Source organism: Cereibacter sphaeroides 2.4.1, assembly GCF_000012905.2.
GTDB lineage: Bacteria > Pseudomonadota > Alphaproteobacteria > Rhodobacterales > Rhodobacteraceae > Cereibacter_A > Cereibacter_A sphaeroides.
Genome location: NC_007494.2, coordinates 711343 through 767096, shown reverse-complemented (window position 1 = coordinate 767096; position 55754 = coordinate 711343). Strand labels below are relative to the sequence as shown.

Below are 55754 nucleotides of genomic sequence, written 5' to 3'. Positions count from 1 at the left end.
GTCGGCAATGACATCGGCTTCCTGAATCAGGGCTGCCGCACGGCGGCAGGGATCGCCACGGCGCTGCGGGAGACCCGGGCATGATCCGGCACCCCCGACGCCCCACGGCCGCGCTGGACCCTGACCTGATCGAGCGGTTGCGCGCCCTGCAGCCCGCCTCGCTCGGGCACCATCTGACGGCGGGGTTCCTTTCGCCCCGGATCCGCGCGCTGGTGCCGGGGCGCATGCTCGGCCGCGCGATCACCGTGCGCCAGCCGCTGCCCGATGCGGAGCCAGTGCACCGCGTGCTCGATGCGATCCGGCCGGGGGACGTGCTGGTCATCGACCGGTGCGGCGACGACCGGATCGCCTGCGTGGGCGAGATGGTGGCGCTGGCCGCGCGGACCGCGGGCGCGGCGGGGATCGTGGTGGACGGCATGGTGACCGACATCGCCGAGATCGCGGCCCTGGGCCTTCCGCTCTTCGCGCGCGGCACGAGTGTCGTCACCACGCGTCCGCTGCGGGCGCCGGGGGCCGAGCTTTTCGGCACCGTCTGTCCCGGCGGCGTTCCGGTGCGGGACGGCGACCTGATCTTCGGAGACGAGAACGGCCTGCTCTGTCTCGACCCGGAACGCCCGGATCTTGCGGCGCTGGTCGCGTGCGCCGAGGCGGACGAGGCGCGCGAGGTCGACTGGCGCCGGCGTCTCGCCGCCGGCGAAAGCCTGGCCGTGCTCAACGGCTACGACACCCAGACCTGACCGCCCGCGGTCGGACGACATCTCAGACACGGGAGCCTTTCATGCTCGACACATCCGTCTTCACGCCGCACGGCAAGCACCTGATCGCGGGCGAATGGGTGGCTGGCGAGACCAGCTTCACCTCCGATCCCGCCCACGGCCCGAGCCACGCCTTCTCGGTCGGCACGCCTGACCTCGTCGACTGCGCCTGCCGGGCCGCCGAGGAGGCCTTCTGGACCTACGGCCAGACGACCCGCGAAAGCCGCGCCGTCTTCCTGCGGGCCATCGCCGACGAGATCGAGGCCCGCGCCGAGGCGATCACCGAGATCGGCAGTCGGGAGACCGGCCTGCCCGAGGCGCGGCTTCAGGGCGAGCGTGGCCGCACCACCGGGCAGTTGCGGCTCTTCGCCGAGCACATCCTCGAGGGGGGACATCTCGACCGCCGTCACGACGTGGCGCTGCCCGAACGCCAGCCGCTGCCGCGCCCCGACATCCGGCTCGTGATGCGTCCCATAGGCCCGGTCGCGGTCTTCGGCGCCTCGAACTTCCCGCTCGCCTTCTCCACCGCCGGCGGCGACACGGCCGCTGCGCTGGCCGCGGGCTGTCCCGTGGTGGTCAAGGGCCATGGCGCGCACCCCGGCACCGCCGAGATCGTCGCCGAGGCGATCCTCGCCGCGATCAGGAAGACGGGGATGCCGGACGGCGTCTTCTCTCTGATTCAGGGCGGCCGGCGCGACGTGGGTCAGGCGCTGGTGCAGCACCCGCTGATCGCCGCCGTGGGCTTCACCGGCTCGCTCAAGGGTGGGCGGGCGCTGTTCGACCTCTGCGCGCAGCGCGAGGTGCCGATCCCCTTCTTCGGCGAACTGGGCTCGGTCAACCCGATGTTCCTGCTGCCCGAAGCGGTGAAGGCGCGGGGCGCCGCGATCGGAACGGGCTGGGCGGCGTCGTTGACCATGGGCGCCGGCCAGTTCTGCACCAACCCGGGCATTGCCGTGGTTGAGATCGGCCCCGAGGGCGACGCTTTCGTCGCCGCCGCAGCCGAGGCGCTGCGCGGCGTGCCCGCCCAGTGCATGCTCACCCGCGATATCGCACAGGCCTACAGGAAGGGCAGGTCCCGCTTCGACGGGCGCCCGGACGTGCGGCCGGTGCTGACCACCGACAGCGACGGCCGCAACGCCCTGCCCAACCTCTTCGAGACCGATCCGGCGAGCTACCTGCGGGACCCGGCGCTTGGCGAAGAGGTCTTCGGCCCGCTCGGCCTCGTGGTGCGGGTCTCGGGCGCGGACGAGGTGGACGCGCTTGCCCGCGGCCTCGAGGGCCAGCTCACCGCCACCATCCACATGGACGAGGGCGACACGGCGCTCGCACAGCGCCTGATGCCGGTGCTCGAGCGCAAGGCCGGCCGGCTGCTCGTCAACGGCTTTCCGACGGGGGTCGAGGTCTCTCACGCCATGGTGCATGGCGGGCCTTACCCCGCCTCGACCAACTTCGGCGCGACCTCGGTCGGCACGCTCTCGATCCGCCGCTTCCTGCGCCCGGTGAGCTACCAGAACCTGCCCCCTGCGCTGCTGCCGCGCGATCTGGCCTGAGCCCCTGCCGCTTGGCCCCGAAGGCGCTGTCGCCGGCAGCGCCTTCGGGCAGGCAGCCCGTTTCGCATGGCCGCGGCCATGCCCCAAACCTCTCTGCATCCTATCGAAAGGACCCCTCATGGACCCGCAACAGATCAAGGCGGCCCTCGGCTCCGGCCTGCTCTCCTTCCCCGTCACGCCGTTCGACGCCGAGAACAGGTTCGCCGCCGCCCCCTACCAGAAGCACGTCGAGTGGCTGTCCGGCTTCGACGCGCCGGTTCTCTTCGCCGCGGGCGGCACCGGAGAGTTCTTCTCGCTGACCCCCGACGAGATCCCCGCCATCGTCAAGGCCGCCAAGGAGAGCGCCGGCAAGACCGCCATCGTCTCGGGCTGCGGCTACGGGACCGAGATTGCCCGGGGCATCGCGCGTTCGGTCGAGGCGGCGGGCGGCGACGGCATCCTGCTGCTGCCGCATTACCTGATCGACGCGCCGCAGGAAGGGCTCTACGCCCATGTCAGGGCGGTCTGCCAGGCCACCGGCATGGGCGTCATGGTCTACAACCGCGACAATGCCGTGCTGCAGGCCGACACGCTGGCGCGGCTCTGTGACGACTGCCCGAACCTCGTGGGCTTCAAGGACGGCACCGGCGACATCGGCCTCGTGCGCCAGATCACCGCGAAGATGGGCGACCGGCTGACCTATCTCGGCGGCATGCCGACGGCGGAGCTCTTTGCCGAGGCCTACCTCGGGGCGAGCTTCACCACCTACAGTTCGGCGGTGTTCAACTTCGTTCCGGCGCTGGCCAACAAGTTCTACGCCGCGCTGCGGGCCGGGGATCGCGCCACCTGCGAGAGCATCCTCAACAGTTTCTTCTACCCGTTCATGGAGCTCCGCTCGCGCCGCAAGGGCTATGCGGTCGCAGCGGTCAAGGCGGGCGTGCGGCTGGTGGGCTTCGACGCGGGCCCGGTGCGGGCGCCGCTCTCGGATCTGACCGGCGAGGAGGAAGAGATCCTCAAGGCCCTGATCGACGCGCATCGGGAATGAAATCCGGGGTGGGTCCCGCGTCCGCGGGGCTCACCGGGCCGGGTGACGATCACGGGCGGCGGCGGGGATGTGGGTCCCGACTCTGCGAGGCCCGCCAGGCGACCGGGTTCGTGGAGAGCCTGTTGCAGGTGAGCGGCCTGGCTTGGGCCCGCGCCTGACTTCAGCACGCTGTCACGGCGCCAGAAGCCCCTGAAGGTCAACATCCCCTACCGCGGTTCGGACGGTCCGTTGCACCTGCTGGTCGACAGCACAGGTATCAAGGTGGAGGGGGGAAGGCGAGTGGAATGCCCGCAAGCATGGCGGCCCGAAGCGGCGGGTCTGGCGCAGGATCCACATCGGAATCGATGAGAAATCACTGGAAATTCGGGCCGCCCAGCTCACCATCAGCGATGTCGGCGACGCGCCGATGCTGCCCGAGCTGCTGGACCAGATCCCGCCCGACCAGGACATCGCCACCGTCCCCGCCGACGGCGCCTTCGACACCCGCAAGTGCCATAACGCCATCGCCTCCCGCGGCGCGGCCGCCGTCATCCCGCCGCGGAAGAACGCCAAAGTCTGTAAACCTGACACCACCGGTGCAATCGCACGCAACGAAATCCTGCGCACATCGAAGCGCGTCGGCCGGACCATCTGGCGACGATGGAGCGGCTACCCCCGCCGAAACCGGACAGCGACGAAGATGCATTGCCTCAAGCTGCCGGGCCACCGACTGTCCGCCAGGGACTTCGACCGTCAGGTCGCCGAGTTCCAGGTTCGTGTCGCCGTCCTGAACGGCTTCACCGCGCTCGGGACACCCATCACGGAAGTCACAGGATAGGTATGTCCGGGGAAAGGGGCGTGCCGATCATCAGTCGACTTGTGCAGCAGAGTCCCCGCCAGAGCCGCTCGGCCATCGCCTTGGTGCCCCGCGGGCCGAGGTAGGCGAGCATCGCCACGAGCCCCATCGCCGCCCGGCGGTCGAGGTTGAGCGAGGAGCTCAGTGCCTCGCCGACGAAGGTCATGAGGACGAGGGCGGGGATCTCCCAGAGGAACTCGCGGCCGAAGAAGGCGCGGCGGCGGGCGCGGACCTCGTTGGTGTGATACAGGAGCCGTCCCATGGCCGCCGCGATCAGCGTGGCGATGGACCCGCCCCTGAGCGCGGCGATGGTGTCGATGAGTCCCTCTTTCGGCATCGCGCCGCTCCTGTTGTGTGCGCTCGTCGCGCGGGTCTCTGCGAGCTCGTCCGGATCGGGAAGCCCATGAGCTGCGCGGACGCCCCGATGGAGGGGAAGAGCGGGTTGCCGTTCGGGTCCTTCAGGCTCGCGAGCCAGTTCTTCGTCGAGGCCCGCATGATCCAGCCGGGCGAGACCATGCCCACATCGGCATCCTCGACGAGCGACACCGTGCGCCGGATCGCCGCCTCAGCCGCCGCCGGCGTGGCGGCCACCGGAGCGGCGGACCAGTTCGCCGGCAGCATCCAGTGCCGCAGCCCCTTCGGCGTGTCGGCGCTGCCATCGCCGCGCAGGAACGCGAGATCCTCGCGGAGCGCCATGACCTTCAGGAGATCGTCGCGCACGAGCTGCGCCATCGCCACGCCCGAGTGGCGCAGGAGCGAGTTACCGATGGGCACCATGCCCAAGAGTTTCTTGAAGCTCTGGTCGATCTTGTCGAAGCTGGGCTGGCTCGGCGCGATGGCGGCATTCTCGGCGGCATAGGCGGCGACGGCCGAGCCCACCTGCTTCGCGTGCCGCATCTCGCCCGCGGGCATCGGCAGCGTGCGGGCGCCCGAGGCGCGCACGACGACGCGGGCGCGCAGCATCTCGATCAGCTCGGCCGCCTGGGGGCGCGGGATGGTGACGCCGCCCGCGCCTTCGCTGGCCCCCGAGAGCGCGGCCGAGATCGCGCCATGGCCCTCGGCCTCGAGGAGGCGGGCCGCCTTGTCGCGGTCGCCCTTGGTCCGCGCGAGCGCCTGGACCATGAAGCCCGCCGCCACCCCGCGATGCGCCGGATCGGACGCCACGGCCGGCACGGCATCGGCGCCGGCAGCACCCGCTCCGCCCCCGGCGCCCGCGCCATCGCCCTGCGCCGCGGCGGCCTGTGCGGCTTCCACGGCCGCCGCGCGCGTCACGGCGGCATCGGCTTTGGCAAAGGCGGCTTCGGCAGCGGCAAAGGCCGCAGTCTCGGTCTCGAGAGCGGCGGCGTCCGGCGCCTCGGCCGCCTCGAGCGCGCCGATGCGGGCGGCCACCGCGGCCATCGTGTCGGCCGCGGCCTTCCGGGCGCGGCGCAGGTCGTCGAGGTTCTGTCGTGCCATGGGATCCTCTCTTGGCAGGGCTGCATCCGCGCAGCCGAACGGCCCCGCCACAGGCGGGGGATGGGAAGGGGTGAAGGGGATTGGCTGGAGCCCGAAGGTGCCGGGGTCTTCGGCTCAGAGGTGCGCCGGCGGACGCATCATGATAATGCACCGCCCATGCGCCTCTTCATCATCGACACCGTTGCCACGGTCATCTTCTTCACCGCGGTAGCGACCTTCTCGGAGTTGCTCATCGCAGGAATGGCACCGTCCGAGGTTCTGGCCACACGTCTTCTCATGGTGCCAGTCATGGTTTTGACGGGCAGACCCTACACGCGATGGCGCGATTGGCTGGTGAGGCGAACGGCCCCCCGGAACCGCTGGAGCGCCTTTCTGACCGACATTCTGGCATTCCTGTCGTTCCAGGCGCCGGTCTATGGCGCCACGCTTCTCATCGCGGGAGCGAGCTTCGCTGAAGCCGGAACGGCCATCGGGTCGGCCATTATTCTCATGATCCTGCTGGCGCGGCCTTTCGGCCTGTTTGTCGAATGGACGAGAAGCCTCTTCGGGGTCGAGCTGTCCTGAACCCTGACGCGGCAGCTCGCGTGCCGATCAGCTCCGGGCCAGCGCTGCCGCCGCGGCGGCGCGGGCGGCGAAGGCGCGACTGGGGCTGCGGGGCTTCGGCGCGGTGCGGGCGGCGAGGCGGGCATAGAAGGCGGCGCGGGTCTCGATGCGGTCGGCGAGGCCGCGGCGGATGGCCTCGGGGGCGCGGAAGGTCGCGCCGCCGTCCTGCGGATCGTCGGTGACGCTGAGGCGGGCGGCGAGCTCGGCTGCGGGGATGGCGCGGCCGGCGGAGACGGCGGCGTGGAAGGCGGCCTCGGCCTCGTCGAGGCTGCGCTGGAGCTCGGCGCGGCCGGCCTCGGTCGAGGCGTCGGGGCGCTTGGCGCGGGCGTGGCGGGAGCTCATCTCGAAGATCTGCGCGCCGTTCGCGCCGGGCTGGACGTGGGCTGCGGCGGTCAGCGCCACGCCGATGGAGCCCGCGACGGCGCCGGGCGTCATCACGATCTCGGAGGCCTGCGAGGCGAGCCAATAGGCGGCGGAAGCCGCGAGCGGCGAGACGAGGGCATGGACCGGCTTCACGGCGGCGGCCGCCGCGATGGCCTCGGCCGCCGCCTCGATCCCGCAGACGAGGCCGCCGGGGCTGTCGATCTCGAGCACGATGGCGGCGGCATCCTCGCTGGCCGCGAGGTGCGCCATCGTCTCGGCGAGGCCATGATAGGTCGCCCAGCCGAACCAGCGCTCGTACTGCGCCATGTTCGGCGTGAGGATCCCGCGCACCGGCACCACCGCGAGGCCGCGCGCGACGGTGAAGCGGTCGGGAACGGTCGGGCCGGCCGCCGGAGCACGGGCCGCAGCGGCGGGATCCGCCGCCCCCTCTGGGATCGGCATCGCGAGGAGGGGCGCCGCGAGATCCTCGGCCAGCGCCATGGGCTGCAGAGGGCCGAAGAGGCTGGCGAGCGTGCGGGTCATGGATCTGTCTCCTCGCTGCGGGTCATGTTCGGCGCCGGGTTCAGCCGGTCGCCGCCCTCGATGGGATCGTAGCCGTCGATCCGCCGGGCCTCGTTCGGGGTCAGGATCGGGCCGCCCACCGCCTTGGCGAGGGCTTCGTACCGCTCGCGCGTCGTGGGCCGGAGCAGGGCGCCGAAGTCGTGGCGGAAGAAGAGGCCCGCCCGGCGCTCGGCCTCGGTCAGCACGCCGAGCGCCAGCTGGTCCTCGACCTGCTTCGCCCAATGCAGGAGACAGTCGGTGAGATAGTCGATGGCCTGCTGCTCGCCGTTGGCCTTCACCCCGTATTCCATCATCTGGAGCTTCGCCGGCGGCACCCGGTAGATCGCCGCGATCTGCTCGCGGTCGAACTTGCGGCTGCCGAGGAGTTCCTGATCGGCCGCCTTCATGTCGAGCGTCTTCACATCCTCGCCCTCGCCGAGGATCGGGAAGCCCTCGACCTCCGGCGCGCGGAGCGCGGCCGCCACCCGGCGGGCGCTGCGGACGCGCGCCTCGTCATCCTCGTAATCGTCGCGGAGCCGGATCACGGCACGGGCGGTGACGCCCGAGGCCGCGCGGGCCGCCGACTCCTGGCCTGCGAGCGCGAGGCCCACGCTCTCGGCCGCGACCTCGAGCGGGCTGCGCCCCGTCCAGCCGTCCTCGGCCATGTAGCGCAGATGGATCATGGCGCGGGCAGGCGCGCGGCGGCGGAGGCCCGCGCCGTCCTCGAAGTCGTAGAACCGGTCCCGGCCGGCGCGGAGCACGCTGCAGCCGGACTGGCGCACGAGGTCGATCAGCTCGAGCTCGCCCGCCCCGTGCCCCGGCCGCTCTTCGCGGCCGCCGTCCGGCGCCACGCGCAGCAGGCGGAGGCGGTGCGGATGGGCAATATCACCAAGGCGCCGCCCCGTCCTTTCTCAGGCCTGATCCGGTGCGCCTGCTGCGGGGGCGGTATGAGCATCCACGACCGTTGCGGCGAGGCGATCCGGATCCGGTGCAGCACGGCGAACGAGAGCGGAAGCTGCGAGAACAAGGCGCGCTATCGGCTCGAGAAGATCGAGGAGGCGATCTTCCTTCGCCTTCGGGCGCAACTCGACCGCCCGGACTATCTGAAGGAGTTCGTCCGGGTCTATGCCGAGGAGCGCCGGCGCCTGACGGAGACGGCGCGCCGCGACCGGGCACGGCTGGAACGGGCCGCGGCGGACAGCCGAGCCCGCTACATGCGGCTGGTGGACATGATGGCGCGTGGCCTGATTGAGGGCGAGGAAGCCGACGCCCGGGTGCTGCAGGCCAAGCAGGCCGCAGAGATGGCGCGGAGCGAGCTCGAGATCGCCTCGAGCGAGGACAATGTGGTGGAGCTGCATCCGCAGGCGACGGCTGCCTATACGCGCGCCATCGCCGATCTTTCGGCCGCGCTGCAGCGGGGCGACGGCACGTTCGACGCGACCTCGGTCGAGGCCCTGCGCCGGATCATCACCGAGATCACTGTCCATCCCAAGGTTGAGACCGGCGACGTCCTGGTCGAGGTCCGCGGCAACATGGAGCGGCTGCTCGGCATCGACCAACAGATTGTGGGGGGGGCGATGGTGGCGAGAGGGGACTTGAACCCCCGACCCCACGATTATGAGTCGGGGCCAAGTGCCTGCAAACGCAGGCTGCACCCTGTAAAGCGCAGCTGAGCCCGACCTAAGAAAATCAACAGCTTGCGGTCCGTTTGTAAAACGCCGGCACAGACGCCATCGCCGATTCTTCGTAGGGCTGGGGGGTGCCCAAGAGTTGCCTCAAGCCCTGCAACATCTGGTGTGCGGTGCCCTATGCCGCTGCAAGGCCGCCTCTAGCAGGATCGACGGGTTCGGAGGCGGGTGCCTGTTATCCTGACGGTGGACCGGCTCCTGCGAGAGGAGGGACCGGTCCTCATTTTCCGGGGCAGAACCGGAAGCCCTCCCGCAAACCTGCGGTCATTTCCGGCCGGATTTGCGGACCGGCTTTGGCGCCGGGGGCAGGTCCGCGAGCGCCGCATCGCGTTCGAGCCGTGCCGCCTTCAGCCGCGCGACCTGCGCCCTCCGCGCGTCGGTTTCGGCGGCGATGATCGCCTTCGCTGCGGCGTCGGCGCGCTGTGCGGCCTGGCCGTGACTGGACCGCGGTGGGTCAGACTTGGGAGAGCGCATTCCTGTTCCTTGTTCTGCTGGCGGGATCGGTCATCTCGCGCCTATTCCGGCCGCTCGGGACGTCATACGAACGTGCGCTTGGTCGCCGTTTGCGCGGCACCCGGTTCAGGGCTTCTTTGCGGTGCCGGAACCGGACGACGGGAAGGGCCGAATGTCGCCCGGACAGCGCCGGCCGACGGATCGTGGCCCGGACGGCAGGCGACGGCTCTGATGCCTCGGTGATATTTTCATATGGGAACGAGGCGCCCCCCGAACAAGAACTGATCGAGAGCCGGCCGTCAGGACGAGGTGCCAAGGCGGAGCACTATTCGCCGCATCAGGATCTCGCGCCTCCTTCGGTTCTTCGTCAGACAGCGCCGCGTGGCAAGTCATGAGGAGAGATCCCAGGAAAGCGCGCGCCATCCCCTGGGACTTTTCTTCCGGAGTACGTTCCACCTCGGCGACAACCTCCCGTCGGGGACATGCGAGATTTGCGCCGAGGTCAATGGCGCCCCGCCGCCGAGGGAAGTTTGCTGGCCGCGGACCAGTTCTACATTACGGTCGAGCACTGGACCGGGCGCAAGCGTCGTCGTACTGGTCTGCGCACCGTCGATGACGCCCTGCGGCGGGATCGCGCTGTGGTCGCGACGGCCCATGCGACTGTCGTGCCGGATGGGTGAGGCCCGGTCGCGCACGGGCGACGGCTCCGAACCATCGTCGGGTATGGCTCGGACCCGCAAACGAACCCAGGACAGGAGGACCACCATGGCCGACCGCATCGTCCGATCCACCGCGGTGTTCCTGCGACCGTTCCGTCTGCCCGGCTTTGACGCGGAACTTCCGGCCGGCCGATACCAGCTCGATACCGAGATCCGGCCTCCAGCGGGCATGCCGGACCCGGCGGCATGGCGGGCGTCGGTGGTGATCCACCTCCATCCCACGCCAGAGATGCCCAACCTCGCCCGGTCCCTGACCGTGCGGCTGGCCGACATCGACTCGGCGATCGCGCGCGACGAAGCGTCGGGCCAATCGCTCGATCAGTTCTTCCTGCAGGCGATGCTGGACGATCCCATGATCCGGATGGTCATGGAGTCTGACGGAGTCACCGAGGCGGAGCTGCGCCGCCTCTATGAGCGTTGACCCGTCCGAGGTGCCCGGAGGCCTTGCCGTCCGGCCCCTCAAGGGGGCGTCCTGCCATCGGAAGATGCACCTCGCAATCCTGTCCCGCCGCGCTACATGATGCTCCTGACCCCGGATATCCTCTTTCCGGGCGTTCTCTCTGACTCCCTGATGCGGCGATCTGGATGCCTCTGGAAGTCGGGCCTTCATGATCATCAACTGGCAGGAAGGACACGACCATGAGCAACCGCCGGCCACCCAGCCCATCGCCTCTTCAGCGCCGAGGCCTCGTCTTTGGCTTTCCCGGGCCGACAGTCGTGGACAATATCAACAGCCTGCCGGTGCGCCATGTGCCCCTCTCGCTCGCCACCCGGAAGTGGCGCTCAGGGCTGGGCTGGCGCGAGTTCCTTGCGCTGCAGGGCGGGCGCCCTCCGTTTCGGACTCGCCGGAAATTCTGGCAAGTCTGGTTCTAAAGCTGCAAGGCTCGGAGCTACGCCATGCGCGATCCCGGCAGGCGTAGACCATCACCGATCCCGACCCTAATCGGGCCGCTCGAGTCCCGTCCCGCGCCTCTCGGCGGGGGCACGCGGCCTTCCGCCCGGCGTGGCGATGGATTTCGCATGGAGCGGGAATCGTTGCGCCGGCCGGCACCCTCGGCCGAGACGATGCCCTGGTCTGCCCGAGTTCGCCGAGGCGGCCCCGCAGTGACCATGCTGAGTGGGCAGGGCAGGGGACTTCCTCCGGTCACCGCCGCCGCCAAGGCACAGGCGGTTGAGGCACGGAGCTTCCGATGCTACGCTGGTGGGCTTTCGCGAACTGGCAGGAGGCCCTCATGAAACGAGTCATGATCGTCGGACAGCCCGGCTCGGGCAAATCCACCTTGGCCCGGGAGATCGGCAGGCGCACTGGGCTGCCGGTGGTTCACATCGACCATATCCACTGGTCGACCGGATGGGTCGAGCGGTCGCGCGAGGAGAAGACCCGCCTGTGCCAGGAAGTTCACGCGCGCAAGGAGTGGATCTTCGAGGGCGGACACTCCGCGACATGGCCGGAGCGGCTGGCACGCTGCGACACGCTGATCTGGCTGGATGTGCCGATCCATGTCCGGCTCTGGCGCGTGTTCCTGCGCTCGCTTCAGTATCGAGGGCGCACGCGTCCCGATCTACCGGACGGCTGCCTCGAGCAATTCGACTGGTCCTTCTACCGCTGGATCTGGAACACGAGGATCACCAGCCGGGCTCAGATCGAGCGGCTGGTGGCTGGTGCGCCCAGCGATAAGGCCATCATTCGGCTTCGGAGCGCGAGGGAGGTCAGGATGTTCTTGGCTGCACGTCCGGGCAGCTCAGACATGCAGTCGTTCTGTTCAGAACGGCCCTCGCGCCGAGGCGTTGAGGGTCCGAGCCCGCTATAAGCTGCTATGCCTGTCTTGCGGGACCGAGGGCCACAGCCGGCCTGCACTGATGAACGACCCATATACAACGACGGGACGGATGCCAGAGCCACTGTGACGAGCGCGTCTCCTCTTAGTGTAGTTGAGCAGCGAACATGAGCAGCTGCGCGAGTCCGTCCCTCATGCCGCCTACCGGAGAAAGATCCGCAACCATAAGAGAAAACACGGGAATTTTTTCACGGGCCGCGCGCGTGGATGTTCAAGGAAGCGATCGCCGTGCCTGGCGAAGCTGCTGGATGCCCCCAAGTGCAGGCTGCTCAAAGGTCTATGTTGGCCTGACTACGCCGGTTCGAGTTAAGGTCATTTGGAAGTTGCGAAATCCTCGGAGAGGATGCACACCTCGCTCACGTATGGTGCGTCGGAGCGCTGTAGAGCCGAAGGAAAATGAAGTTGGGTGCTGGGCAAACTAGTTCTGATCAACCTGAAGGGGCAGTCTTCAGAAAAGATGAGACGTTGGATCGCTTGGCCGCAACCTGCAATGTGGCGCAGTTTGTGAGCTTCGCGCCGGCAGTCGAAGGTCCTTTGCTGCAGTTTTGCCGAATTTCTGGCATTGAACCTAATCATCGCTTCGAATCTGTTGCTGATGCCATACAGGCTCTTTTCGAGCGAAGCTCCGAAAGGACGGTGAACATTCGTAGCTTTAATGCTCACCAAAGCCAAAGCCGCGACTTTATCTACGGCATTGACAACGCGGCTGCAGCGGTCGCTGCTGTTGAGCGCATGGCCAAGGAGGGCGCGTTCACGATTGTGAACGAAACGATTGATGTTTCGGATGGTGGCGTTTCTGGCGTGGTGATCGGCGACATAGTGGAGTTTCGCCCTGACATGACGCCGCGCGGTGTGGAGCAGCCAGGGTTCGCCCGGCTCCCAACCTCAATGGCTATACAGCTTTTCAAAATCGTCTATGGAGTGGAGGCCGACTTCTCACATGGGCAGAATGGGCGTCTTGAATTCAGTCTACATCCGAGACCACGAGGCTGGAAGATGGACAACGTAATCTTCTGGGAACTATCTGAGGATTCGTTACCAAGGGACTTGGTGAAGATCGAGTGGCCCAATGATTTTAGCCGAATGATCGGCGACAAGGTGTACGGACTTCTGGTTGCGGAGATTAAAGGCTTTCCAGTTCCTAGGACAACGGTGATAGGTCGACGCATCGCGCCCTTCTCCTTTGGCCGATCTACGGATCTTGCAGAAGTGTGGATAAGAACAAGCCCGCGAGAGCAAGTGCCCGGGAAGTTCACCACCGCGCGCGGGTGGCGAGATCCTTTTGCCTTGCTCCAACGCGAGGATCCTGACGGTACCGCAATCTCCTCGGTGCTATCGCAGCAGGGTGTTGCGGCGCAGTGGTCGGGCGCGGCTATAGAGACGTCGAGCGGGAGCCTCGTTGTAGAAGGGATCCAAGGAACCGGAGAGCGCCTCATGGTTGGGCTTGCGGATCCCGAGCCAATTCCCGATGAGATCTTAGCAAAGGTAAATGATCTACACGGCCGGCTCGCTTGTGCGCTTGGTGCTTGTCGGTTCGAATGGGTCTTTGATGGCTCAGAGCTATGGATCGTCCAACTTCATCGCGGATCTAGTACGTCCGACGGTGACATCATTGTGCCAGGTGATGCAGACGAGTGGCTTGATTTCGATGTCTCTCAAGGGCTGGAGGTGCTTAGGTCTTTGGCCCGCGACTTGAAGCCGCAAACCGGTATCATGCTGGATCGCAAGGTGGGCCTAACCAGCCATTTAGCCGATGTTTTGCGAAAGGCTGGGGTGCCTGCGCGCGTGCGTCCTCGTTAGCAGTTGACGCCGGGGCATTCTAAAGCAGGGAGTAGGACGATGGATCGCTCCTTATCATGAAATATGGCCAGAGGAGGACAAGCATGGCATATCAAGCGATAGTAGAAGCTCGCGAAGCTGCAGAAGCGAGGCAGGAAAGCCTTCGTGAAGCCGTACGGCTGGGCCTGCAAATGAAGCGTGAGCAAGAAGAAAGAAAAGCGGCACTTCAGCAAGAGCGCGCGCTGAACAGCTCGGCCCGAGCGTGAGCATTTGCGGTAGCAGTAATGATGTTGAACATGTACACATCTGACGATTGGCTACGCCAGAACGGCGAGGACTCGGCATCTGACCCTTGGAGACCGCCCGTTGTCAGGGATTTCGGTAGGATCATCCACAGCGCTAGCTTCAGAAGGCTGCAAGGTAAAACGCAGGTATTTCCGGGACACGAGTCCGACTTCTTTAGAAACCGTCTGACGCATTCACTTGAGGTCTCACAAATCGCCGAAGGCATCGCAGACCGTTTGAACTATGTATATGCGGAAAAACTGGGAGGTCGGCGGATCGACAGCCGACTCTGCGCAGCGGCAGGTCTTGTCCACGACATCGGACATCCCCCATTCGGCCACAATGGTGAGCGCGCACTCAACACTAAGATGGAGATGCGCGGCGGATTCGAGGGGAACGCTCAGACGCTGCGTATCTTAAGCCGCTTGGAAAAGAAGGCGAAGTACAAAGCGCCTGTAGATGGCGACGAGCGCGCCGGGATGAACTTGTGTTTTCGGACACTCGCTGCCGTGCTGAAATACGACAACGAGATAGATAAAGAACGCTTCGGTAGTGATGGTCCGCAAAAAGGGTACTACGCCTCCGAAGCTAAGATTGTCGCAGAGATAAAAAGAAGAGTTTTGGGAGGGAAAGCCCTTCCGGCTGGCGTCAAGTTTAAGACCGTTGAATGTGCAATAATGGATATTGCAGACGACATCGCTTATTCTGTTTACGATCTTGAAGACAGTCTTAAAGCAGGTTTCCTAACGCCTGCCTCAATTCTGGCTACAGATGATGATTTGCTGAAGAGGGTTGCGGAAAAGGCAACTGAGCAGCTGGCGGAAGATTGCAGCGAGAAGATCACCGCACAAGAAGTCTTGGCGACCTTGGTTGCTCTTTTCGGGGACATCTTTGCTGTGGACGAAAGCAGAGAGCAAGACTTTCCGTTCGAACGACGGAATAAGGATCTTTCAAGTTTTATCAACGCGATGAAGGCGTCTCGTGCGGTGAACATGGACGCAGGGAGGAGGATGAAGCTATCGTCCGAACTGGTTCACGAATTCATGAACGCTGTTGAACTAGAAATAAACGAAGAGTTTCCTGCTCTCTCACGAGCTGCGCTAGATAAGAAGACGCGCATTAAAGTGGAAATCCTGAAGCAATATACTTTCCTGTCAACTATCTACTCGAACCGGGTTAAGCTCGGCGAGTACCGTGGTACCGAGTTGGTGGGGGAAATATTCGAGGCGCTGGAAAAGAAGAGCGGACATCTGCTTATGCCCGACGACGTGCGCAAGCGGGTTCAGGAGGCCGGTGGGGATAAGGATTTGCAGGCGCGTCACATTTGCGACTTTGTCGCAGGAATGACGGATAGGTATGCCGTAGAGTTCTGGGCTCGGCTCAAGTCAGATGTCGCGGAAAGCATGTTTAAGCCCATCTAGCAGATCAAGAAGTAAGATCTGCGGGGGAGCGAAGCTCGCTCCTCTACCATCGCTATTGGGCGAAAGCTGAACCTTCCTTGAAGACGTATCGGGGCGAACCTTCGAGCAAAATGCTGAGCTTGGTCAGGATGTCGGCAAAACGGCCAATTCTTAAGCTCGTATCGGGTGCTAGTCGCTGCCTTCCGCGAACATTCACGTGCGTCTGATCTAGATAAGGAAAAACAACAGCAGATCGGAATGAAACAGGTCAGCTCCAGCTCTAGAACGAAAAGGCCATTTGTGGTGACTTGCGCTCAACTTCGTGACGCCAAACCCATGCATCGAATTCTCGTCTCGATATAGCGAGTAGATCCGCGGCTGCACAAAACACATGTTTCAGGAAGGAATAGTCTTTATCCAGTATGCCAACTTCTTGGGCAAAGCTTCTTATGTGTCGATCTACCGCAATAGACTCAACGCCAACCAAGCACGCCATGTAGTCCACCGTTTTTGGCCCCACTCCGTGGATATCTTGAAGTAAAGCACAAAAATCTTTATTCGAAAGCCTTCTTCGAAGTTCCTTCGAGTCTCGAACATCGTTGCGATGTAAGAAATTTACAATCCTCTCGAATCTTGATATCTTTAACGGATGCTGCCAGTTTAAAATCGCTGCGCTCTTGCCAGATTCAACAATCTCTATGAGGGCGCCAATCGTCGTCGCTTCTGGAAACAGCGCAAGTGCACGCGTAACTCTGGGCCGCACCACATTTGCGTAATTCAGCCCAGCCTGTAACGTTGTGTCGACGAGGATCGCACCCATGTGCTGATAACACGCGCGAGGGTGGCGCGAATCGGCAGGGACGCCCTGGAGACACGCAAAGTTTGCAACCCGCCGTGCAGCAATGAGAATTTCCACCGCGTCGTTGTCTATAGCCATCGAGCTCATGCCAGTAACCCTGTTTCTCGAAGCGCTGCTAGACGTTCGACGCAGTTAGGGCAAGCGCCACAAGGCATCAGGCTCGCAGCTTGGCAGGAGAAGGTGCGCCCAATTGGAACTCCCAGTCGAATAGATTCCTTTGCGACTTCTGACTTGGACCAGAAGCGAAACGGTGACAAGAACCGGACTGGACCAACCGAGTCAGTAAGCGCGTCGAGCTTGTTCATGAACTCGGCCGTACAGTCGATCTCCTTAGCGCGGTTGCTGTTGATAAAGCCGGTGTAAACCTCAAACGCTCCCAGTGTCTGGGCACGTGCCGCAGCTGCAGAATAGAATAGAAGAGTTCGGTAAGGCACGTAAAGATCTTCATCCTTCACCTCTTCATTCCAAAGGTCAGCCTCTGTTATCAACCTTGACTTCGATCCCCTAAAAAGGTCGGAGATATCATTTCTTTCTGGATGTGCAGCCGATGCTGGCAGTACCTCCTTAAGTGTTTCCCACTCGGTCTCCACGCAGTGCTGCCCGTAGTCGAAGAAGACCGGAATAAATTGTACCCCCCTTTCGGTGAGCCAGTATGCAACTGTTGTCGAGTCCAACCCGCCAGATGCCATTAATAGCGCGAAGCTCATTTCGCTTGCTCCCGCAGTTTGGCGAGAAGTTCGAACGTCGAGTTCAAGCACTGGTCCAAGTCATCTGAGTAGGCGTCGCTGCCGCAGATCACCATCGTATTATTGTTCTCTTGCCGCGGATCGTAGGTAACGACCGGCGTGCCAGCCGCAATGGCAAGGCCAATTTCAACAAGCGTTCCTGGATCGCGGTTCAGCGGGACAGCAAATACTAAACTGCAGCGCCTCAACAGTTCGACATCTCTATCGTAGTAGGACCGCAGATCTTCCGCCGGGGTTCCAGGGCATGCTTCTCCATTGTCTTGTACGGGGCGTCTGACCGTAAAATTATGATAGAGGAGCGCCTCCACTGCAGCGTCAACTTCAGCTTTCTCCATATACGAGAAGTCAGGTGCGGCCAGATAAATTTCGAAGTGAGGTCGGTCGTGCCATGGCAGCAGTACACCGCCCAGCGACAGGACTTCATCAGGTGTTAGCTTGAAGTCACGTTGAACGTCTCTCTTGAAGTCGTCGGGAAATGTCGTCTGCGCGTAGCGTGTAGCAGCTTGCATCCCGCGAAGGGCGGCCGTAAGTGCGCCATGGTCTATTAATGCCGCAAATACAGCGGTATAAACATCGCCCACCCCCACAGAGTTTACTGTTCTAGCCAGTGTGGCTGGGATTTCCCAGCTTTCTCCGGATTCTAAGTCGAATAGTCTGCTCCCCCCTCTATTCTCCTTTAGCAGAAGATGCTTTGCGCTTCGAGTCTTGCAGGCCTTCAAAAGTGGCCCCAAATTCTCAAGGGCAAGAGAGGAAAATAACTCAGATGATGTTGATATGGCTAGCGCATGAGATGCGCCGTAAACTCTGGAAAGTTCATCTGCATCATTCACGTCGTATGCAATGTCAACAGTGATTTTCGCGTCGCTATCAAGGTTTTTGACAATACCCTCGAAATCGAAAGTGCCCGGATAAACTACTATGTTTTTGAAGCCCCTTAGTTTCTCGTCTAGATCGAACGTCAGCACCTTCTTTGCTTCGCGCAGGATGTTCTCGTATCCCTGATGCCCCACTTCTCTCGCGTCTCCAATTAGGAAGACGTTAGGGGCGCCAAGCACAGTGCCTACCTGAATGAAGTTAGTACATCCATGAGCGTAAAGATACGCCTCCGCCTCTGAGACCAGATAATCTGGGCAAATAGCGGCTACCGAGTACGGTACATTTAATGCCCACAGACCCCTTGCTGCGTGAACTACGCCGCCAAGGCGCATCTTGGCGGATGACATTGGCGTAGAAAGCGTGAAATCCACGCAGATTTCGCCCAGCAGTAGGACAGGCTTGTCAAGCATCGTTATACCGGCACAAAATCGACATCCACCCTAGGCGCGGGCAACGCACTGGAATTCGTGACAACTCCAGTATAGCTAATGCCATCTCTAATACATGCGGCCAAGTAGTTGAATGGCGTTGGCAACGCGCCAATCTCTACGCCAGCTGCATCGGCGGCCAAGATGCGCGTTCTAAATGTCAATGTCAGAGCAGTGCCAACTGTAGGCACAGTGCCTGTTTTGGAGAAATAGCTGTACAGTCCAACATCTTCGAGGCTGACACTGAAGGCTTGACGACATCTGTCGCCTCCACTCGAGCCTCCAGACTCACCCCCTCTCCCTTCGGATTGTCGTTCTGCGCCACTATAGTCAGAAAACCTGCCCGATCCGCTGCTGCCCAATTTCGTTGATCCTTATCAGTTTGCGAAACTCTGGAGGCCGAAGAGTTCGGCCATTGTCTTCTCTGGTCTATCAATCAGATGGTTTCATCTGTTTGCAAGGATTCGCTGCGTTTGCTCAGCGTGACGCAAGACCACCTAGCGCCCTATCTGTGGTAGCGCGCGACGTGCGCCGAGGGGCCGGCTAAAGCTGGGTCTTGATCGGCCGTGTAAGACGCGCCTTTCCAACCGCGTGCCTGCGACGTCCGCACTGCGACGACGAGCCGCAGAAAGCGGCAAGCACTGCCTTGTGCACATGGCGATCGGAGCCGCGCGGCGCAGGATCGCATCCAGTCCGGAGTTGCCGAACGTGTTCTGTGCTGCATCGCCGCTGAAATCGATCAGGAAGGAAGGTGAGCCGACTGACGTCAGTGGCATAGTCGGCACAGCTACAACAGGATAGCGGGTGCTCATTCAGAACGCGGCGATCAGTCATAGTGAAGCCAACTGAGAGGAGGGCCGCTTGAGGCAGCGCGGTACGACAGACGAAGCGTCAGGCGAGGAGCAGTCCATCCGGTGGACCGCAATGAAATCTCCGCATCGCTGGTGCTAATTCGGTGATGGACTGAGAGTGTGCGTTGACAGGCAGTAGCGCGCAGTTGAGTGAGGTTGCCGGATTTTCGTTGGCACCGCTGTTGGTGCCCGACATTGTAGATCAGGAAGGTAGAGGGAGGTGGGCTGTGGCCGGCGGCGATCAGTATGAGGTGATAAATGTCACGGACGAGATATCCTCTTCTCTGCCAACAGACCTGCAGCTCCAGCTTGCGGCGGTGAAGGCTGAGATGCAAAGCGTGATTAACCCTGTCACAGGAGAGCTCGAGAAGCTCAGCCGCATCCTCGCTTCGCTCCCCGCAGTGGCCGCTCTTCGCCACATCCATAATCGTTTGGCGAAAGCGCCATTCAGCACAAATGTAGACGATCTGCTCGACCACGAAATGATGACCTTGGCATTCGTTGTTGCTTATTGCCGAGTGATCGAGGGAGGGAATGGAAGCAGCGGTGTCGGCAGGAGGCAGATCCCGAACCATCTCCGCCAAGCGCATCAGGACATCATCGACGCGAGAAATCAGCGGTACGCACACAACGACGGGCACTACTCTGTAGACGGTTCAATGATAATTGATTTCGTCCGGGGAGAGTTTAAGGTCAGCGTGCAATCCAGAATGGGGTATTATGTCCGGGGCGCCAATGAGTGGCGCGATTTGGTCGATCTTGTCGAAGCTTTGACGATTGAGCGTATTCAGAAGCAGCTCGCAAAGCTCAAGCTGAAGACCCGCCGTGAGTGGTCCTTCGCCAGCGGTCCAGCCCCCGAGTGGGCGGAGCAACGTGAGGATGAGGCAGCCAAAGAGTGAGCGAGAACTTTTCTAGTTTCTAATAAACTCCGACTCTTGATCGCGTTGCAAATACCGCGATTGGCTCCTGGGCAGGATCAGCTATGCCTGCAACATAAGTCTGGATGCTTGCGCCACGCGGCGTGCCCCCATTTCAAGCTCCACCCTATCGGTTGTTGTATTCGGGATTGGCTGGGCCGCAAGGGACATAAGTGGCCGCTGTTCCAAGCAGTGGCTCACCCTTTGGCGCGTCTAGTTCGCGACGTGAGAAGCGCCGTTTCTCAGGTGCCTGGCAGGTTGTGCAGGTGCCTGGCACGGGTTGCGCTGTTGCGACAGTGGCGTGTCGAGATCCTCGCGCCAGCGGCCCGCGACGCCATAGTCATACTCGCGTTTCCGGCTGGCGGCATGGGTTCGCCGCATCGCCACATCGCCGCACTCACAAGTTCGACCGACCGCTGTGGGCCGGTCGTGGCAAAGCCTCATGCGGGGCAGTATCTAAACGTGCAGTTCGTCTTGACCATTGCGGTTACAGGGGCACGGACGCTTGCCGCGCCCGTGGCCAAAATTGACGGTCAGTTCCCGGCCACCTCAAGCAGCTTAGAGCGGACAAGCGCGTCGAGCGTATCAACCGAGGGCGACAGGCGCTTCATTGCCTCAGGCACGGAGGCGCGGACGTAAGACGAGACGAACTCGGCCGCGATCTCGCGTGTCAGTCCCCGCGCCACCGCCACGCGGGCAGCGGTCATGATTGCCGAATGCAGCGCCTCACGGTGCCGGGCCTCGATCTGAATCCCAGTCCAGCGCTGGAAGCGCACCGTCGCGAAGCCGATCAACGCGGTCAGTGCCACGCCCGCGAGATCGAGGAGGCTTGGCGTCAGCGCGGTCAGCAGGTCGCTGCCGGTCGAGGCTGCGGCGGGCACCGCGAGCGTGGCGAGGATCGCGGCGGCGATCAGCGAAGCGCGCATCCGGGCGATGGCCGCGACCAGCGGCCAGCCGACGAGCAGGATGAAGGCCAGCGCGCAGAGGGCGAGCATGAGGACGAGGGGCGCCTGGGGCGCGAGAGTGAAGATCGGGGACATATGGTCTCTCCTTCAGAGGCGGGCGAACTGGAAGTGCATCCAGTCGCGGTTGCAGGCTCGGCCGAGGCTCGTGGCTCCGGCGGCTTCGACGATGGTCCAGAAGGGCTCGTAGGCGGGCGCGGCGAAGCTCGCCCGGTCGCGGCCCCAGCGGAGCGGGTTGCGCTCGGGGTCGAGGTCGACGGCGATGCCCCAGGCGTGCATCGAGAGGGCCGAGCCGCCACGCATGGGCCGGTGGTTGAAGCAGCCGCCGAAGAGGTTCAGCCGCAGGCTCTCGAACTGAACGGCGCCGTAGTGCGCCACCGCCTCGCGGAAGATCCGCGTCAGGGGCATGGCCACCAGCTTGTGGCACCGGAAGCTCGTGATGCCCGTGTTGAGATCCCAGGCGAGGCGGAACGGGAACGGCAGCTCGACGATGCCGGCGGTGCAGTCGGGACCGCCCGCCACGCCGTAGAAGGTCGCAACCGACTCCTGCCGCGGATAGGCGCCCTGGGCATCGGTCACCGCGTGGCCCGGCAGCGGCACCCGGTCGACGGCGGCCCGCGCCGGCCCGGAGGCCCAGGCGGTCAGCGCCTCGCGGGTGTAGGGCCCGAGGAGCCCGTCGATCCGACCCGGCGCGTGGCCGAGCCGCGCCAGCACCGCCTGGCCGGCCGCGATGCGCTGCCGGCGGGAGGGCCAGGCGCGCCAGGGCACCGGCTCTCCCTCGAGCGCCGCCAGTGCGGCCGCCTGGGTCAGCGGCCCCGCATCGCCTTCGATGGCGCCGCGGTAGAGCCCGGCGGCCGACAAGAGCCGCTGGATGTCGGATGTCGTCACGTCTTTCTCCATATGCAAAAGCCCCGCGCGAGGGCGGGGCGTGGGTGGTTGGACTGGTGGGATTGCTCAGAGCAGGGTCGCGATCCGCTCGCGGTTCGAGACGAGGAGCTCCTGCGCCTCGGTGCCGCCCGAGGCGGAGACCGAGTAGCTCAGCCGCACCGGCTCGAGGTGGAACCGGCCGAAGAGCGCCCGGATCTCCGGCGTGTCATTGATCGACAGGAGGAAGGCGCCCTTCAGGCCGCCCAGGATCTCGGCGATCCGCGCGAACTGCGCCCGGTCGAAGAGGCCTTTTCCGTAGTCGTTCTCGCCGCCGAAATAGGGCGGGTCGAGATAGAAGAGCGTCTCGGTCGTGTCGTAGCGCGGGATGAGGTCGGCCCAGTCGAGGCTCTCGAACACCACGCCATCGAGCCGCTCGTGGGCGGCGTCGAGCACCGGCTCGAGCCGCGCGAGCGAGAAGCGGGGCCCGTGCCCGGCCGAGACGCCGAAGACCCCGTCGAGCTTGCCGCCGAAGCTGAGGCGCTGGAGGTAGAGGAACCGCGCGGCCCGCTCGAGGTCGGTGAGCGTGGCGGGATCGGTGAGCCGCAGCCGGTCGAACTCGCGCCGGCTGCAGATCTGGAACCGCATGATCTCGAGGAGCTGGGGATAGTGGCGCTGCAGGATCCGGAAGAGGTTGATGATCTCGCCGTTGCGGTCGTTCATGACCTCGAGGCGGGGCCGGAAGCGGCGACGGAGGAAGATCCCGCCCATGCCGACGAAGGGCTCGACATAGGCGCGGTGCGGGATGGCCTCGATCCGCTCGAGGATGAGCGGGTGGAGACGTTTCTTGCCGCCGAGCCACGGGGCCACCGGGGCGGCGGGAGGTACTTGTTTCATAAGGTGATTCTGCCTCACAAGGCGCCTGCCCTCGCGAGGGGTGGCAGGCAGTCTGAAAGGCTTCGGACAGGCTGGCGCGGTCTTGGGTGAGACTTTGGCCGCGTGGTTCGGGCTGTTAACGCAGCCCGGCCCCTGCCTGAGAGGCGCTACGGCCGCGCTGTCGCGCGACCGCTTTTGACTACACACCTATATTGATTGCTGCCTTTTGCGTGTGTATATTTAATCCCGTGAGCGACGGCATCGAACTCGAATGGAACGAAGATAAGCGGCAGGCCACGCTGGCAGACCGCGGCCTCGATTTCGCCGACGTTGCTCTGATCGACTGGGATGCCGCGCTGACCCTCGAGGACACGCGGCGGCCCTACCCGGAGACCCGCTACATCACCGTCGCGCCCATCCGCGACCGTCTTTGCGTTGTGGCCTGGTGCTGGCGGGGTGACGTGCTCCGCGTGATCAGCCTGCGCAAGGCGAACGCCCGAGAGGAGAGGAAGTATGGCTAAGGCAAAACCCTACATCGGCGACGACGACGAGGTCCGCGAGCTGGACGATCCCTTCTTTGCAAACGCGCGCCGCGGCCGGCCGCCGAAGCCGAGCGAGCAGAAGAAGGTGCGCATGAACCTGATGATCGATCCGGAGCTCGCCTCCAGGCTGGACGGGATGCCGAACAAGAGCGCCTTCGTGAACGAGGCGCTGCGGAAGGCGCTCGCATCCTGATCGTGCCGAAGGGCGGCCTTGGAGCGCTCACCGGTTCCGTGGTCATGCGCCGTCACCCGGCGCTCCTCCCCCGCCAGAGCCGTTCGATCATCGCCGTGGTGCCCCTTGGCCCCAGATAGGCGAGCATCGCCACGAGCCCCATGGCCGCCCGACCGTCGAGATTGAGGTACGAGCTGAGAGCCTCGCCGATGAAGGCCATGGCGACGAGGGCGGGGATCTCCCAGAGGAGCTCGCGGCCGAAGAAGGCGCGGCGGCGGGCGCGGACCTCGCCGGTGTGATACATGAGCCGGCCCATGGCGGCCGCGATCAGCGTGGCGATGGCCCCGCCCCAGAGCGCCGTGATGGTGTCGATCAGTCCCTTTTCCGGCATCGCGCCGCTCCTGTTGTGTGCGCCATGCGCGTATGTCGGCCCGGCCGGGAGCGGCCGGGTCCTGTCATGATGATCGGGAAGGCGGGGGCGCCTCAGGCGGCCGACTGCTTGACGCGCGCCTGCTCGATGAGACTCACAGCGTCACCTGCGCGGCCTCAATGAACAGCCGGTCGGTCTCCTCGGGCGAGAAGCCGAGGAGGAAGGCCAGCGTGTCCATCGTCTCCGATCCCCGGACGAGCGTCGTCGCGCTGCGGATCGCCGCCCGCATTGCCCAGGGGTAGGAGGCGTTGTCTGCGATGGTCATGGCCTGGCCCCACTTCTCCTCGCCGATCACGATCATGGCCTGCAGCAGGCTGATCTCGGCCGGGATCAGGTCGCGCTGCGCCTTGATGTCCCGGGCCTTGATGAGCCTGCTGTAATCGATGGTCGCGTTCGTCATTGCTGCTCTCTTCCTGCTCATGGATCAGCCTTCCGCGGACGGCGGGAGGTAGGGCGGGATCGGGATGTCCTGATCCTCGACCTCGAGGATGCCGGGGTTCGGCAGCGGATTGTCCCCGTAATAGCCGTGGGGGAAGACCACCTCGAACTCGAGGACGCCGTTCACGCGGGTGACGTTGCTGGTGACCCAGGTATTGTCCATGGCGTCCCAGGGCAGCACGTCTCCCTCCTCGACGCCGCTGAAGTCGTAGACCATGTCATTGCAGGTCAGGGTGTCGCCCTGCACGCGGAAGACGGTCAGCTCATACATCCGCCGAAGCGGAACCATGCGAATGCGCATCATGGCGGGTTACCTCCAGCGGCCGATGACGAGAAGATCGACGGTCTGCGTGGCCCCGTAGGACGTCGGCGACAGCAGCATGTAGGCGGCGACGTTCGAGGCCCCCGGCCGGCCGAGGAGCGAGATCACCGAGCCACCCCGGCAGCCGCCGGTCACGCAATGGCCGTTCAGGGCCGCGCTCACGAACTCGACGGGCAGCGTCACCGTCTGCCATTCGGTGCGATAGAGCGAGCCCTGCGCAATGGTCGGACCCGGGACCCCTGTCTGGACCAGGCGGCAAAGCTGCGTCCCATCCGCAAAGCGGACATACTCGGCGCCAGCCGTCTCTCCCTTTTCGATGATGCCGCCGCGCGGGAAGCCGGAGGACCAGCTGACGGCGCCCACGATGTTGCGCTGGTCGTAGGTGAGGAACCAGTCGCCCCAGCTGGTATCCTTGTAACGGCACCAGCGCCCGGTATCGCTGGCCGTCTGGGGATAGGCGATCTGCACCGCCCGCGCGGCCCCGTGCTGGATGTGCTGCAGGGTGCCGACGCCCATGCCGGCGGGACGGTTCAGCGTGGCGCTTGTGACCTGATAGAAGCCCGTCGTCCCGATCTGGTCCGCGTCGTTGCCCGGGATCGGGCGCGCCGTGCCGCCGAGGCCATAGTCTCCGACCTTCAGGAGGCGCCCGGGCGTGGTGTCGAGATCGCCCTGGGTCACGGCCGTGCCGGAGAGGAGCCCCTGCAGCTGCATGCCCGACGGCGTGAACCGCGCCCGTTCCGTCCCCTGGCAGGAGACGCCGAGCTCGTTCTCGGCCGCGAGGAAGAAGCCCGTGTTCGAGCCCACCTCGCCGTTGAAGGTGAGGCCGGGGAAGGTCGGCGTAGCGGCGGCCTTCCGGGTAATCTTTCGCCTCGACCAGTCCGAGGGTGAGCAACCTCGGCCGCAGATCGGACACCTCAGGCGGGTGCGTGGCGCCGACCGGAAGGGCCTTGATAGTCAGCAGGGCCGCGCGCAACGCGGTCGCCTCATCGCGTGTCATCTTATTGCCTCCATGGGATCAAGCGGGCCGGGGAACCGGCCTGCGCCAGACGATGCGGAAGCTCGAGATCAGCGTGCCCACGGCCTGCTCGCCTTCGGTGTTGAGCGTGACCGTCACCTCCTCGGGCAGACAGACGATGGCCGCCTGCTGGAACGCCCGGCAGATGGCGCCCTCGACGGCATCCGCATCCGCGTCGAGGAGATCCTCGAGATCGTCGCGGCCGAGCCGCTTCACGCCCACCTGCAGGACGGTCGCGCGCTCGAAGTTGGAGAGCGTGGCCTGCGTCGCCCGCTCGACCGGCGTCACCACCATGAGGAGCGGCAGGCGGCCTGCGTCGGGGCGCGCCTCCCAGGCGGAGATCTGCGAGAAGCCGCCCATGCGCGGATCGGCGGCGAGCGCCGCGCGCGCGATCTGGCGGAAGCGGATGCGCCCGGTCATGGCGCGACCTTCCGCAGGGTGCAGCGCGTGAGCGCGTCGGCCGCCGGGGTCGCAGGCGGCCAGATCTCGTCCACCTCATAGATCCGGCCGTCCGCCAGCCGGATCCGGTCCCGCCGCGCGAGCTCGGGAACCAGATCGCGGCGCACGCGCCAGGTGGGCGCCCTGACGAGCACGATCCGGCCCTCGGGATCCTCGGCCTCGACCTGCTCCTCGCGGAAGATCGAGGGCACGTCGCGCGCGGGCCCGCCCTGCGGCGCGGGAGGAAGAGGATGCGAGCACGGGGAGCGGGTCTGCCCCCCGTCTTGCATGCGCCGGGTCAGGCCCGGCGGCTGGCGGCCTGCGCTTCGGCGGTGCGGCGCGCGGCGGCAAGGAGCGGGCTTTCCTTCGGCCCGGCGGCAGCAGTCGGGGCATGGGCCACGAGGTCGGCCCCGTCGCCCCGGGCCGCCAGCCCGTCGAGCACGGTGCGGCGGAGGGCGGCAGCCGAGAGACCGCGGCGCATCGCGTCGGCCACGTCGACGGTCAGGCCGAGCCGGACCGCCTGCTGGCCGATCTCGATCAGTTCGGCGGCCTCGGCCACGGCGACATTCGCCACCGCTACGGCGCCGCCGGATCCTTCCGCGGCCTCCAGCGGGGGCGCGTTGCCCTCGGCGTCCGTACCTCGCGCGGCGCCGGTCGTGGTCTCGTCGGTCATGGTCGGGGTCTCCTTGGCTGCGGCCGGCGCGCCGGCCCGGGGGGATGGAAGGTGCGGATGGGACAGTTCGGCGCGGAAGGCGGCGAAGGCGCTGCGGAGATCGGAGACCTCGTCGGCGAGCCCCGCGGCCACCGCGGCGGCGCCGTCGAGGACCTGCGCCTCGGTGGCGAGCGCCTGCTGTCGGGTCAGCCGCGCGCCGCGGCCCGCCGCGACCGTCTCGGCGAAGAGCCCGCGCGAGGCCTCGACGCGGGCCTGCAGGTCGGCGCGCACCCCCTCGGGCAGGGCCTCGTAGGGATTGCCGTCGACCTTGTGCCGACCGGCATGGATCAGCGTGACCGCGACGCCGCGGTCGGCCATGGCCTGCGAGAAGTCGGCATGCACGAGGAGCACGCCGATGCTGCCCACGGCGCCGGTGCGCGGCAGCACGATCCGCTCGGCCTGGCTCGCAATCGCATAGGCCGCCGATAGGGCCGCCTCGGCCACGAAGGCGCGCACCGGCTTCACCGCCCGCGCGGCCCGGATCGTGTCGGCCAGATCGAAGAGGCCCGCCACCTCGCCGCCATAACTGTCGATCTCGAGCGCGATGCCGCGCACGGACGGATCGGCCACGGCCGCGGTGATCTGCGCCATCAGCCCCTCGTAGGAAGTCGTCCCCGAGGACTGGCCGATCCAGCCGCCGCGGTGAACGAGCGTGCCGGTGACTTCGATCACCGCGACGCCGCCCTCCACACGGTAGAGCGGCCGGCCCGCCTCCCGCCGGGCGTCGCCCGCATCGTCGAGGAGCACCGAGGCCCGCGGGGCGATCCGCCCGGCCTCGGCCACGCGGTCGGGCGCGAGCTCCTCGAGCCCGCGCAGCTCGAGCGCCCCGTTCACGAGCCGGGGCCCGAGGCCTGCGAGGAAGGCCGCGCCCTTCACGGGATCGACCAGAAGCGGCGTGCCGAACACCCGGCCCGCGATCATCGGATAGTTCATGGCTCTGCCCTCCTGCCGGCGTCGCGGTCCGCCGCGCGTCCGTCGTCGTCCTCTTCGTCCTCCTCGTCGGCGCGCGCCCCGTCCTGCGTCGGAGGCGCGGAGGAGCCCTGCCCGCTGCGGCGGAAGTCGAGCCCGAACCGCCCCTCACGCTTGCGGTCGGCGGCGATCTGGCGGTCGACCTCCTCGGCGTCGTAGCCGCGCTCTCCGATCGCCTGCGACCGGCTCTTGAGGCCCGCGCCGATCTCCTCGATCTCGGCGCGGATGTCCTTCAGCGGATCGACCCATTGCCACTTCGGCGGCAGCCACTCGCAGGCGAGATAGTCCCGCCGCCGCCGCTCGTAGCCCGGCAACCGCACCGCTCCCGTCAGCACCGCGAGATCGGTGAAGCGCGCCCAGACCGGGCGGCAGAGCTGATAGACGAGGACCGAATGCTGGAAGGCCTCGACCCGGCGGCGGAACTCCATGAGGGCGGTGCGGGCATTCGAGTAGTTCGCCTTCACCATGTCCTGCGAGAGGTGGGCATAGGGGATCCCGAGGGCGGCCGAGACCTGCAGGAGCGTGCGGTACTGGAACGGCTCGTAGGTCGCGCCCGAATCCGCGGGATCGGCCACCTTCATGTCCTCGCCGGGGTCGAGACGCACGATCTGCCCCGGCGCCACCTGATCGCCCAGCTCGCCCTCGAGCGGCGCCGCATCCGGATCGTTCGAGGTGATGAACATCGCATACATGGCCGCGACCTTCTTCCGGTCAAGCTCGGCATCGTCGTACTGATCGAGCAGGAAGAGCTTCACGATGGCGGGCGCGAAGCGCGAGACGCCGCGGAGCTGCCGCCCGGCGCCGTGAAGGTTGATCGCTCGACCAAGTGGGGCAACCCGTTTGTGGTCAACCACCCGGGCAGCGCGCTGGAAAAGCCGATGGACCCGGCGCTTGCCGTCCAGTCGTTTCGGATGCTGCTCGAGAAGGAAGGCTGCTGGTCACCAGCTCCCTTGCCGTGGCCGAAGGGGAAGATCCCGGCGCAATGGACCACCGTTGAGGATGTGATCCGCGAACTGCGCGGCAAAGACCTCGCCTGCTGGTGCCAGCCTGGTGCGCCGTGTCATGCCGACGTGCTGCTGGAGATCGCCAATGGCTGATCCATGGGTGATTTGTCCGGCTTTTGATTCAATCGAAAGTGGTAGCGTTTACTTAACCAATATTGGTGCATACATGCACTATCGAGCAGATAAACTCATCAACTTACTGAACATCCCACTCGCCCCCGCAGGATCGGCAGCACCCGCCTGCGCTACTAGCCTGTGCTTGCGCCCAAGGGCGCGAGGGGTCATCCGCGCCGGACATGTAAGACGTGTAGGTCGTCCGGCCCCCAGGCATAGCAGCCTCCTCACATCCGCGCGCAACGTGTCGCCTGCCGCCTTGCGGTATCTGCCGGAGGTGCAGCATGGCTGACACCCTCCGCATCCTGATCGGCTGCGAGGCCTCGGGCGTGATGCGTCGGGCCTTCGCCACCCGTGGACATGACGTCTGGTCCTGCGACCTGCTGCCGGCCGAGGATCGCTCGAATCGTCACATCGTGGGCGATGTGCGGGACCATCTGGCGGATGGCTGGGATCTGCTGATAGTGGCGCACCCGCCCTGCACGCGGCTCTGCAACAGCGGCGTCCGGTGGCTGCACGAGCCCTCGAAGCGCCTGCCCGAGACCTATGCGGCGGCGGAGCGCGAGGCCTACCTGCGCATGAGCCGTGAGGAGCGGCTGGCCTTCCTGTGGGCCGACCTCGACCGCGGCGCAGCGCTGTTCGCGGCCTGCTGGCAGGCGCCGGTGCCGCGCGTGGCGGTCGAGAACCCGGTGATGAACCCGCACGCCCGGGCCCGTCTGCCGGCGGATCTCGCGCGGCCGCAGACGGTGCAGCCCTGGTGGTTCGGCGAGCCCTTCTTCAAGGCGACGAGCTTCTACCTGCGCGGCCTGCCGCGGCTCGCCGCCACCAACCGGCTGACGCCGCCCCGGCCCGGCACCCCCGAGCACAAGCGCTGGTCCGCCGTCCACCGCGCGTCGCCGGGGCCCGACCGCTGGAAATTCCGCAGCCGCACCTTCGAGGGCGTGGCCGAGGCCTGCGCCGACCAGTGGGGCGGGTGGGCCGAAGGGGAGGCCGTGGCGTGATGCATCGGTCCTCGCTATCAGCCGTTGCGGTGCGACGGGGCTGCGACGGGCCCATAGAGCTCAAGGCTCAGTCCATGCAGACCGTGCCCTACTCCCAGAACTGGACGTCCAACGACCCGCAGGTCTTGTTGGAAAAGCTCCCGAAGGCGGTCTCCATCTTCTTCTCGCCGAAGCGGTCCCGCATCCAGAAGCCCATGACCACGGTGTTCCTGCCCTCCTCGTCCACTTCAAGCACGCGTGTCTCGAGGTGCTCGAAGCTGTCAGGGTTGCGCAGCCGGGCCTTGACCGCGCTCACGAACTCCGGGTGCGATCCGTCCTGGGGGTTCAGGCAGTGCGGGGCAAAGCGGCGCTCTGCGGCCTCTTTCGCCTCCGCCTTCTGGCGTTCGGCCTCCGCTGCCTCTGCCTGCTCCCGCTCTGCCGCGATCCGCTCCGGATCCTCAAACACGGTGGCAGACTCGGCGTCCGCGCGATTCTGCTTCCACGCCTGTGGGTCGGTGATGCCGGCGGCCGCAGCGGCCCGCCGGTCAGACCAGCTCTCGAAACCGGCCGCCCGCGCATCGCGCTCGACCTTGAAGAGAGCGGCGGCGGCGATCAGGGCAACCACGGCGGCGAAGATGCCGATGAGCGCGACATTGCCGCCGCGCCGGCGCCGGGTCTTCAGAAAGACGAGGGTGGAGACGGCGATAAGGAACGCCACGCCAAACGCTATGGTGATCGGGTTGAAGACCAGTTCCATACGCACCTCACCGCACCAGCACGGCCCCGTTGTAGCACGCGAACGAGCCGTCTCGTTGTGTCGAGGCGTCGCGCTCCTTCCATGCCGGGCTGAAACGGATCTGGCGGCAGGGAGAGAAGCGGGAGGGCAGGGGACATGACACGATCCGTATTCCGTCAGGTCGACCTGACCCGCGCGATCCGCGCGGCCAAGAATGCCGGCATGGATGTCGGGGCCTGCGAGATCATGCCGGACGGGCGCATCGTGATCCGCGAGAGCACGAAGGCACCGCCGGTCGACGATGCATTCGGAGCATGGAAGGCAAAACGTGAAGGTCGAGTTGAAGGGCGTTCATAGGGTCCGCCGCAAGCTGGCGAGCGGCGAGACCGCCGTCTACCATTATGCCTGGCGCGGTGGCCCGAGGATCGACGCGGCGCCGGGGAGTGCCGAGTTCGTGGCCGCCTACAACGCCGCCCACGCGGCGCGGGACCGGCCCGTGCATCACGATGGCACGCTGCAGGCGCTGATCACGGCTTACCAGAAGACGCCGGCCTTCACCGATCTCGCCGAGGCGACCCGGAAGGGCTACATCCGTCATATCCGCCAGATCGAGGCCGACTTCGGCGACATGCCAGTGCAGGCGCTGGCCGATCCGCGCGTTCGCGGCGAGTTCCTCGACTGGCGCGACCGGCTGGCGCAGAAGAGCAAGCGCAGCGCCGACTATGCCTTCAGCGTCCTCGCCCGGATCCTGTCCTGGGCGCACGACCGGCGGAAGATCCCGGTGAATCCCTGTGAGAAGCCCGGCCGGCTCTATACGGGCTCGCGCGCCGACTCGATCTGGACCGAGGCCCAAATCGCGGCCTTCCTCGCCGTGGCGCCGCGGCCGGTGCGCCTGCCGTTCCTGCTGGCGATCTGGACCGGCCAGCGTCAGGCCGACATCCTCCAGCTGACCTGGACCGCCTACGACGGCCAGGCGATTCGGCTGCGGCAGAGCAAGACCGGCCGGCACATGCTGATCCCGGTGGCCCAGCCGCTGCGCGAGGCGATGGAGGAAGCGAAGGCGCGGCGCAGGACCCTGACCATCTGCGAGACCTCGCGCGGCCAGCCCTGGACCAGCGACGGCTTCAAGACGAGCTTCGGCAAGGCGCAGGCCTCGGCCGGCATCGAGGGCGTGACGTTTCACGATCTGCGGGGGACGGCCGTCACGTTCCTCGCGCTCGCCGGATGCAGCGTGCCGGAGATCGCGGCGCTCACCGGGCACAGTCTCAAGGATGCCGAAGGGATCCTGTCGAAGCACTATCTCGGACGGGATCGTCGCCTCGGAGAATCCGCCGTGGCGAAGCTCGAAAAGCACGGAGTCGGAACGCCCACTGTAAAACGCGCTGTAAAACGGCGCGGACCAGAGGGCGGCGATTCTGTCTAAGTGTTTGGAAACCGATGGTGGCGAGGGGGCGTCTTGGGGAAAGCCCCCACCTTGTTGCAGTCTTGAGATTGTAAGGCGGTGAGGGGCGCGTACCCGGCATCCTCAGTGTGAAAGAGGACGCCAGTGCCAAGGTACCGAGTTTCAGTCAAAGGCGCGTGTTGTAAATTGCGTCTGTTCGCGGTTTAGCCAAGTTGTCCGGGTTCACACAGGTTCAGTGAACCCGGGCGCGTCTCCCAAGTTCGGCACATACGCTAGCCGCCCAGTGCTGACAGGATGCCAGGGTACCAGGGTGCCCTGCCAGAGGAGGCATTCCGCTAAAGCCGCACCTCGGCAACAAGGTGCATCGCCCAGATTCGGGCGTCGGCTTCTCTCCGGCGGATTGCTATAGTGTACCGCTTTCCCGCGGCTCATCTGCGCTAAAGCCGCGAAAAGCGGGGCCGCAGGATGCTGGCGGGAGCGGAGATCTTGCGGCCCCACGCACAACGTTCTGCCAGACAATCGGTCGCACCCTTCAAGGGTGAGATAATGGTAGGATTCCCGTAGCCACCGACGCCGCCCCTAACGGCTTCGTCTGGTCAGGCCGCGGGCTCTCGCCACCGTCAGCCCGCGGCCGCCTTGGCTCCACGGCGGCGGCAACCTGTCTCACCCCGTTTTCGGTAATCTACTTCATCTTGATGAGAGCCGCGGGTGCGCCGACGGGTGCGCCTTCGGTCAGGCCGTGGGGATCTGGTTACGGTTTAGAACCCTGCGGCCGTTCTTTGGCGCTGTCCCTAAACCGCATGGCCGCCGCCGAAGTCGGACTGGGCAGGCCAGCACGGCCGTGCATGCGCCGGGGAAGGTGCTGGAAGAGTAATGCGGCGGTGCTCCACCACTGGAGCATATCCGACTGAACGGGATCAACGGCGTAGAAGCCGAGCGCCCCACGCAGCCGGACTTCAGTGCAACGCTGGACTAAAGGGGATGACCTGCTACCTCACCCGGGTCGCTAGCTCGGTCTCCGCCGGGCAGCGACCGGGCCGCAGGCAGTATTCCCCTCCGCAATGGAGCCTGCGGCCCATCACGGGGCTGCGCTATGACTACCGGCTCTGGCAGAGAACGTCAGGGATGCAGGCGGGAAGCGCCACCGAGATGGAGCGAGAGTGGCGCTGGAGTACGAGCATATCGCACCGCAAAGCCGGTGCGGGAAGCCTCACCTGCGTCCGAGCGCTGTCGGAAGTCAGGAGAGGGTCCGATGGTCCTGGCTCATCAAATCCTCGGCCACGAAGCCTGCGCTCCGGGCGGCGGCGATGAATGAGCGGCGGGCGCTGCCGACCGAACCCACACAATCCATTGCGGCTTCAAGATGATGGATGGCACGCCGTCGCGCGTCATTCTCGACCGGCCATCTACGGCGCAGCCAGTATCTCGCCTGTTCGATGGTCGTGAACTTCTGAACGTCCCCTTCCGGAGACACGACGAAGGACAGGGGTTCCCCCCAGTGAATTTCGATCAAGTCATTTCTTTCGGATAAAGAGAACCGCGCAGCCTGAGAGGCCGCTGCGGTTCGAATGAAAGCGGGCAGCTTCAAGCCGCCCCGCTTTCCGGTCTCAGCAGTCGTCGCTCAGGCGAGAACGAGGTTCGTCGCCGACTCGCGGCCGTTGCGATCGCGCTCGAGGTCGAAGCTCACCGCCTGGCCATCGTCGAGTTGCCGAATGCCAGCGCGCTCAAGCGCGGTCACATGGACGAAAACGTCCTTCGAGCCGCCCGTCGGCGCGATGAAGCCGAACCCTTTAGTTGCGTTGAACCATTTCACGGTGCCATTGGCCATCGTGATCTCTCCTGTCTTGTTCGCCACCCGCGTGATGCGGTGGCCTGGCTCAGTTTCGTCAGAGTCGCAACTGAAGCCGCAAGGAAACAGAAGTTCGAAAGAGGATGCTTAGCCCGGCCCTTATGACAGACATCTTCATTTCGCACAAGCCGTGGTGGAAAAAAAGCTCACTGAAAGAGTGCGGGTCATGGGCGCGTCTTCCCGGCATCGACATACTGGGTCAGAAGCAGCCGTAGTTACCGTCGCTTGCCCGAAGCAGGTCCTTTGAACCGAGGCAGGCGAAGGTCCGCAGCCAGCCCTTTCGCCGACGGCCACATAAGGCGCACCGCAAAACGAGCCCATGCGCTGGAGGGCGGAAAGCGGTCTTCCAGTGCTTCACGTCATGACTTGCGCCCAGTGTAGCGAAACCCTCCCTTGGACGAGGTGTGGCCTTTATTGCCGCAAACGGGCGGCAGGTCTGCCGACGCGGGCGAGGGTCATGCTGAGCCGCAGAAAGATAGTTTGCAGCGATAACAGCAGGTAACACCGTAGACGACCACGTTGAGAAATCCTCAGCTGGTAATCTTGCCTCTCCTGCAATATGTGTACTGTGCATCTTCTGTTTTTCGGACCTGTCCCTTTCGGCTCAGCTTTGAATCTTCAGCTTTGCCGGGCCGCCGCATTTCGCGGGCGGCACCCTTGAAAGGAAAAGTCACGATGGCCAATGGCACCGTGAAATGGTTCAACGCCACCAAAGGTTTCGGTTTCATCGCCCCGGCGCATGGGTCCAAGGACGTGTTTGTCCATGTGACTGCGCTGGAACGCGCCGGGATCCGTCAGCTGAATGACGGTCAGGCCCTGACGTACGACATGGAAACCGACCGCAACGGTCGCGAGTCCGCGACGAACCTCGTCCTTGCCTGAATTTCAGGCCGACAACGAATGCGGGATCGGTTCGACGCCGGACCCGCAATCCCTTGAATGGTGAAGATGCTATCTCGCATATGCCGTTCGTCTTTCATGAAAGATATCTGGTTGATTGAACTTGGCTGGGGCCACCCCTTTCCCTTGTCATTTCTCCTGCGCTTTGAGTGGTCCTGCCCTGTGCATTCCCCCGGAAGGCAGAGCGGCACAGTCTCGACTGCAGCGCTGAGAAAACACAGTGTCGGAGTGGGAGATCTCTCTTCCGGTGCGAGTTGGAAACGTTCTTGTAGTCGGAGTTCATCATGTCTGGTACAATGAGCAGAGCACGGCAGATTGCGGAAACGGCTTTCGATAAAACGCAATCGCAGTTTCTGGATCGCACGCGTGCTTTGCGGGAGCATGATGCGGAGCTATCCGAGCGTGCGGATAAAACCCGCAGACTGAGAATGGCGCGTCTCGAAAGAGAACAGGCAGGGAAGGAAATATCTTCTCTGCCATCAAAACGGCGCGCCAATCCAGTCTGACAGATCCTTGCCGAATTCACACCATCAGCAGAGAACACGGAATGACAAGATTCAAAGAATATTCGGATCGCAGAAGCGATGCGAGCAATGCCAAAGCAGCGCTGCTGGAAAAGTTCAAAAGCGCGACCGCCTCCCCTGATCTGGCCGTAAAGCTGGCTGCACGTGCCGAGGTGGCGCGGGCACGCGACGCACGACGCGCAGCGCGCGAAGCGGAGAAGCTGGAGGAGCTGCAGATCGCGGCCGCCGAGGCTGCCGCAGTTGTCGAGGAAGATGAGCGCCGACAGGCCGCTGAGGCAGCAGAGATTGAAGCGAGCCAGTCGGCTCAGGCCCGACGAATTGCGCTTGTCCTTTCCGATGAAGCCGCCCGAAAAACGGCCCGCGACCTTCGTTATGCGAAGCGGAAAGCGGCACAACTGGTCGCCTGATCCCGATCACTGATGAGGTGCGCCGTCAGATCACGTCTGAATGGCACATCGCCGGTGATTAGCGCCTGAGAACCAGCTCTTAAAGGCCGCGACCCCGCCTCAGGCGGGATCGAGCGGCGGCTATGGGCTGAGCTGAACAGGCTGTGCCAAGCGCTCCTTCCCATGCGCTACGGCTGCTCCTGCGCATGGCAGGCGGCCCAGCGCCACTCGGGCGCCGAAACCTCGGCGCGACCGACCTTGCCATGTTGAAACTCCCGAGCGGCGGCTCTGTAGGCGCTACGTAGCTCCGGCGCGCCCGCCGCTGGCATAATTCCTGACGGGCCGCCCTGCGCAATTTGCCGGAACATCCCTGCATTTAACGCATTAACGCCTTCTGAGAGAGGAGTTTGACATGGGATTCTTGTCGCTTGACGTAACGAGGACCGGCGTAGTGCTGCGCGAGATCAATGAACGCGGGACGCGGATTCTTGAGCGCTTCAACACGCATGATGTGGGGATGCGCCGGGCTCTGATCACGGCACAGCGAGAGCTTGCCCGCGACGCCTCCCTGACTGAGGTGAGGGCAAGTGTTCAGGAGCCCGAGCTGGGGCAACGCCTGAAGCACTGCGTCAGGACGGAAGCGAGCAGCGGCGGCAAGCTGGAGGCGCTCGCGGATTCGCTCTAGGCGCGAAGATCGCTGTCTGCGCATTGCGGTCATAGGGGCGCGGCCGGGTGCCGCGCCCCCGGCGGGCGGGACGCTTAATGCTCGGTTACTTGGAGCAGCTTCGACCGTATAAGTGCGTCGAGCGCTTCGGCCGAGGGCGACAGGCGCTTCAGGGCATCGGGCACTGAAGCGCGGGCATAGGCAGCGACAAACTCAATCGCGACCTCGCGGGTCAGGTCCCGCGCCACCGCCAACCGGGCGGCGGTCATGATTGCGGAATGCAGCGCCTCACGATGCCGGGCCTCGATCTGGATCCCGGCCCAGCGTTGTATGCGCACGGCGACGAGACCGATCGGCGCGGTCAGCACAACGCCCGCGAGATTGAGGAGGCTGGGTGTCAGCGCGGTCAGGAGATCGCTGCCGGTCGCGGCGGCGGCAGGCAACGCGAGCATGGCGACAATCAAGGCCGAGACCGCCATGCGCGCCAGAGTGGCGACCAGCGACATGCCGACGAGCAGCGTGAAGGCGAGCGCGCAAGAGGGCGAGCATCAGGACGAAGGCGGGGGGCGCCGGCGGCGCGATGATGTGGATCATCGAGGGCATTGGCATTCTCCTCTTTCAAAGACGGGCGAACTGGAAATGCATCCAGTCGCGGTTGCAGGCGCGGCCGAGGCTGGTGGCGCCGGCGGCTTCGACGATGGTCCAGAAGGGCTCGTAGGCAGGCGCGGCGAAGCTCGCCCGGTCGCGGCCCCAGCGGAGCGGGTTGCGCTCGGGGTCGAGGTCGACCGCGATCCCCCAGGCATGCATCGAGAGAGCCGAGCCGCCTCGCATGGGCCGGTGGTTGAAGCAGCCGCCGAAGAGGTTCAGCCGCAGCCGCTCGAACTGGACGGCGCCGTAGTGGGCGACCGCCTCCCGGAAGATCCGCGTCATCGGTGCCGCCACCAGCCTGTGGCAGCGGAAGCTCGTGATGCTCGTGTCGAGATCCTAGGCCAAGCGGAACGGGATCGGCAGTTCGGCGATCCCGGCGGTGCAGTCCGGACCGCCCGCCACGCCGTAGAAGGTCGCGACAGACTCCTGCCGGGGATATCCGAACAGGCAACGCGGGGAATTCAGTGCGCACCACTCGCCATTTGCCTTCGCATTCTCGTAGCGAACGCTGGGATGGCGACAAGTCGGTTCATCCCCACACGGGAGGGGAACGTGCACTTGGGCCGCACACATTCGCGCGGCGTCAGGGCGTCACCTCGCGTTGGGGAACGGCGGGCATTCATCCGGCGTCGTCGGCTTCACCTGGGGCGGCTGGATGACCGGCGGAACGTCGCACGAACGGGCGGTGGCGATGTTTCGCAAGACTGTCGTCGCGTCCATGGTGCCCGTCCGCCTTGATATGGCGCGCTCCGACCCGGTGCGGGCGGACAAGCTGGCGAAGATCCAGGCCGCCTCGACCTATGAGCGACGTGACGTGCTCATGGGGCGGGTTGGGCGACCATGCCGGGCACCGATGGCCCTGACCGGGATATCGCGCAGGCCTGCCTCTCGGACATCGAACTCTGAGGGACTGCGGGAGGTCCCGAACTTGGTCATGGAGTGGTATCGACTGATCGTGGACCGGGGGGTGAAATGGTCTCAGCCTATGCCCGGCCGCGTAAGGGTCCGTTCCGAGCCGAGAAGTTGCGCGATCATGGCGACTTCGGCAATGCCTCCGGAGCAGCAAGCGGATGGCTGCAACAGTCCGGATGGCGTTGCGGGCACGGCTGACGTTTGTCCCGCAAATGCAGGATCGAAACGGACCGCCTCAGTCCGAGGAGTGGGTGGGATCGATTGAAGCGCCCGCCCGAGAGCTTTCCGCCGAGGCGATCCTCCCATCCGCACGGCACGCAGAATGCGCGCAAGCGATTGTCCGCCATGGCCCTGAACCTGATATCTTCCGGCAGGCCAAAGATGGTGTGCTCTGGGCGGATGATGGCCCCGAGAGATGTCGCAGGAAAAGGGCTGGCCCATCGTGACGATGCGCCAGCCCTGCCGTTCAACACGCTTGCTTTTTAAATGTCTTGGTCAAATGGCAATGGGCAGCCTGCATCCGTGCCGGCTATCTGCGGCGGACCGAATTGCCACCGGCAAGGATGCTGTTGATCAGTGCGGCGACGGCCGCGTGAAGCTCGGCCTTGCCGTCCACTCCCGGATCGTTCGCGTGGGCGGCAGCGGCGTCCTGAAGGATGCCCACGATTTCACTCTCGGGCAGCACGTTCCGATCGTTCAGCGCCAGAAGCAGCGACTCGCAGATCGCCAGGGCTGCCGTTCCGGCGACATCTGTAGGAGTTCTGGACATGAAGACCCTTCCGGGTGTCTTCTCCGGGCGGAAACTGCCTCGGCGAGTGGACACGGGCCATATTCACAGTTTTGCCAACGACGATGCTGATCCAGAGCAGCATCCGGGATTCACTGCTGGTTAATTTATCATGATGGCCGGCTTTCGTCCGGAGCCTGCCAAGGACGAGGGGCGCTGATGCGGGGCCATGACACTCCACTTGTGCGAAAGCTGAATGCCTTCGTCGCATTGTCCGAGACCGAGCTGGAGCTTCTCGGCAGGATGCACGGCCGCCGCCGCAGTTTCCCGAGGGGGCGCGACATTGTTCACGAGGGACAAGTCAAGCGCTCGGCCTATGTGCTCGCCTCGGGCTGGGTCTGCTCCTACAAGACCTTGGCAGGGGGCGGCCGGCAGATCGTGGATTTTCAGGTGCCAGGGGATTTTCTCGGGCTGCGGTCGCTCCTGTTCCGCACCGCCGATCACAACATCGAGCCGGTAACGCGGGTGGAAGCCTCCGAGGTCTTGATCGCCGACCTTCTTGACGGCTTCGCCCACTCCCCGCGGCTGGCCACCGCCATCCTGTGGGCCGCTTCGCGCGACGAAGCAATGGTGGTCGAACATCTGGTCAGCCTCGGGCGCCGGAACGCGCAGGAGCGCACGGCGCATTTCCTTCTGGAACTCGGTGCACGCCTGACGCTCGTGGGGATGGGGACGGCGGACGGTTATGCCTGCCCGCTCTCGCAGTATCTGCTTGCGGATGCGCTGGGGCTGACCGCTGTCCACATCAACCGCGTCCTGCGCGAGTTGCGCGAGGCGGGCTTGGTGAGCTTCCAGAAAGGGCAGGTGGAATTCCATGACCTTGCCGGTCTGGTCGCACTCGCCGACTTTGACCTTGCCTATCTGGATCATGCAGGACCGCTGCTGAAATGATCCGACCGCCCCACGCTTTGTCGGGAGCGAGGAGGGCGAACAGCTCGACGCTGCCCCGTCCTGACGCTCGCTGGTCTGCCGCGATGCCGCGAGCCTGCTTTGATCTGCATCCGTTCGCCGCATGTGCGGTGGATGTCCCGCGGCCGAGATGCCAGGCCGAGGAGAACCGCGCCGATCAAGGCCCCGTAGATGCCGGGCTTGAGCCATTCGGGAGAGTTCATTTCAAGTCCTCCGGCGGAGAAAGCGCCGCCTCGCTGTCATCCTCACGCGGTGCCTTATCCCGGCTCGGCGCCGCCTCAGGATCGCGCACGGCCATGGATGTGCATCTCGGTTCGTCCGACCTGGTGGTCCCTGTCAGGTGGGTCGCCGTCCGCCTCCAGACCTCGAAACTGAACCCGTGAAGAAGCTCGTCCTCCACCAAGATCTTGTCACTCCCCGGAGGCACTTCGTCGGTAAGTCCCGGCACGGGAGATGGACTGCCAAATCTCACCACAGACGGCGCTGATCGCCTGTTCATCGCAGACCTCCGCCACGGTCGCTTCTACGATCTCCAGCGGCTTCCGAGCCGTGTCACATCAGGCCCCTTATGATCTCTTACCTCGGAAAGAGCTGGTGGGCCCCTGATGCAGATTAGCGTCGGGTCGGCGCGCGGCCCCCACTCTGGCGCCTCTAGCCCGGGAAACAGGCGGTTTGACTGAACTGGATAAGCGCGCCAGGCACGGTATGCACGCGATGTCGGAGACATCAGGCAGGTCATTGACCGACCTCACTGTCGAACCGACCGTTTCCGGAAAGTCGCAGCGAGAGACACAGCCTTGGTCAAGGAGCCGGATGTCGATGACAAAAACATATATTCTCAACCCGAACCCACCTGAGTTCGAGCGCTTCCTCTACGCCTCCGTTGGCAAGGATCAGGGAGGCGGGGCGGTGACAGTTCTGTCAGCGTTGGCGCGTCTGAATCTAGATCCGTGGGTGGAGGCGGCAGACCTTGCCAACCTGAGCCGGGAGAGAGCTGCCACCCGCCTTGGCCTGTTGCTCGGTCGCGGTCTCCATGGAACGGCACCGGGGCAGGACCATGGCGCACTCGGTTGGGAGCTGACCCGTCTCCTTCCCGAAGGAGCAGGTACCATCGTGAAGGCCGGTCCCGTTTCTTCTGGTGCATTCTGGGTGATCCTCGGGGCCATCGTCATCCTGGTACTGATGATACTCGGCGGGTGGTGGGGGTCAGCCACCTGAACCCTTCTCCGGCGCCGACCTTCCTCCCGCGCTCAGTCCGAAGGTGTCGCATCATTGGGTCGTCGATATTCCGGGGTTATCATCTCCCGGCAAGACAGGCGCCGGTGGGCGCAGCAAGCAGAGCATTTGACTGTCGGGCGACGGGATGTCTTCGCCTGGATCAGCTTTGCGCCCCACCTCGGGCTTGTGCGCGCCGACGGCGGATCTGCTGGCTCCTGCCCCGCTCGCCCGATGTGGCGAGCCCAGATCGAAAATGGCCTCCGAGACTGCTTTGGATCAGCCCCGCATGGCGAGCTTTCTGTCAGGAGTGAGTGTGCGCGCGACCCGGCTGCTGTCCTTGTCAGGGAGGCTCGGGAGCTAACCATGCGCGAAGAAACGGCTACGGGCTCCTGTCGGACCGCGCGGGGTCCTCCTGTCTTCCATGGACGATAGGCCTGCTGCCGAGCCCTGGGCCGTGGCCGGTTCACCGCATTTGGGGCGAGGGCGAACGAGGGGCACTGTCGTGACGTCTGATACTCCAACCGCAAATCGAGTGAAGCTAAGCTCGGGTCGACACCGTGGGATCGGCCGAAGACGTCAGGACGGTGAAGGCGTGGCGCCCGATGAGAAAGCGGGCGACCGTATCCTGTTTGAAAGATCGTCCGGCGTGCAGATCGAGTGCGACCGGCGAACACCCTCTGATCATGAAGGAGGCCGACATTCTCGGCGTGATCGCCTGAGCCCGTAAACCTTCCCTGCAATCTCAGCCTCAGGAACCCGCGAATGTCCGCTAAAGAAGTTCGATTCGGTACCGACGCCCGCGGCCGTATGCTGAAAGGCATCAACACGCTGGCCGATACGGTCAAGATCACCCTCGGCCCGAAGGGCAGAAATGTCATTCTCGACACGTCCTATGGCGCGCCCCGTATCACCAAGGACGGCGTGACCGTCGCCAGGGAGATCGAGTTGTCGGACCGTTTCGAGAACGTGGGCGCCCAGATGGTGAAGGAAGTGGCCAGCCGCACCAACGAGGAGGCCGGCGACGGCACGACCACGGCAACGGTTCTGGCACAGGCCATTGCCAAGGAAGGCATGAAGGCGGTCGCGGCCGGCATGAATCCGATGGATCTGAAGCGGGGGATCGACCGCGCGGTGGCCATCGTCATAGCCGAGATCAGGTCCATGTCCCGACCGGTCGGAGACAGCGCCGAAATTGCGAAGGTCGGGGCCCTATCGGCCAATGGCGAGGCGGCGATCGGCCGTCAGATCGCCGATGCAATGGCGAAGGTCGGCACTGCGGGGGTGATCAAGGTAGAGGAGAATAAGGGCCTCGAGACCGAAACCGAGGTGGTGGAAGGCATGCAGTTCGACCGCGGTTACCTGAGCCCCTATTTCATCACTCATGCGCAGAAGATGGTCGTGGAATTGGACGACTGCGCCATCCTGCTCCACGAAGGCAAGCTGACCTCGCTTGCTTCGATGGTGCCGTTGCTGGAAGCGGTCGTTCAGGCAGAAAAGCAACTTCTCGTCGTGGCCGAGGACGTCGAGGGCGAGGCTCTGACGACCCTGGTGGTCAACAAGCTGCGCGGCGGTCTCAAGGTTGCGGCAGCAAAGGCACCCGGCTTCGGGGATGGGCGTGCGGCGATGCTGGAGGATCTTGCAGTCCTGACGGGCGCGCACCTCATCTCGGCCGAGCTCGGGACGAAGCTGGAAACCGTCACGCTGGACATGCTCGGTTTTGCGAAGAAGGTTGTCCTGACGAAGGACAGCACCATCCTCATCGACAGTGCCGGCGACAAGGCGGCGATCGCTTCACGCATCGGCCAGATCCGCAACCAGATCGAGGATACGACGTCGGCCTACAACAAGGAGAAGTTGCAGGAACGTCTGGCGAGACTCGCGGGCGGAGTTGCTGTCATTCGGGTCGGGGGTGCCACCGAAATCGAAGTGAAGGAGCGCAGGGACAGGGTGGAGGACACCCTCAACGCCACCCGCGCCGCGGTACAGGAGGGCGTCGTGCCCGGCGGCGGGGCCGCACTGATTCATGCGGGCAAGGCTCTGGCGGGCTTGAAGGGCGACAATCCCGATCAGGATGCAGGCATCAAGATCATCCGCCGCGCAATCCAGGCGCCGCTGCGCCAGATCGCCGACAACGCCGGGATCGACGGATCGGTCGTCGCCGGCAAGGTCATCGAGAACGACAGCGCAACCTTTGGCTTCGATGCGCAGTTGGAGACGTACGGCGATATGCTGCAGGCCGGCATCATCGATCCGACCAAGGTCGTGCGGATAGCATTGGAGGACGCCGCATCGATCGCAGGCCTGCTGATCACGACGGAGGTGATCATCGCGCATAAGCCGGAAAGGGGCGAACGAATGTCCCAGATGGATGAGATGGGCGGCATGATGTGAGGTTCGCCCGCTGCGTCGATCCCTGATGTCTGCATTTGCACTCAGGCAATCCGCTCCTCCCCGAACTGATCGCCAGAATCGCGTTACAGTCCCACCAAGACATAATCCGAAGGAAAAGCACGATGTCCAAAGGCGACAAGACACGCGGCAATCGCGAAGCTAAGAAGCCCAAGAAAATCAAGGAAAAGGTGGTGGAAACGGCAAGCTACACCAAGGGAGAGACGCCGCTGACCATCGCGGGCAAGAAGAGCCCCGGCGTCAAGAGGTAACTCGGGACCACTCTGGCGCGCTAGAATGGCTCGGGCGTGTCGGCGGAAGCGGTACTTGTCCGCGGGACATTTCAGGCGGCAGCCGTCGAAAGGAGGACTGTGCTGTGACCTATGATCACTTCTTCCTTCCGACAGTCTTGGAACGTCTAGTCGTGCCATGATGACGCCCACGGAAGCTGGCCACGCCGCGCGCTTTGACGCCGGGTTCAAACGCCTGTCGCAGCGCGACGACATGAAACGGCGGCTGACGAGCAATCTCCGGCATCGTTGGTCTCGGCACGCCAACGCAGTTGGCGCCGCTGCTTAAAATGATGTGGTGCGGAAGGCAGATCCGGATCCGACACCAGGACATGTCTGAAGGAGGTACCTGCCCGTGACTCACGATGACACCCTCTGGCGCCTTGAGGAGAACCTTTGGACCAGCGGTCGTGACAGCGCCCGCACCGCCATGGCCTCGGGGGCGATCATGATACTGCCCTATCCTGACGGCATCCTGCAGGGCGACGGACTGTTGTCGCACCCGTCGGTGAATTCCGGCTGGCGCGCGGTGGAGATGAGCGACCGGACCATCGCCCGGCAGGGGAATGTCGCCGTGCTGGCCTATCGGGTGCTGGCGGAAAAGCCGGATGTCGCGATACACGAGGCGCTCTGCGCCTCGACCTGGCTGAACGATGCGGGCACATGGCGCCGGCTGGCGCATCAGCAGACGGCCGTCCACCGATGAGCGTGGCGCGCAGGGCGGCGCGTCGGTCGGGATGCTGGCGGCGGTTGCGCGCGTACGCACGCCTTGCGCAGCATGACCGTCTTGACCGTGGCAACTGACGGCACATCCCGACCAGGCTAACCCAACTCGATCTTTGCTTCCCGGTCCCCCGGAGACAGCGGCAGGCAGACCGCCTGTCCGAGGATCTCGAGCGGGCGGCCGTCGAGCGTCGCGCCGAGGATCCGCCCGGTGGCGCCGCGATTCTCCACCCGGATCCGGTAGCGCGAGGCGCCATGGGTGACCGTGGCCTCGATCCGCGGCCAGTGCTTCGGCAGGCATGGCGCGAGCAACAGCCTGTCTCCGGACCGGCTCAGCCCGAGTATGCCCTCGATGCCGGCCCGATACATCCAGCCCGCAGAACCGGTATACCAGGTCCAGCCGCCGCGTCCCTCGTGCGGCGGGGTGGAATAGACATCGGCAGCCACGACATAGGGCTCGACCTTGTAGCGCCCGGCCTCGGCCGGGGTCAGAGCATGGTTGATCGGGTTCAGCAGCGCGAAGAGCGCCTGCGCACGGTCGCCGTCACCAAGCGTCGCATGGGCGAGGATCGCCCACATCGCTGCGTGGCTGTATTGCCCGCCATTCTCACGCAGGCCGGGCGGGTAACCCTTGATATAGCCGGGATCGAGGGGCGTGCAGTCGAAGGGCGGGGTGAAGAGGAGCGCGAGGCCGGGATCGGGTCTGATCAGATGCATCTCGAGCGACGCCATCGCCTGCGCCGCGCGGTCCGGGTCGGCCCCGCCCGAGAGCACCGCCCAGGATTGCGCGATGCTGTCGATCCGGCATTCGTCGGAGGCGGCTGAGCCGAGGACCGTGCCATCGTCGAAGGTGCCGCGCCGATACCATGCGCCGTCCCAGCCGGTGGCCTCGATCGCCTGCCGCAGGCTTTCGGCGTGGGCGCGCCACCGGGCCGCGCGGGCGGGATCGCGCGCCTCGGCCAGCGGAGCCATCCGGTCGAGCGTCGCGATCAGGAGCCATCCCAGCCAGACGCTGGTGCCGCTTCCACCTTCGCCCACCCGGTTCATCCCGTCGTTCCAGTCGCCGGTGCCGATCAGCGGCATTCCATTCGCGCCGGTCAGCGCGATGGCCTGATCGAGCCCCCGGGCGCAATGGTCGAAGAGGCTCGCCGTCGCCACCGACACCTGCGGCTGGAAGAAGGCATCGTGCGCGCCGGGATCGACCTGCGGCCCTTCGAGGAACGGCACCTCCTCGTCCAGCACGGCCTCGTCGCCGCTGACGGCGACATAGTGCGCCACGCCATAACCCAGCCACACGCGGTCGTCGGAAATGCGCGTCCGCACCCCTTGGCCCGAGTGCGGCAGCCACCAGTGCTGCACGTCGCCCTCGGAAAACTGGCGGGCGGCCGCGCGCAGGAGGTGCGCGCGTGTCATGTCCGGCCGCGAGAAGGTCAGCGCCATGCCATCCTGCAACTGGTCGCGGAAGCCATAGGCCCCGCTGGCCTGATAGAATCCCGCCCGCGCCCAAATGCGGCAGGCTAGGGTCTGATAGAGAAGCCAGCCGTTGAGCAGGATGTCCATCGCCCGGTCGGGGGTCGAGACCCGCACCGCGGTCAGCAGGCCCTCCCAGTGCCGCGCGACCTCTCGCTCCAGCGCATCGAGATCGGCAGCGCGAACCTTCGCGATCAGCGCCCGGGCAGCCTCGGAGCTTGCGGTCTGGCCCAGGAGGATCACCACCTCGACCCTTTCGCCGATCCCGAGGGTCAGGTCGCGTTGCAGCGCCGCACAGGGATCGAGTCCGGCGCCGCTCCGCGCCGAGAGCGGATGGGCAAGGCCCGCAGGCGCGGCAAGGCTGCCGCCCCGGCCAAGGAAGGAGGCCCGGTCGCAGGTCCAGCCCGAGGGTTCGGGTCCGATGTCGGCAAAGGCCATCCGGTCGGGGAAGGCCGGGCTCCAGGGGTTGCGGGCAAACAGGCTTCCGTCCGCGATCTCGGTGAGCAGGTACGGGGCGGTCGCCCCGCGCTGCGGCCCCAGCACCCATTCTGCATAGGCCGTGACCGACAGCCGGCGCACCCGGTCCGACCGGTTGGTCAGGCGCAGTCGTGTGATCTTCACCGGATCTGCCATGGGAACGAACTGCCCCATCGTGGCCTCGATGCCGCCTGCGCTGTGCGAAAAGCGACTGTAGCCAAAGCCGTGCCGGGCGATATAGGTGCCCCGTCCACGGATCGGGAGGGCGGTCGGGGTCCAGACCGCGCCCGTATCCCGATCGCAGAGATAGATCGCCTCGCCCGGAGGATCGCAGACCGGGTCGTTGTTCCAGGGCGTGAGCTGGTTCTCGCGGCTGTTCTCGGCCCAGCTGTGGCCACTGCCCTCGGCAGAGACCTGAAAGCCGAAGGAGGGGTTGGCGATCACGTTCAGCCAGGGCGCTGGCGTCGTGGCGCCCTCGCGCAGCACGGTGACATATTCGCGGCCGTCCTCGGCAAAGCCGCCGGTGCCGTTGAAGAATTCCAGCGCCTCTGGCGCGGGGGCGGGATCGGGTTGCGGCGGCATCGAAGCCGCAGGCCGATGCGGCGCCAAGGCCGCGGAGAGGGTCTCCATCTGCTGCCCGATGTTCCCGCGCCGCGCCACCAGCACCACCCGCGCCACCGACAGGACCAGCGCCCGCGCCTCGGCCGTCATCCGGTCGGCGCGCAGCGCAAAGACGCCGCCACGTCCTTCCACCACGCCCGCGTCCGTTCGCGGCCGCGATTGCGACGAGCGCACGGCCGTCTCGATCGCGCCCTGAAGGTCCTGCACATAACTCGCGGCCCGGTCGTTCAGGATCACCAGATCGACCGGAAACTGCCGGGCGCGCCAGTATTCGTGCGCGGCGAGCAGCTGGGCCACCTTGTCCAGGTCCTCGAGATCCTCGATCTGCAGGAGCACGATGGGCAGGTCGCCCGAGATGCCTTGCGGCCAGAGGCCCGACTGCGGCCCTGCCCCGGCCGCGATCCGCGCCCGCGAGGGGCGCAGCCGGCCGTCGCTGCGCAGGACGAACCCGGCGAGCCGCTGGAAATCGGCCGCCTCGGCGCCGCTCACGTCGAGATGGCGCAGCTGCACCTGCGACTTGGTCCAGGCCAGCGTCGTCGCGCGCTCGAAGGCCGACGGATCGCGGTGGCGGTCCACCATGTCGAGCAGCCTCTCCGCGCTCTCGGCAACCATGGTCCAGAAGGTCACGCGCGCCATGCCTCCGCCCGGCACCAGAACACGGCGTCGGATTGCGAAGATCGGATCCAGCACGGTGCCGGTGGTGCCGGACAGCGGCGCCTGCGCCATCGCCGGATCGGCCAGCGACCGGCCGCGCCCGATGAAGCGCGCCCGGTCCGTCTCGATCTGGGCAGGTGCGCTCTCGGTCCCTTCCACCACGGCCATGTGGGCTGCCCAGACCTCGGGCTCGCCCGGTGAGCGACGGCGGCGGGTGGCAACGATGACCCCAAGCTCCGGCAGATGGTCGGTCACCACGAAGAGCTTGGAGAAGGCGGGATGGGCCAGATCCGCGGCGGCGGGCGCCAGCACCAGCTCGGCATAGGAGGTCAGATCGATCTCGCGCAGCTGACGCCCGGTATTGCCCAGTGTGACCCGCCGCGCCTCGGCATCGTCCTCGGCCGAGACGACGACCTCGGCCGTGGTCAGGAGCGTGCCCTGCCGGTGCGTAAAGGCGGCCTGATGCTCACTGAAAACGGCGGAGCGGCGGCCTGGGCCCGGCACCGGTTGAACCCCGGCCGACCAGAGCGCCCCTGACGCCACGTCGCTCGCGAAGAGGAAGGTTCCGAGCGCATCGCGGGTGGCATCAGGGCGCCAGCGGGTCACGGCCATGTCGCGCCACTGGCTGAAGCCCGCGCCGGTGGACGTCAGCATCACGCCATAGCGGCCGTTCGACAGAAGGTGTGCAGTGGGCGCCTCGACCTCGGGAGCATCGATCCGCCGGACGGTCGGAGGCGCGTCGGGCGCAGCGGCGGCCACCGGCATCTCCTCGGCGTGCGGATGGGCGGCGTTCACATCGCGCGGCACGCGCTCCTGCAGCAGCAGGTCCACCGCCTGCACCAGAGGGTCGGCATGAAAGCGGCGGCGCAGGAGGCCGTCCTGCACGATATTGGCGATGCCGGCGATGGTCATGCCCTGATGATGCGCCATGAAGCTCCGGACCACGGCAGCGCTCTCGCCCTCGGGCAGGCGGCTCGTGGTGAAATCCACCGCCTCGTAGAAGCCGTGGCGACCCTCTGCCCCGAGGGCGCGAAGGGCCCGAAAGTTGCGCACCGCCGCGGCCGGATCCACCATCGCGGCCAGCCCCGTGGCATAGGGCGCGATCACCCGGTCCGCGCCCAGCCCGCGCTTCAGGCCCAGACCCGGCACGCCAAAGTTCGAGTATTGATAGGTCATCTCCAGATCGCGGGCGTTGAAGGAGGATTCCGAGACCCCCCACGGGATGCCCAGGGCCCGGCCATGATCCTGCTGGCGCGTCACGATCAGCCGGTTGGTCTGTTCGAGCAGCGAGCCCCGCGGCGCGCGCATCACCAGCGACGGCATCAGATATTCGAACATGCTGCCCGACCAGGAAATCAGCGCCGCTCCCGCCCGGACCGGTGTGGCGCTGCGCCCCAGCCGGAACCAGTGCCGGGTCGGGACATCGCCCTTGGCGATGGCGAAGAGGCTCGCCAGCCGCGCCTCCGAGGCGAGGAGGTCGTAGCAATTGGCGTCGAGGCTGTTGGTCTCCGAGGAAAAGCCGATCGAAAGGAGCTTCTTCTCGGGATCGAGCAGGAAGGCGAAGTCCATCGCGAGCGCCATCCGGTGCGCCTGCGTCTCGAGCGCCTGAAGCCTTGGGGCGAAGTCCGTGCCCGTGTCAGCGCGATGATCGGCCAGACGGCCACGCAGTGCCACCAGCCAGCCGGGGGACGGGCCGTCCATGGCCACCTCGATCAGCGCCTCGAGCGCGTCGGGGCGCGCCGCCTGCATCCGCGCCAGAAGCTCGGTCGGGCCTTCCCCGTCCTCGCGCGCCAGCGCCAGCGCATCGGCAAGGCCGGCGTGCAGAACATCCCGGGGCACCGGCGCCTGCCAGTCCCGGCAGGACTGCGCGACGGCCAGCAGGTGCCCGGCGAGATTGCCGCTGTCGACCGAGGAAACATAGGCCGGGGGCAACACCCGCAGATCGGCGGTGTCATACCAGTTGAAGAAATGTCCGCGGAAGCGCCGCATCCGCTGCATGGTCGCCATCGTCTCCTCGAGCCGGCGCAGCGTCTCGCCCTGACCGATCCAGCCCATGTCGCGGGCGACCACCGTTGAGAGAAGGTAAAGGCCGATGTTGGTGGGCGAGGTGCGCTGTGCCACGACTGGCCGGGGCATCTCCTGAAAGTTGTCGGGCGGCAGATGGTGGCTGGCCTCGGTGACGAAGGTCTCGAAATAACGCCATGTGCGGCGGGCGATCAGGCGCAGCTCGCGCGCGTCGCGGGGCGACACGATGGCAGGTGCGGCGGTTCCTGGCTGGCTGAGCCGCCATGCCAGAGCGGGCGCCCCCAGCCACAGCAGGGCGAAGGGCAGGACCAGCGGCCAGACCGGCGGGTTCGCCAGCACGACGCCACAGGCGCCGAGACCGAGGCCCACACCGCCCGCCATGCCGCGGTAGCTGGCCGCAGGACCGGGCCTGCCGCCGCCGGCCGATTGCGCCGCCGTCACCCATTCCAGCAGATGCCGTCGGCTGACCCCCATCCGCCAGACCGTGCGACCGATGGCATCGAGCATCCGCCAGCCGGTTTCGGGCAGCAGCGCAATCTCCAACCCGATCTGGCGGAGCGCGGCGGCGGTGTCGCCGGCCAGCGCCGCGAAATGGCTGCGCGAGGTGATGCCCGCGCGCCCTGGCAGGATGGCGAAGGGCAGCGACAAGAGGTGGCCCAGCGACAGCATGGCCAGGATCAGGAGCGTGGTCAGCGCCGCCTGCGGCAGGGGCAGCAGCCAGCCCGCCGCCAGCGCCGCCACGGCTGAAGGCGCGACCAGCGACCGGCGCAGATTGTCGACGATCTTCCAGCGCCCCAGCGATGTCAGCCCGTGCCGCCTCGCCCCGAACACCCACGGCAAGAGCTGCCAGTCGCCGCGCACCCAGCGATGCTGGCGGCGGGCTGCGACATCGTGGCGGGCCGGGAACTCCTCGACCAGCTCCACGTCCGAGACCAGCGCCGCGCGGGCGAAGATCCCTTCGTAAAGGTCGTGGCTCAGCATTGCATTTTCCGGCACCCGTCCGTGCAGGGCTGCCGCGAAGGCGTCGACATTGTAGATGCCCTTGCCGGTGAAGGAGCCTTCGCCGAACAGGTCCTGATAGACGTCCGAAATCGCCGCCGCATAGGGCTCGATGCCGCCGGGGCTCGAGATGATGCGCTGAAAGGCCGAACCGTCCTTCCCGACGGGAAGAGCGGGCGTGACGCGCGGCTGCAGGATGCCGTAGCCTTCCGTAACGCGCTGGCGGGCCGCATCCAGATGGGGCCGGTTCAGCGGATGGGCCAGCTTGCCGATCAGCCGCCGCACCGCATCGCGCGGCAAGCGCGTGTCTGCATCGAGCGTCAGCACGAACTGCACGTCCCGCGGCACGGCGCAGGCGAGAAAGCTCGTGTCGGTCGCCCCGCGCAGCAGCCGGTTCAACTCCACGAGCTTGCCGCGCTTGCGCTCCCACCCCATCCAGCAGCCTTCCGACGCGTTCCAGTGCCGACGGCGGTGCAGCAGCAGAAAGCGGTCGCCCCGCTCGGAGGGATGCGCCGCGTTCAGCCGCGCGATCCCGGCCTCCGCCTGCACGATCAGCGCCGCATCGGCCGGGGTGGTCTCGGTCGCGGCGTCCGGCCCGTCCGAAACCAGCGCATAATGCACCGCTCCGCCGACGCTCGAGAGGTGATGCACCTCGAGCCGCTCCAGATGTTCGGCCAGATCCTGCGGCCCCGTCAGCAGCACCGGCACCGCGACGAGCGTGCGCAGAGTCTCCGGCACGCCCCCCGCCAGATCGAGCCCCGGCAACGGCGCGGGCGACACGCTGCGGGTGACGACCAGATTGACCAGCGCGGTCGCAGCTTCGGTCGCGGGCATCAGCGCCAGAAGCCCCAGCGGCAGAAGCACCGCAACGGGGGCGCCTGCAGTGGCCGATGCCCAGCCCGCGCCGGCCAGCACGGCAGCCGAGGACACCGCGATGGTGCCGCCGTAACCCGCGAGCCCGACCCGCCCGATCTCCCGGAACAGCCGACGAGACAGCGGCGGGCGGTAGCCGATTCGGGTTTCGAGCGCGGCCCGGCCCGAGCCGATCAGTGCGTGGCCCGGTTCGCGTTGGCGCGGGGTTCTGCCCTGGGCGGCCTGCGCCAGTGCGGCCTCGGTCACCTCCAGCTCGCTCGCGGCGGATCCGCGGGCCAGTGTCTCGATCGCCGCGCGATACCTGTCGCGCGTCGCGAAGTCCATCGCAGCGAAATCCGAGGCCGCGCCGAGCCGCGCATCCACCCGGCTCATCTCCTCGAAGAACACGGCCCAGTCGATCTCCGAGAGCGTGCGCATGCTGGTGACGATGTTGCGCATCGTTACGTTCGAGGCGCCCTGCCGCGCCTGCGCTCGCTCCACCACATCTTCCAGATCAGTGCCCTGACGATGCAGCCGATCCTCGAGCCAGCCCAGCAGCGGGGTGTCGCCGGGATCGCAACCGCGCAGCCGCTTGGCAATCTGCGCGGCCAGGATCTCGGGCAACTCACCGTTCGGGAGCCTCACCTCCCTGCCTCCGTCCACCAGCGCGTCTGCCGCCAACCTCAGGTCATGCGCCTCGCCGATCTGCACGGCCAACCGGCGCATGTTCTCGATCAACACGATCCGCAGCGTGATCGCTACCGCCCAAAGCTCGCCGATCATCAGCGGCTGGACCTGCTGATAGGCTTGCACGAAGCGGCCCAGCATGGGGCCGGCAACGAGGCTGTCGGTATGGGCGACATAGGCCCAGGCCAGTTCCAGTACGCGCGGATAGCCGGCAAAGGGACCTTCCGCCAGCTTCGGCAACTGTCGGTAGTAGCCCTCCGGCAGATCCAGCGCGATCTGGACCAGCTGCTTCTCGACAAGGTGGTAGTTGTCCAGCAGCCACTGGGCCGCCGGCGACACCGGCTGGTGCCGGATCAGGGCGGCACCGTTAGAGCGATAGGCCGCCAGCAGGGCGGCAGCATTGTCCTTCAGCCGCCGGTTCAGCGCCAGAACCCGTCGTGGCCGAAGCGCAATCGTTTGAATGCGCGCAAGACTCGTCGCATGATCCTCCAGTCGCTCCGGGCCGAACAGCTCCTCGCGGATCGGCGAGGGGTCGTGCCACGGCGCCTGCGCCGCCCTGCCCCAGGACAGCGGTGGCCGCAGGAGCGCCTTGAACCCGGCGGCGATATTCGTGGGGAAGCTCACGCCCGGATTGGCCGCATGGCGGTAGTGCCCTCGGTCTGCGCCGGAGGAGTGCCGACATCGCCCGTCTGCTGCGCGGCGTCCGTAGCCTCGGGGGCCGTATCGTTGGATGCGAGGCCGGATCCGGGCTGCACGCGTCGCGCCATCTCACCCCATTTTCGTTCGATCTGACTCCAGTCCATCGCTTTTCCTATCTCGCCGGTTACAAGGAGAACCCACCCGCCATGATGCCCGCGTTTCGGCCCTGTGCTGCGATCGCCCCAGCACCTGCCGTGATCGGATCTGCGGGGGGCATGTGGGTCGGCCGAAGAGGCGGCCGTAATGGTCCGATGTCCTTCCGTACAACGCGCAGACTTTCCGGCCTCTGCAGGTGGACGATGCTTGGCAAGACGGCGGGAAGACACGGGTATCCTCACCCGCGGGCGGGCGGCGAGTGGAGAGCGGCTCCCTCATCCTGCGCGCAAGAAGATCGTGACGCACTAATCTGGGTCAGCGTTCGTGAGCGGATAACGTGGGCTTTTTTTCCCAATTCGCCGCGCGTGAAAAGGAAGGTTCGAGCGCCGGTGACACGGGACCTCCCTCCGATTTTTCGATACCCCCCGGTGGGGGACGGCTGCGGCGCCCGTCTCGGAAGGGCTCGAGGGCGAAGCGCCCGGAGAGCCGGGAGCTCGCCGGGCGCTCGCGATCGACGGGGGCAGTCCGGGCCGCCTCAGGTGGATGTCAGCTCCAGGCCTCGCGGAGCGCGTCGAGGCCGCGCTGGAGGCGGTCGAGCTGGCGGGCCTCGTGCCGGCCGTTGAGCCGCCCGGGCATGCTGCGGAGCGACTGGTCGTCGAGCACGACATGCTTGACCACCGGCTGCGCGAAGCTCGGGATCTCCTCCCACATGCGGAAGAACTTGCGCCGCCGATCCATCCGCTCGGCCTCGGGGTCATAGGTGCCGCTGGTGTCCACCTTCACCATGGCGGCCAGCGGATCGCGCGAGAGCATGCCCGAGGCCGCCTCGAAGAGTTCGGCCGCGATGTTCGCCTGCTCGACCGAGAGCTTGCCCTGCCGATGGTAGCGGTCGACCCAGGTCTCCCGCCGCGTGCGGATCACCCGGTTCGGGTTGCTCTTCTTGCCGGTCTTCGGGTCGACCTCGGCCGCCTCCTCGATCCGCTTGCCCGCGATCTGCGCGGGCGTCAGCGGCCCCAGATCCCACGGCGCGAGCTTCAGGCTCACCAGCTTCGCCTTCATGGCCTTCCGGCCCTTCGCGCCCTTCATGCGGTACGCCTTTCCTTGTTGTTGCTCTTGGTGTTGCCGCACCGGCTCGGCCCGCCGCATGTCCACCGCGCTGCCGATCATGCCGCCGTCTCCCTCTGCACCGCGCTCCGATCCGGGCGGACTGTGTCCGGCTCCCGCATCGTCCCGTTCTGATCTGCCAGTTGTGGCCGCTCACCCGGCGGCATCGCCCGCACCGCGCGCCCGATCATGCCGCCGCCCCTTCCTTGCGGGCGCGGCCGGCATCGACCAGTGCGCGGGCCTGCGCCCGGTCGCGGAGATAGAGCTCGAGCCAGTCGCGATCCTCGCGGCTCGCCGTCTCCCGGTCGATCCGGTCGCGGATCAGCTCGCAGCGCCGGGCATTGTCCTGCGCCTGATCGCGGATCTCGCGCAGATCCATCGCGAGCGGCGGGCGGGGATGCTTCAGGAGCCAGCGGTAGAGCTCGACCAGATGCCCGCCGGCCTCGGCCTTCGACCCCTCGACCGAGGCGAGCCAGCTCGACACCAGCCTCCGCTCCGCCGGCGGCGGCTCCTCGATGGCCCGCGCGAACTGCCGGATCAGCACCTCGGAGGGCCAGACCCCGTCCGCCGCGCTGTCGATCAGCACCTCGGCGAGCGTCATGAGGTTCTCCGCCCCCATGTAGCCCAGCTGCTCGCAGAGCCGCGCCATCGCCGCCTCGTGCGCAGCGGCCGCCGTGCCGCGCCGCCTCACCATCCCGGCCTGCTCCAGCCGGTCCACCACCAGCGCCTTCACCCGCGCCCGCTCCTCTGCCTTCGTCATGGCCATCCCTTTCTCAGCCAGCCACGCCTGCCGTCTCGCCACCGCCCGATCTTCTCACCCCTGCAGAAGGGATGTTTTGTCAGGTTCTGTTTTGTGGGGTCCGGTCCTGTCCTGTCCTGTGGGGCAATTACAGTTCCGGCCCTGAAAATTGCTGTAAATGACTGTAAGGATTGCAGTCGATTACAGCTGTAACTCACTGGACCTGCACGAGCTTGGGCCCGCCGCGCGTGGCCTCGAAGGCGGCCCGCACATTGTCCGTCGTGATGTAGAGATCCCGCTCGCCGAGCCAGTCGGCGATGGCTATCACCACGTCCGGGCTCTCGGCCGCGCGGCCGCATTTGATCTCGATGAGCTTCTTCTTCACCCGCGACCGGGCCACGGCCTTCGAGCCTTCCCGCCGCGCCTGATCCCGCCCGCGCTTCCGGCGGTGCATGTCGCGGGCGATGCCCGCGATCATCACATGGCCGAGCCGCCGGTTGCTGGGCGCCTCCTCCTGGTTCGAGATATGCGTCTCGCGCCAGCCGTAGAGCGCGCCCTCTCGCGCCGCGCGCCAGCTCTCGAGATCGGCGCCATAGCCCGCAAGCCGGGCGAGCTCGAGATCGTCGTCGGGCAGCGTCCCGGCCGGGTCCTGCCGGAAGGCTTCGCACCAGAGGAGGAGCGCCGTGCCGATGTCGGCGCGCCGGTTCTCGGCGAGTGCCCTGGCGACGAAACGGGAGGTGAGGAGGCGGTTGATGTGAAGGGGCACCCATTCGTGGCTCGAGAGCGTGTCGCCGAAGGCCAGCGGATATTCCCAGAAGTCGCCGACGATCTCGGTCGCGGGCTCGGTCTCGGTCAGTCGGTCATGCGGCACGGGCACCTCCCGCGGCGCGTCGGAAGCGGTCACGCTTCGTCATGGCAGGCCTCCATAGATGAAGACGGGCACCTGGGCTGTGAGGGCGGATGCGACCTCATGCCGGATGCCGGTGGATTGCGTCCAGCCGCGGATCTCGGGGACCACGACGGCGGCGCAGACGGAAAGGATGGGGCGGCACCAGTCCTCCCAGAGCACGGGAGCGAACGGGTCGATCCGGAGCCGGGGGAACATGGTGGCGTGGAGCGCGGCGGCCGAGAGGACGACGGGCGAGATCGCCGTGACGCCCACCTCGAGGAGC

The 55754-nt window shown here is 65.9% G+C and carries 52 protein-coding genes and 5 pseudogenes (2 of these 57 only partly in view); 27 read left to right on the top strand and 30 right to left on the bottom strand.

The genetic code is table 11. The features are described from left to right. The 5 genes and pseudogenes from RSP_RS19015 to RSP_RS18995 form a co-directional block, all read left to right on the top strand. Positions 1-84: the 3' portion of an HpcH/HpaI aldolase family protein gene (locus RSP_RS19015; protein WP_011339509.1), read on the top strand. Its footprint begins 717 nt before the window's first position; the window shows 84 of its 801 coding nt (coding positions 718-801); its start codon lies beyond the left edge, outside the window; it ends in the stop codon at positions 82-84. Further along, positions 81-737 (top strand): RraA family protein, encoded by a 657-nt coding sequence (locus RSP_RS19010; RefSeq protein WP_011339508.1) that lies wholly within the window; start codon positions 81-83, stop codon positions 735-737. The genes RSP_RS19015 and RSP_RS19010 overlap by 4 nt, the downstream gene beginning before the upstream one ends. A 41-nt stretch (positions 738-778) precedes the next feature. Then, entirely contained in the window at positions 779-2305 is a 1527-nt protein-coding gene (locus tag RSP_RS19005) for an aldehyde dehydrogenase (NADP(+)) (RefSeq protein WP_011339507.1), read from the top strand. Positions 2306-2423: 118 nt separating this feature from the next. Further along, a complete protein-coding gene (kdgD, locus tag RSP_RS19000) occupies positions 2424-3329 on the top strand; it encodes a 5-dehydro-4-deoxyglucarate dehydratase (protein ID WP_011339506.1) in 906 nt (301 codons plus the stop codon). A 92-nt stretch (positions 3330-3421) separates the two neighbouring features. Then, positions 3422-4146: pseudogene (locus RSP_RS18995) on the top strand (IS5 family transposase); the annotation flags it as partial. On the opposite strand, the gene RSP_RS18990 reads toward RSP_RS18995, so the two are convergent. After that, on the bottom strand, positions 4136-4501 hold the full coding sequence (locus RSP_RS18990; protein WP_011339505.1) for a phage holin family protein: 366 nt from the start codon (positions 4499-4501) through the stop codon (positions 4136-4138). The pseudogene RSP_RS18995 and the gene RSP_RS18990 overlap by 11 nt on opposite strands. Further along, positions 4438-5619 (bottom strand): phage major capsid protein, encoded by a 1182-nt coding sequence (locus RSP_RS18985; RefSeq protein WP_011339504.1) that lies wholly within the window; start codon positions 5617-5619, stop codon positions 4438-4440. Before RSP_RS18985 ends, RSP_RS18990 begins: the two co-directional genes overlap by 64 nt. Positions 5620-5775: 156 nt before the next feature. Here RSP_RS18985 and RSP_RS18980 point away from each other — a divergent pair, with 156 nt between their 5' ends. Next, entirely contained in the window at positions 5776-6183 is a 408-nt protein-coding gene (locus RSP_RS18980) for an L-alanine exporter AlaE (RefSeq protein WP_011339503.1), read from the top strand. A 27-nt stretch (positions 6184-6210) separates the two neighbouring features. Here the strand turns inward: RSP_RS18980 and RSP_RS18975 are convergent, their stop codons facing one another. Both RSP_RS18975 and RSP_RS18970 read right to left on the bottom strand, forming a co-directional pair. Further along, positions 6211-7128: a S49 family peptidase gene (locus RSP_RS18975; RefSeq protein ID WP_011339502.1), complete on the bottom strand. Its 918-nt coding sequence runs from the start codon at positions 7126-7128 to the stop codon at positions 6211-6213. Beyond that, a pseudogene (locus RSP_RS18970) lies at positions 7125-7967 on the bottom strand (phage portal protein); the annotation flags it as partial. The gene RSP_RS18975 and the pseudogene RSP_RS18970, both read right to left, overlap by 4 nt. A gap of 126 nt (positions 7968-8093) precedes the next feature. Between RSP_RS18970 and RSP_RS18965 the strand changes: the two are divergent. After that, positions 8094-8819 (top strand): zinc ribbon domain-containing protein, encoded by a 726-nt coding sequence (locus tag RSP_RS18965; protein WP_236848525.1) that lies wholly within the window; start codon positions 8094-8096, stop codon positions 8817-8819. A gap of 279 nt (positions 8820-9098) precedes the next feature. Here RSP_RS18965 and RSP_RS18960 read toward each other — a convergent pair whose 3' ends face one another. Then, positions 9099-9308, bottom strand: a complete 210-nt coding sequence (locus RSP_RS18960; protein ID WP_017140416.1) for a hypothetical protein — start codon at positions 9306-9308, stop codon at positions 9099-9101. A 744-nt stretch (positions 9309-10052) separates the two neighbouring features. On the opposite strand from RSP_RS18960, the gene RSP_RS18955 reads away from it, so the two are divergent. From RSP_RS18955 to RSP_RS18935, 5 genes are all read left to right on the top strand, one after another. Then, entirely contained in the window at positions 10053-10427 is a 375-nt protein-coding gene (locus tag RSP_RS18955; RefSeq protein ID WP_011339500.1) for a hypothetical protein, read from the top strand. A gap of 811 nt (positions 10428-11238) precedes the next feature. Then, positions 11239-11817: an AAA family ATPase gene (locus RSP_RS18950; protein WP_011339499.1), complete on the top strand. Its 579-nt coding sequence runs from the start codon at positions 11239-11241 to the stop codon at positions 11815-11817. Positions 11818-12240: 423 nt separating this feature from the next. Next, complete coding sequence (locus tag RSP_RS18945; protein ID WP_011339498.1) at positions 12241-13644, top strand: hypothetical protein; 1404 nt, start codon at positions 12241-12243, stop codon at positions 13642-13644. A gap of 83 nt (positions 13645-13727) precedes the next feature. Then, a complete protein-coding gene (locus RSP_RS18940) occupies positions 13728-13889 on the top strand; it encodes a hypothetical protein (RefSeq protein WP_155731656.1) in 162 nt (53 codons plus the stop codon). 30 nt (positions 13890-13919) lie between these two features. After that, positions 13920-15329 (top strand): anti-phage deoxyguanosine triphosphatase, encoded by a 1410-nt coding sequence (locus RSP_RS18935; RefSeq protein ID WP_160384125.1) that lies wholly within the window; start codon positions 13920-13922, stop codon positions 15327-15329. A 259-nt stretch (positions 15330-15588) separates the two neighbouring features. Here RSP_RS18935 and RSP_RS18930 read toward each other — a convergent pair whose 3' ends face one another. Genes RSP_RS18930 through RSP_RS18920 form a run of 3 tightly spaced genes read right to left on the bottom strand, consistent with a single transcriptional unit; the run spans position 15589 to position 18160 of the window. Beyond that, on the bottom strand, positions 15589-16254 hold the full coding sequence (locus RSP_RS18930) for an HhH-GDP family DNA glycosylase (RefSeq protein WP_011339496.1): 666 nt from the start codon (positions 16252-16254) through the stop codon (positions 15589-15591). Beyond that, a complete protein-coding gene (locus tag RSP_RS18925) occupies positions 16251-16874 on the bottom strand; it encodes a 7-cyano-7-deazaguanine synthase (RefSeq protein WP_011339495.1) in 624 nt (207 codons plus the stop codon). The genes RSP_RS18930 and RSP_RS18925 overlap by 4 nt, the downstream gene beginning before the upstream one ends. After that, on the bottom strand, positions 16871-18160 hold the full coding sequence (locus tag RSP_RS18920) for a nucleoside 2-deoxyribosyltransferase (RefSeq protein WP_227590651.1): 1290 nt from the start codon (positions 18158-18160) through the stop codon (positions 16871-16873). The genes RSP_RS18925 and RSP_RS18920 overlap by 4 nt, the downstream gene beginning before the upstream one ends. A 1135-nt stretch (positions 18161-19295) precedes the next feature. Here RSP_RS18920 and RSP_RS18915 point away from each other — a divergent pair. Continuing rightward, positions 19296-19967 carry a hypothetical protein gene (locus tag RSP_RS18915; protein WP_017140412.1) on the top strand — a complete coding sequence of 224 codons (672 nt, stop codon included), beginning with the start codon at positions 19296-19298 and terminating at the stop codon, positions 19965-19967. A 551-nt stretch (positions 19968-20518) separates the two neighbouring features. On the opposite strand, the gene RSP_RS18910 is transcribed toward RSP_RS18915, so the two are convergent. The 3 genes from RSP_RS18910 to RSP_RS18900 are packed head-to-tail and all read right to left on the bottom strand — an operon-like array spanning position 20519 to position 22708. Continuing rightward, positions 20519-21025 (bottom strand): hypothetical protein, encoded by a 507-nt coding sequence (locus RSP_RS18910; RefSeq protein WP_011339490.1) that lies wholly within the window; start codon positions 21023-21025, stop codon positions 20519-20521. Positions 21026-21037: 12 nt separating this feature from the next. Beyond that, the gene (locus RSP_RS18905; RefSeq protein ID WP_011339489.1) at positions 21038-21847 is read right to left on the bottom strand and encodes a M15 family metallopeptidase; all 810 of its coding nucleotides are present in this window, start codon (positions 21845-21847) and stop codon (positions 21038-21040) included. A 54-nt stretch (positions 21848-21901) separates the two neighbouring features. Continuing rightward, positions 21902-22708 (bottom strand): DNA adenine methylase, encoded by an 807-nt coding sequence (locus tag RSP_RS18900; protein ID WP_011339488.1) that lies wholly within the window; start codon positions 22706-22708, stop codon positions 21902-21904. 227 nt (positions 22709-22935) lie between these two features. On the opposite strand from RSP_RS18900, the gene RSP_RS18895 reads away from it, so the two are divergent. Next, positions 22936-23208, top strand: a complete 273-nt coding sequence (locus RSP_RS18895) for a BrnT family toxin (protein WP_017140411.1) — start codon at positions 22936-22938, stop codon at positions 23206-23208. Continuing rightward, positions 23201-23422 (top strand): hypothetical protein, encoded by a 222-nt coding sequence (locus tag RSP_RS18890; RefSeq protein WP_011339486.1) that lies wholly within the window; start codon positions 23201-23203, stop codon positions 23420-23422. Before RSP_RS18895 ends, RSP_RS18890 begins: the two co-directional genes overlap by 8 nt. Positions 23423-23474: 52 nt before the next feature. On the opposite strand, the gene RSP_RS18885 is transcribed toward RSP_RS18890, so the two are convergent. The 8 genes and pseudogenes from RSP_RS18885 to RSP_RS18850 form a co-directional block, all read right to left on the bottom strand. After that, positions 23475-23792, bottom strand: a complete 318-nt coding sequence (locus RSP_RS18885; protein WP_011339485.1) for a phage holin family protein — start codon at positions 23790-23792, stop codon at positions 23475-23477. A 133-nt stretch (positions 23793-23925) separates the two neighbouring features. Beyond that, positions 23926-24252 (bottom strand): hypothetical protein, encoded by a 327-nt coding sequence (locus RSP_RS18880; protein WP_011339484.1) that lies wholly within the window; start codon positions 24250-24252, stop codon positions 23926-23928. A 3-nt stretch (positions 24253-24255) separates the two neighbouring features. Continuing rightward, positions 24256-24573: a hypothetical protein gene (locus RSP_RS18875; protein WP_017140410.1), complete on the bottom strand. Its 318-nt coding sequence runs from the start codon at positions 24571-24573 to the stop codon at positions 24256-24258. A gap of 6 nt (positions 24574-24579) precedes the next feature. Then, the gene (locus tag RSP_RS18870) at positions 24580-25395 is read right to left on the bottom strand and encodes a pyocin knob domain-containing protein (RefSeq protein ID WP_011339482.1); all 816 of its coding nucleotides are present in this window, start codon (positions 25393-25395) and stop codon (positions 24580-24582) included. 211 nt (positions 25396-25606) lie between these two features. Further along, on the bottom strand, positions 25607-26026 hold the full coding sequence (locus tag RSP_RS18865; protein WP_011339481.1) for a hypothetical protein: 420 nt from the start codon (positions 26024-26026) through the stop codon (positions 25607-25609). Beyond that, complete coding sequence (locus RSP_RS18860; RefSeq protein ID WP_011339480.1) at positions 26023-26334, bottom strand: head-tail joining protein; 312 nt, start codon at positions 26332-26334, stop codon at positions 26023-26025. Before RSP_RS18860 ends, RSP_RS18865 begins: the two co-directional genes overlap by 4 nt. An 8-nt stretch (positions 26335-26342) precedes the next feature. After that, positions 26343-27689, bottom strand: a complete 1347-nt coding sequence (locus RSP_RS18855; RefSeq protein ID WP_011339479.1) for a S49 family peptidase — start codon at positions 27687-27689, stop codon at positions 26343-26345. After that, positions 27686-28516 (bottom strand): annotated as a pseudogene (locus RSP_RS18850) (phage portal protein); the annotation flags it as partial. The pseudogene RSP_RS18850 and the gene RSP_RS18855, both read right to left, overlap by 4 nt. A gap of 12 nt (positions 28517-28528) precedes the next feature. Here RSP_RS18850 and RSP_RS18845 point away from each other — a divergent pair. Both RSP_RS18845 and RSP_RS18840 read left to right on the top strand, forming a co-directional pair. Further along, positions 28529-28822: a DUF4326 domain-containing protein gene (locus RSP_RS18845; RefSeq protein WP_236848524.1), complete on the top strand. Its 294-nt coding sequence runs from the start codon at positions 28529-28531 to the stop codon at positions 28820-28822. 305 nt (positions 28823-29127) lie between these two features. Further along, a complete protein-coding gene (locus tag RSP_RS18840; protein WP_011339478.1) occupies positions 29128-29844 on the top strand; it encodes a hypothetical protein in 717 nt (238 codons plus the stop codon). Positions 29845-29932: 88 nt separating this feature from the next. Here the strand turns inward: RSP_RS18840 and RSP_RS18835 are convergent, their stop codons facing one another. Next, positions 29933-30580 (bottom strand): hypothetical protein, encoded by a 648-nt coding sequence (locus tag RSP_RS18835; protein WP_011339477.1) that lies wholly within the window; start codon positions 30578-30580, stop codon positions 29933-29935. Positions 30581-30715: 135 nt separating this feature from the next. Between RSP_RS18835 and RSP_RS18830 the strand changes: the two genes are divergently transcribed. Next, on the top strand, positions 30716-30916 hold the full coding sequence (locus RSP_RS18830; protein ID WP_023004235.1) for a hypothetical protein: 201 nt from the start codon (positions 30716-30718) through the stop codon (positions 30914-30916). After that, positions 30861-31982, top strand: coding sequence for a tyrosine-type recombinase/integrase (locus RSP_RS18825; protein ID WP_011339476.1), 1122 nt, complete (start codon positions 30861-30863; stop codon positions 31980-31982). Before RSP_RS18830 ends, RSP_RS18825 begins: the two co-directional genes overlap by 56 nt. 1216 nt (positions 31983-33198) lie before the next feature. Here the strand turns inward: RSP_RS18825 and RSP_RS18820 are convergent. Both RSP_RS18820 and RSP_RS18815 read right to left on the bottom strand, forming a co-directional pair. After that, a complete protein-coding gene (locus RSP_RS18820; RefSeq protein WP_011339475.1) occupies positions 33199-33549 on the bottom strand; it encodes a DUF982 domain-containing protein in 351 nt (116 codons plus the stop codon). A 33-nt stretch (positions 33550-33582) separates the two neighbouring features. Beyond that, on the bottom strand, positions 33583-33789 hold the full coding sequence (locus RSP_RS18815) for a cold-shock protein (RefSeq protein WP_017140407.1): 207 nt from the start codon (positions 33787-33789) through the stop codon (positions 33583-33585). Between the two features lie 696 nt (positions 33790-34485). Here RSP_RS18815 and RSP_RS18810 point away from each other — a divergent pair. The 3 genes from RSP_RS18810 to RSP_RS18800 all read left to right on the top strand — a co-directional run bounded on the left by RSP_RS18810 (position 34486) and on the right by RSP_RS18800 (position 36305). Beyond that, positions 34486-34692 carry a cold-shock protein gene (locus RSP_RS18810; protein WP_011339473.1) on the top strand — a complete coding sequence of 69 codons (207 nt, stop codon included), beginning with the start codon at positions 34486-34488 and terminating at the stop codon, positions 34690-34692. A 565-nt stretch (positions 34693-35257) separates the two neighbouring features. Continuing rightward, entirely contained in the window at positions 35258-35641 is a 384-nt protein-coding gene (locus tag RSP_RS18805; RefSeq protein ID WP_023004232.1) for a DUF6481 family protein, read from the top strand. A 391-nt stretch (positions 35642-36032) separates the two neighbouring features. Continuing rightward, the gene (locus RSP_RS18800) at positions 36033-36305 is read left to right on the top strand and encodes a hypothetical protein (protein ID WP_017140406.1); all 273 of its coding nucleotides are present in this window, start codon (positions 36033-36035) and stop codon (positions 36303-36305) included. 74 nt (positions 36306-36379) lie between these two features. Here the strand turns inward: RSP_RS18800 and RSP_RS18795 are convergent. From RSP_RS18795 to RSP_RS18785, 3 genes and pseudogenes are all read right to left on the bottom strand, one after another. Next, a pseudogene (locus RSP_RS18795) lies at positions 36380-36887 on the bottom strand (hypothetical protein). A gap of 15 nt (positions 36888-36902) precedes the next feature. Next, a pseudogene (locus RSP_RS18790) lies at positions 36903-37370 on the bottom strand (M15 family metallopeptidase); the annotation flags it as partial. Positions 37371-38373: 1003 nt separating this feature from the next. Continuing rightward, a complete protein-coding gene (locus tag RSP_RS18785) occupies positions 38374-38613 on the bottom strand; it encodes a hypothetical protein (RefSeq protein ID WP_011339468.1) in 240 nt (79 codons plus the stop codon). Between the two features lie 177 nt (positions 38614-38790). Here RSP_RS18785 and RSP_RS18780 point away from each other — a divergent pair, with 177 nt between their 5' ends. From RSP_RS18780 to RSP_RS18765, 5 genes are all read left to right on the top strand, one after another. Further along, on the top strand, positions 38791-39522 hold the full coding sequence (locus tag RSP_RS18780; protein ID WP_011339467.1) for a Crp/Fnr family transcriptional regulator: 732 nt from the start codon (positions 38791-38793) through the stop codon (positions 39520-39522). Positions 39523-40353: 831 nt separating this feature from the next. After that, a complete protein-coding gene (locus RSP_RS18775; protein WP_160384127.1) occupies positions 40354-40758 on the top strand; it encodes a hypothetical protein in 405 nt (134 codons plus the stop codon). A gap of 762 nt (positions 40759-41520) precedes the next feature. Beyond that, a complete protein-coding gene (gene groL, locus RSP_RS18770; RefSeq protein WP_011339465.1) occupies positions 41521-43149 on the top strand; it encodes a chaperonin GroEL in 1629 nt (542 codons plus the stop codon). A gap of 122 nt (positions 43150-43271) precedes the next feature. Beyond that, the gene (locus RSP_RS22290) at positions 43272-43418 is read left to right on the top strand and encodes a hypothetical protein (RefSeq protein WP_012641298.1); all 147 of its coding nucleotides are present in this window, start codon (positions 43272-43274) and stop codon (positions 43416-43418) included. A 373-nt stretch (positions 43419-43791) separates the two neighbouring features. Next, positions 43792-44142: a hypothetical protein gene (locus tag RSP_RS18765; protein WP_011339464.1), complete on the top strand. Its 351-nt coding sequence runs from the start codon at positions 43792-43794 to the stop codon at positions 44140-44142. Between the two features lie 116 nt (positions 44143-44258). Here the strand turns inward: RSP_RS18765 and RSP_RS18760 are convergent, their stop codons facing one another. The 5 genes from RSP_RS18760 to RSP_RS18740 form a co-directional block, all read right to left on the bottom strand. Further along, complete coding sequence (locus RSP_RS18760) at positions 44259-52568, bottom strand: GH36-type glycosyl hydrolase domain-containing protein (RefSeq protein WP_011339463.1); 8310 nt, start codon at positions 52566-52568, stop codon at positions 44259-44261. A gap of 717 nt (positions 52569-53285) precedes the next feature. After that, entirely contained in the window at positions 53286-53825 is a 540-nt protein-coding gene (locus tag RSP_RS18755; protein WP_017140402.1) for a hypothetical protein, read from the bottom strand. A gap of 205 nt (positions 53826-54030) precedes the next feature. Next, positions 54031-54609 (bottom strand): hypothetical protein, encoded by a 579-nt coding sequence (locus RSP_RS18750; protein ID WP_017140401.1) that lies wholly within the window; start codon positions 54607-54609, stop codon positions 54031-54033. Positions 54610-54796: 187 nt separating this feature from the next. Continuing rightward, entirely contained in the window at positions 54797-55486 is a 690-nt protein-coding gene (locus RSP_RS18745) for a DUF1376 domain-containing protein (RefSeq protein WP_011339460.1), read from the bottom strand. A 6-nt stretch (positions 55487-55492) separates the two neighbouring features. Next, positions 55493-55754 carry the final stretch of a DUF1937 family protein gene (locus tag RSP_RS18740; RefSeq protein ID WP_023004229.1) on the bottom strand. 290 nt of this gene lie beyond the right edge of the window, so the window shows 262 of its 552 coding nt (coding positions 291-552); its start codon lies off the right edge, out of view; its stop codon occupies positions 55493-55495.

Bases quoted from the DNA above. Each gene is read 5' to 3' on its own strand.
- RSP_RS19010 (WP_011339508.1), top strand. From the start codon at position 81: ATGATCCGGCACCCCCGACGCCCCACGGCCGCGCTGGACCCTGACCTG.
- RSP_RS19005 (WP_011339507.1), top strand. From the start codon at position 779: ATGCTCGACACATCCGTCTTCACGCCGCACGGCAAGCACCTGATCGCG.
- kdgD (WP_011339506.1), top strand. From the start codon at position 2,424: ATGGACCCGCAACAGATCAAGGCGGCCCTCGGCTCCGGCCTGCTCTCC.
- RSP_RS18990 (WP_011339505.1), bottom strand. From the start codon at position 4,501: ATGCCGAAAGAGGGACTCATCGACACCATCGCCGCGCTCAGGGGCGGG.
- RSP_RS18985 (WP_011339504.1), bottom strand. From the start codon at position 5,619: ATGGCACGACAGAACCTCGACGACCTGCGCCGCGCCCGGAAGGCCGCG.
- RSP_RS18980 (WP_011339503.1), top strand. From the start codon at position 5,776: ATGCGCCTCTTCATCATCGACACCGTTGCCACGGTCATCTTCTTCACC.
- RSP_RS18975 (WP_011339502.1), bottom strand. From the start codon at position 7,128: ATGACCCGCACGCTCGCCAGCCTCTTCGGCCCTCTGCAGCCCATGGCG.
- RSP_RS18965 (WP_236848525.1), top strand. From the start codon at position 8,094: ATGAGCATCCACGACCGTTGCGGCGAGGCGATCCGGATCCGGTGCAGC.
- RSP_RS18960 (WP_017140416.1), bottom strand. From the start codon at position 9,308: ATGCGCTCTCCCAAGTCTGACCCACCGCGGTCCAGTCACGGCCAGGCC.
- RSP_RS18955 (WP_011339500.1), top strand. From the start codon at position 10,053: ATGGCCGACCGCATCGTCCGATCCACCGCGGTGTTCCTGCGACCGTTC.
- RSP_RS18950 (WP_011339499.1), top strand. From the start codon at position 11,239: ATGAAACGAGTCATGATCGTCGGACAGCCCGGCTCGGGCAAATCCACC.
- RSP_RS18945 (WP_011339498.1), top strand. From the start codon at position 12,241: ATGAAGTTGGGTGCTGGGCAAACTAGTTCTGATCAACCTGAAGGGGCA.
- RSP_RS18940 (WP_155731656.1), top strand. From the start codon at position 13,728: ATGGCATATCAAGCGATAGTAGAAGCTCGCGAAGCTGCAGAAGCGAGG.
- RSP_RS18935 (WP_160384125.1), top strand. From the start codon at position 13,920: ATGTACACATCTGACGATTGGCTACGCCAGAACGGCGAGGACTCGGCA.
- RSP_RS18930 (WP_011339496.1), bottom strand. From the start codon at position 16,254: ATGAGCTCGATGGCTATAGACAACGACGCGGTGGAAATTCTCATTGCT.
- RSP_RS18925 (WP_011339495.1), bottom strand. From the start codon at position 16,874: ATGAGCTTCGCGCTATTAATGGCATCTGGCGGGTTGGACTCGACAACA.
- RSP_RS18910 (WP_011339490.1), bottom strand. From the start codon at position 21,025: ATGTCCCCGATCTTCACTCTCGCGCCCCAGGCGCCCCTCGTCCTCATG.
- RSP_RS18905 (WP_011339489.1), bottom strand. From the start codon at position 21,847: ATGGAGAAAGACGTGACGACATCCGACATCCAGCGGCTCTTGTCGGCC.
- RSP_RS18900 (WP_011339488.1), bottom strand. From the start codon at position 22,708: ATGAAACAAGTACCTCCCGCCGCCCCGGTGGCCCCGTGGCTCGGCGGC.
- RSP_RS18890 (WP_011339486.1), top strand. From the start codon at position 23,201: ATGGCTAAGGCAAAACCCTACATCGGCGACGACGACGAGGTCCGCGAG.
- RSP_RS18885 (WP_011339485.1), bottom strand. From the start codon at position 23,792: ATGCCGGAAAAGGGACTGATCGACACCATCACGGCGCTCTGGGGCGGG.
- RSP_RS18880 (WP_011339484.1), bottom strand. From the start codon at position 24,252: ATGAGCAGGAAGAGAGCAGCAATGACGAACGCGACCATCGATTACAGC.
- RSP_RS18875 (WP_017140410.1), bottom strand. From the start codon at position 24,573: ATGATGCGCATTCGCATGGTTCCGCTTCGGCGGATGTATGAGCTGACC.
- RSP_RS18865 (WP_011339481.1), bottom strand. From the start codon at position 26,026: ATGACCGGGCGCATCCGCTTCCGCCAGATCGCGCGCGCGGCGCTCGCC.
- RSP_RS18860 (WP_011339480.1), bottom strand. From the start codon at position 26,334: ATGCAAGACGGGGGGCAGACCCGCTCCCCGTGCTCGCATCCTCTTCCT.
- RSP_RS18855 (WP_011339479.1), bottom strand. From the start codon at position 27,689: ATGAACTATCCGATGATCGCGGGCCGGGTGTTCGGCACGCCGCTTCTG.
- RSP_RS18840 (WP_011339478.1), top strand. From the start codon at position 29,128: ATGGCTGACACCCTCCGCATCCTGATCGGCTGCGAGGCCTCGGGCGTG.
- RSP_RS18835 (WP_011339477.1), bottom strand. From the start codon at position 30,580: ATGGAACTGGTCTTCAACCCGATCACCATAGCGTTTGGCGTGGCGTTC.
- RSP_RS18830 (WP_023004235.1), top strand. From the start codon at position 30,716: ATGACACGATCCGTATTCCGTCAGGTCGACCTGACCCGCGCGATCCGC.
- RSP_RS18825 (WP_011339476.1), top strand. From the start codon at position 30,861: ATGCATTCGGAGCATGGAAGGCAAAACGTGAAGGTCGAGTTGAAGGGC.
- RSP_RS18815 (WP_017140407.1), bottom strand. From the start codon at position 33,789: ATGGCCAATGGCACCGTGAAATGGTTCAACGCAACTAAAGGGTTCGGC.
- RSP_RS18810 (WP_011339473.1), top strand. From the start codon at position 34,486: ATGGCCAATGGCACCGTGAAATGGTTCAACGCCACCAAAGGTTTCGGT.
- RSP_RS18805 (WP_023004232.1), top strand. From the start codon at position 35,258: ATGACAAGATTCAAAGAATATTCGGATCGCAGAAGCGATGCGAGCAAT.
- RSP_RS18800 (WP_017140406.1), top strand. From the start codon at position 36,033: ATGGGATTCTTGTCGCTTGACGTAACGAGGACCGGCGTAGTGCTGCGC.
- RSP_RS18785 (WP_011339468.1), bottom strand. From the start codon at position 38,613: ATGTCCAGAACTCCTACAGATGTCGCCGGAACGGCAGCCCTGGCGATC.
- RSP_RS18780 (WP_011339467.1), top strand. From the start codon at position 38,791: ATGCGGGGCCATGACACTCCACTTGTGCGAAAGCTGAATGCCTTCGTC.
- RSP_RS18775 (WP_160384127.1), top strand. From the start codon at position 40,354: ATGTCGATGACAAAAACATATATTCTCAACCCGAACCCACCTGAGTTC.
- groL (WP_011339465.1), top strand. From the start codon at position 41,521: ATGTCCGCTAAAGAAGTTCGATTCGGTACCGACGCCCGCGGCCGTATG.
- RSP_RS22290 (WP_012641298.1), top strand. From the start codon at position 43,272: ATGTCCAAAGGCGACAAGACACGCGGCAATCGCGAAGCTAAGAAGCCC.
- RSP_RS18755 (WP_017140402.1), bottom strand. From the start codon at position 53,825: ATGAAGGGCGCGAAGGGCCGGAAGGCCATGAAGGCGAAGCTGGTGAGC.
- RSP_RS18750 (WP_017140401.1), bottom strand. From the start codon at position 54,609: ATGGCCATGACGAAGGCAGAGGAGCGGGCGCGGGTGAAGGCGCTGGTG.